The following is a 57,671-nucleotide window of genomic DNA, read 5'->3' on the forward strand; positions in this document are numbered from 1 at the left end:
CGTACTCTGCCTCTCCGCGCGGCCAGGATCGGCGTGCACATCGTGCAGGCAACGGACAGGCGGCGATTGAGGAAACGGGCGGTGGCCGGGCTACGCCGAGGGCGGCCCCGCGGGTCGTGCCGAGGGCGGCTTGGAGGGCGGCCCGGGAGGCGGTCCCGGGCGTCCGGAACGGGCTGCTGGTAGCGTTGGCGGCGGCTCACAGGGTTCCGCCTGCCGCGGCTGGACCCGGATCGGAAAAACCATCTCTTCCCCCACCGAAAACGGAAAGAACGACCCCCAGGACGGCGAGTTCTCGCTGGTCGTGCTGTCCAACCGGCTCCCCGTCGACCGGGTGCTGCACAGCGACGGGACCGCCTCCTGGACCCACTCGCCCGGCGGCCTGGTCACCGCCCTGGAACCGATCATGCGCGCCAACGAGGGCGCCTGGATCGGCTGGCCGGGCGTCGCGGACCACCCGCTCGACCCGTTCTTCAGCGACGGCATCTGGATCATCCCCATCGACCTCAGCGCCGAGGACCTCGAGAACTACTACGAGGGCTTCTCGAACGACACGCTCTGGCCGCTGTACCACGACGTGATCGCGCAGCCCACCTACCACCGCGAGTGGTGGGAGACCTACGTCGAGGTCAACCAGCGTTTCGCGGAGGCCGGGGCGAAGGCGGCGGCCCCCGGCGCCACCGTCTGGGTGCAGGACTACCAGCTCCAGCTCGTGCCGAAGATGCTGCGCGAGCTGCGCCCCGACCTGACGATCGGCTTCTTCAACCACATCCCCTTCCCGCCCTACGGCATCTACGCCCAGCTGCCCTGGCGCACCCAGATCGTGGAGGGCCTGCTCGGCGCCGACGTGATCGGCTTCCAGCGCGCCGCGGACGCCGGCAACTTCACCCGCGCCGTGCGTCGGCTCTTCGGCTACGTGACCCGCGGCGCCCTCGTCGACGTGCCGCTCGAGGAGGACAAGCCGCTGCGGGTGCCCGGCACGAAGCGCGGGCGGGTGGGGCGCGGATCGCCGACCCGCACCGTCGTGGCGAAGCACTTCCCCATCTCGATCGACGCCCGCAGCTACGAGAACCTCGCGAAGGACCCGGCCATCATCGAGCGCGCGGCCCAGATCCGCCGCGACCTGGGCAGCCCGAAGACGGTCATGCTCGGCGTCGACCGGCTCGACTACACGAAGGGCATCGGACACCGGCTGAAGGCGTTCGGCGAGCTGCTGGCGGACGGCAGGCTGACCGTCGAGGACACGACGCTCGTGCAGGTGGCGAGCCCCAGCCGCGAGCGCGTCGAGACCTACCGGCACCTGCGCGACGAGATCGAGCTCACGGTCGGGCGCATCAACGGAGACTTCGGCTCGATCAGCCACTCCGCAGTCAACTACCTGCACCACGGCTATCCCCGCGAGGAGATGGTCGCCCTGTGCCTCGCGGCGGACGTCATGCTCGTCACCGCGCTGCGGGACGGCATGAACCTGGTCGCGAAGGAGTACGTCGCGACCCGCACGGACGACGACGGCGTGCTCGTGCTCAGCGAGTTCGCGGGCGCGGCGGACGAGCTCCGCACGGCCCTGCTCGTGAACCCGCACGACATCGACGGGCTCAAGGACGCGATGGTGCGCGCGGCGACCATGCCGCGCCGCGAGCGGCAGAAGCGCATGCGCGCCATGCGCAAGCGCGTGTTCGAGTACGACGTCGCCCGCTGGTCCGACTCGTTCCTCGAGGAGCTGCGCCGCACGCACGACCGGGCCGACGCGCTCGCCGCGGAGACCGGGGCCGCTGCCGGTGCGGGAACGGGCACCGCGGATGCGATCGACATCGACGCGGGCGCCGGAGCGGGCGCCCACGCGGTGCCGGACGCCGCCGTCGATCCCGGCGAGGCGGAGCTGATCCCCGTGGACGACCTCGTGGGTGACCCCGCGGACGACCTCGCGGGCGATGAGCAGGAGAGTCCCCGAGCGTGACCGACGCACGGACCGACCTGCCGCAGCCGTCCCTCGACGCGCTCGCCCAGATCGCCCGCACCCCGCGGCTCCTCGTCGCGCTCGACTTCGACGGGACGCTCGCCCCGCCGGTGGACGACCCGGAGCAGGCGAGAGCCGTGCCCGAGGCCCGCGCGGCCGTGCTCGCGCTGCTCGGGCTGCCGCACACCCGGGTCGCGCTCGTGTCGGGGCGGGCCCTGGACAGCCTCGAGCACGTCGCCGACCTGCCGGACGAGGTGCTGCTCATCGGCTCGCACGGGGTGGAGATCCGGCTGGACTCGCCGGACACCGAGCTGACGCTCGAACCCCACGAGCTCGTACAGCGGGACGTGCTCTCCGACGTGCTCGATCAGGTGGCGGACGCCGTCGACGACGTCTGGATCGAACAGAAGCCGGCCGGCTTCGCGCTGCACACCCGCCTCGCGACCGAGCGGAACAGCCGCATCGCCCACCTCGTGGCGCTGCAGGAGGCGCGCGCGGAGGTCGAGGACGTGAAGGTGCGCAGCGGCAAGGACGTGCTCGAGTTCTCGGTACGGTCCAACACAAAGGGCGAGGCCGTCGAGCACCTGCGCCAGTACACGAAGGCGACGGCGGTCTTCTACGCCGGCGACGACGTGACCGACGAGGACGCCTTCCTCGCGCTGGGCGCGGGGGACTTCGGACTGAAGAGCGGCGCCGGTGAGACCGCGGCGGCCCACCGGGTCGCCGGTCCAGCGGGGGTCGCACGCGTGCTCGCCGAGCTCGCTCGACTGCGCGCCGACCACGAGCACCCGACCGCCTGAGCCCCGGATCCGACCGGCGCGCGACGCGCCCGGACTCCCCGGACCGAGCCGGTCGGCCCGTCCGGGGAGCCCGGCACGTCGCCGGAGTCGGCCTAGGACTCGGAGATGGCGGCGCTCACGGCGGTGGGCGCGTCGTACTCCTGGTCCGGGATGTTCTTGAGGGCGGTCAGCACGTTCTCGTCGGCGCCGTTGCCCTCCGCGGTCGAGACGATGGTGTCCTTCGAGGCCGGGTAGTCGATCCCGCCGAGGAACTTCTGCACCTGAATGGGGTTAGGAGTGTCGGTCATGTCCTGCCTTCCGTCGATTCGGGCACCGGACCGGTTCCGGCCGGGCGCTCCTCCTAGGCAACGCCTCCCCGCCCCTCGATGCAACGGTGCCGGGGGACTCGGCGGCGGCACTCGGCCCGCACTCAGGATTCGTCCCGGAGCACCCCCGGTACAATCGGGGGACAGGCTGACGCGTGAGGAGAACAGATGCTCGTTCTCCTGGCCGCGTTCGGCGCGATGGCCGTGCTGCTGCCGTTCGTCGCCCGGCGGCTCGGGCTCTGGATCTTTCCCCTCGCGGCCGTCGTTCCCGCCGTCGCGTTCGTGCACACCATCGCGCTGGCACCCGAGGTCCTCGACGGGGGCGAGCCCCGGGAGACCCTGCCCTGGATCCCCGACCTCGGCATCGCGCTCGACCTGCGCATGGACGTGCTGTCCTGGCTGCTCACGCTGCTCGTCACGGGCGTTGGCGCCCTCGTCCTGCTCTACTGCGGCCGCTACTTCGGGCGCGGTGAGGAGGGGCTCGGCCGGTTCGCGGCGGAGCTGCTCGCCTTCGCCGGCGTCATGTACGGCCTCGTGCTCGCCGACGACGTCTTCGTGCTCTACGTCTTCTGGGAGGCGACGAGCGTCTTCTCCTACCTGCTGATCGGCCACTACACGGGCAAGTCGGCCAGCAGGGGCGCCGCGCTCCAGGCCCTGCTCGTCACGACGGCGGGCGGCCTCGCCATGCTGGTCGGCCTCGTCATGCTCGCCGCGTACGCCGGTACGAGCAGCCTGTCGGCCCTCATCGCGAACCCGCCGACCGGCGCGTTCGCGACCACCGCCGTCGTGCTCGTGCTCCTGGGCGCGCTGTCCAAGTCCGCCCTCGTGCCGTTCCACTTCTGGCTGCCCGCCGCGATGGCCGCCCCGACCCCGGTGAGCGCGTACCTGCACGCCGCGGCCATGGTGAAGGCGGGCATCTACCTCATCGCCCGCCTCGCCCCGGCGTTCGCCGACGAGGGCCTGTGGCGCCCCCTGCTCGTCGGCATCGGCGTGCTCACGATGCTGGTCGGCGGCTGGCGCGCGCTCAAGCAGTTCGACCTGAAGCTCGTGCTCGCCTACGGCACGGTGAGCCAGCTCGGCTTCCTCACGATCGTCGTAGGCTACGGCACCCGCGATGCCGCGCTCGCGGGCGCCGCCCTGCTGCTCGCGCACGCCCTGTTCAAGGCGACGCTGTTCCTCGTCGTCGGCATCATCGACTCCCGTGCCGGCACCCGGGACCTGCGCAAGATCAGCGGGCTGGGGCGCCGGGCGCCCGTGCTCGCGACGATCGCGGCGCTCGCCGGCGCGTCCATGGTGGGCCTGCCCCCGCTGTTCGGCTTCGCCGCGAAGGAGGCCGTGTTCACGGCGCTCCTGACCGACGCCACCGCGGGCGCGCCGCTCGGCTGGCTCGCGCTCGTGGGTGCGGCGCTCGGCTCGGTGTTCACCGTCGCGTACACCGCGCGCTTCCTCTGGGGCGCCTTCGCCGACAAGCCGGACGTCGAGCAGGTCCAGTTCGGCCGGGACCGGCCGGACTTCCTTGGACCGCCCGGCATCCTCGCCCTGGCCGGCCTGGGCCTCGGTCTCGCCTCTGGGCCCGTCGGCGGCTGGCTCGAGGGATACGCGGACACCCTTCCCGCGTTCAGCGCGGACGCGGCGGTCGGCGCATCCCCCGAGCCCTACCACCTGGCCCTCTGGCACGGCTTCGAGCCCGCCCTCGGGATCTCGGCGCTCACCCTGCTCCTCGGCGTGCTCCTGTTCCTCGGCCGCGTCACCGTCTACCGGGCGCAGTCGCGGATCCCCGCGGCCATCGACGCCGGGCGCACCTACTGGGCCGTCATGCGCTGGATCGACCGCGGCGCCGCCCGCACGACCGCGGCGACGCAGCGCGGATCCCTCCCCGTCTACCTCGGCGTCATCCTCCTCGTCTTCGTCGGCTCGACCGGCGTCGCGCTGCTGCGGACCACGACGTGGCCCGACACCCCGGTCGTGCTCTGGGACTCGCCGAGCCAGCTCGGCATCGCGGTCCTGATGGCCGTCGCCGCCGTGGCCGCGGCACTGGCGAACAAGCGCTTCCAGGCCGTCGTGCTCGTCGGCGTGACCGGCTACGGCATGGCCGCCCTGTTCGCCGTGCAGGGCGCGCCCGACCTCGCCCTCACCCAGGTGCTCATCGAGACCGTGACGCTCATCGCGTTCGTGCTCGTGCTGCGCCGCCTCCCCGTGCGGCTCGGCGAGAAGCACGAGTCCGTGCGCCGCGGCGTGCGCGCGGCCATCGGCGTCGCGGTCGGCGCCGTCATGTCGCTGATCGCCGTCGTGTCGCTGGGCGCCAGGGAGGCCCTGCCCATCTCGCTCGAGATGCCGAGGATGGCCTACGAGGGCGGGCACGGCGTGAACACCGTGAACGTGACCCTCGTCGATCTCCGGGGCTGGGACACCATGGGCGAGATCGCGGTGCTCATCGTCGCGGCGACCGGCGTCGCCAGCCTGATCTTCCTGAACAAGCGCACGGACACCCTTCCCCGCCTGGTGACCCCGCCCCGACGCCGCGGCCTGCTCGGCGGCCTGGCGCCGCACAGCGGCACGCCGAAGGTGCGGGCGGGCGACGACGGACCCACCGTTCCGCTCGACCGGGTGGTGCGCGACGACGGCGCGAGCGACCGGCTGCCCTGGCTGCTCGCCGGCCGCACGCTCGCGCCCCAGAACCGCTCCATCCTCCTCGAGGTCGTGGTGCGGCTGCTCTTCCACTCGCTCATCGTGGTGTCGGTCTACCTGCTGTTCGCGGGACACAACGCGCCGGGCGGTGGGTTCGCCGGCGGCCTCGTCGCGGGTCTCGCGCTCGTCGCGCGGTACCTCGCGGGCGGCCGGTACGAGCTCGGCATCGCGGCCCCCATCGACGCGGGCCGCCTGCTCGGCGCCGGCCTGGCGTTCACGGTCGGCGCGGCGGGGGTACCGCTGCTGTTCGGTGCCGATCCGCTGACCTCGACCTGGTTCGACGTGCAGGTGCCCGTGCTCGGCCACGTCGAGTTCGTGACGTCCACGCTGTTCGACGTCGGCGTCTACCTCGTCGTCGTCGGCCTGACCCTCGACGTGCTGCGCAGCCTCGGCGCGGAGGTCGACCGCCAGGAGGAGGAGGACAGCCGGCTCGCCCAGGAGGGCGATGGCGAGCTCCCCGACCCCGCGCCCGCGCCGACGGCCCTCGTGGACGAGGCGCGACCATGAGCGCGACCCTCGTCCTCATCGCCGTGATGGCCGTGCTCTACGCCTCCGGGGTGTACCTCCTGCTCGAGCGCAGCATGACGCGCGTGCTCATCGGGTTCCTGCTCGTGGGCAACGCGACCAACATCCTGATCCTGGTCATGGCCGGTCGCCGGGGCCTCGCGCCGTTCTACGAGGAGGGCATCCCGGCGGAGGATTACGCCGATCCGCTGCCGCAGGCGCTGATCCTCACCGCCATCGTCATCACCTTCGGCGTCTCCGCGTTCCTCATGGCGCTCATCTACCGCTCGTGGCGCATCGCGAACGCCGACCGCGTGCAGGACGACCTCGCCGACGTCGCGGTCCGCTCGGGCGGGGCGTCGGGCGAGGAGCCGAGCGTGCCGGACGAGGACACCGAGTTCGCCGAGCGCACGAGGGTGGGCTTGCTGCAGGAGGCGGACAACCGCAGGGACCTGGAGACCGCCATCGACGACTCCGCAGACGACGACGACGACCGCGAGTTCCGTCGCGGCCGGACGAGGGGAACCGACTCGTGACCGCCCTGCTTCCCCTCGTCGTGATCGTGCCGCTCATCGGGGCGGCGGTGGCGCTGGTCGCGGCCAGGCGGCCCCGGCTCCAGGTGCTCGCGTCGATCGTGGCGCTCGCCGTCGTCGTCGTGCTGAGCGCCCTGCTCTTCGTGCACGTCGACGCCGCGGGCGGTCAGGCGGTCGAGGTCGGCGGCTGGCCCGCCCCCTTCGGCATCGTGCTCGTGCTCGACCGGCTGAGCGCGCTCATGCTCCTCATCTCGTCGATCGTGCTGCTCGCGGTCCTCGTGTTCTCCGTCGGCCAGGGCATGGCGGACGGCGACACCGAGACGCCCGTCTCCATCTACAACCCGACGTACCTGATCCTGGCCGCCGGGGTGTTCAACGCGTTCATCGCGGGCGACCTCTTCAACCTCTACGTCGGCTTCGAGATCCTGCTCGTCGCGTCGTACGTGCTGCTCACGCTGAGCGGCACCGAGGAGCGGATCCGCGCCGGCGTCACCTACATCGTCGTCAGCCTGGTCTCGTCGCTGCTGTTCCTCGCCGCCATCGCCATGATCTACGGCGCGACGGGCACGGTGAACATCGCCCAGATGTCGGAGCGCCTGCGCGAGCTGCCGGCGGAGGTGCAGCTGATCCTGCACATCATGCTGCTCGTCGCGTTCGGCATCAAGGCGGCCATCTTCCCGCTGTCGTTCTGGCTGCCGGACTCCTACCCGACCGCGCCCGCCCCCGTCACCGCGGTGTTCGCCGGCCTGTTGACGAAGGTCGGCGTCTACGCGATCCTGCGCACCGAGACGGCGCTGTTCCCGGGCGATGAGCTGTCGATCCCGCTGCTCGTCATCGCGGGCCTCACGCTGCTCGTCGGCATCCTCGGCGCGGTGGCGCAGGCCGACATCAAGCGCCTCCTGTCGTTCACCCTCGTCAGCCACATCGGCTACATGATCTTCGGCATCGCCCTCAACACCGTGGCCGGCATGACGGCGACGATCTACTACGTCGCGCACCACATCGTGGCCCAGACGACCCTGTTCCTCGCCTCGGGGCTCATCGAACGGCAGGGCGGCAGCGCCTCGATCAACCGGGTCGGCGGCCTGCTCAAGGCCTCGCCCGTGCTCGGGGTGCTCTTCTTCCTCCCGGCCATGAACCTCGGCGGCATCCCGCCGTTCTCCGGCTTCATCGGCAAGACGGCCGTCTTCCTCGCGGGCGCCGACGTCGGCACGCCGCTCGTCTGGGTCGTGATCGCCGTGGGCGCCGTCACCTCCCTGCTGACCCTCTACGCGCTCGCCCGGGTCTGGAACATGGCGTTCTGGCGCGGCAAGGAGGAGGTCAAGGACTACAGCTCGCCGCTGCTCGACCACGTCGAGGAGCGCCCCGGCGGCACCGCGACGGTCACCCGGTCCCGCACCCTGCCCTCCCTCATGACGTGGGCGACCGGCGGCATGGTCGTGGTGAGCATCGCGCTCACCGTGTTCGCCGGTCCGCTGTACGCGTTCTCGTCGCGCGCGGGCGAGAGCCTCCGCGGCGGCGACGGCTACGTCGAGACCGTGTTCCCGGATGGCACGCCGTGAGCGGGCGGATCACCGAGATCGGCCGCTGGCAGGGCTTCCTGCTCCAGCTGCCCCTGCTCGTCTGGCTCGTCGTTCTGTGGCTGCTGCTCTGGGGGCACATCACGGTCATCAGCGTGCTCACCGGGGTCATCGTCGCGCTCGTCGTGACCCGCCTGTTCTACCTGCCGCCCGTCGACCTGTCCGGCCGCTTCAGCGTCTACTGGGGGCTCGCCTTCGCCTGGCACTTCGCGGTCGACCTCGTGCGCGCGTCCGTGCTCGTCGCGTGGCAGGCGGTCGATCCGCGCGGCGTTCCGGTCAACTCCGTGCTCGCCGTGCAGCTGCACACCAGGAGCGACCTCATCATGACCCTGACCGCCGAGGCCATCTCGCTCGTGCCCGGTTCCCTCGTGGTCGAGGTCGACCGGGAGCGCTCGCTGCTCTACGTGCATGCGCTCGGAACACCGGACGACGCTGCCATCGAGCGGGTACGGCACTCGGTGCTCGTGGTCGAAGAGCGCATCGTCCGCACGCTCGGCTCCGAGCACGACGTGTGGATGATCAACCGCGAGCGTCGGGCCGCCGGACGACCGCCGTTGCGGCTGAGCGCCCGCCAGCGGCGGTACGAGGATGCACGGGAGGGCAGATGATGCTGCAGGCCGCCTTCGTCGTCGTCGGGGTGATCTTCTTCGCCGCCGTCGTGCTCGCCGTCTTCCGCATCGTGCGCGGGCCCTCCATCCTCGACCGCATGATCGCGACCGACATGCTCGTCGCCACCCTCATCTGCGCGCTCGCGGCCGAGATGGTGCAGCACGAGCACACCCGCACCCTGCCCGTGCTCCTCGTGCTCGCCATGACCGCCTTCCTCGCGACGGTCGGCGTCGCCCGCTACGTCACCCAGCAGGACCGCCCCGGCGGCCCGCGGGCCGAGGGCGACGCGGCCGGCACCGCGGCCGGTGCCGATGCGGCACGGGACGACACGACGAGCGGGACGGCCGCCCGATGAGCGCCGCGGAGCTGCTCGACCTCGGCAGCGTCCTGTTCCTGTTCGCCGCGGCGCTGCTGTCCCTCGCCGCGGGCGTCGGCATCGTGCGGTTCCCGGATCCGCTGTCGCGCATGCACGCCGCGACCAAGCCGCAGATCCTCGGCCTGGTCTGCGCGCTCGTCGCGCTGGGACTGCAGGCGGAGAACGGCGCGACGGTCGCCGCGCTCGTGCCGATCCTCGCGTTCCAGATGCTCACGGCGCCGATCTCCGCGCACATGGTCGGCCGGGCGGGCTACCGCACCCGGCACCTGCGCCGCGACCTGCTGATCCGGGACGAGCTCGCGGACGCCATCGACAAGGCGCACGCCGACGCGGCGCGCCACGACACCGAGCCGGACCTGCCCGGCCTCGTGACCGACGAGGACACCAGCGACTGGCGGCCCTAGCGCCTCGGCCCGGTTCGCGTTGCAGTGCCGACGCGCGAGTCGCTACCGGGCCGGCGCCTGCGGCCAGAGCACGTCGTGCGCGTCGACCTCGCGCACGGGCAGGGTGGTCGGCGCCTCCAGGTGCACCGCGCCGCTCGGCACGATGCCCGCGCCGCCGAAGCGCTCCATGATGCGCCACTGGGCCGCGACGTCCTCGCCCGAGTGGTCGGCGGGAAGGTCGGCCCAGAAGTCGAAGCCGCCCGAGGCGAGCAGGGCCTCCCTGCGATAGAGCACGCACGCGCCGATCCAGGCGACCCGGTAGGGCACCCAGCCGCCGCGCTCGACGTCCAGCTCGGCCGCCTGGTGCGCGAGGTTCGCGGCGTTGTGCAGGCGCCACCGCTCGAACCCCGGGGCGTCGCGGCGCACCCGCTCGGGCAGCACCGCCCCGGTCCACACCTCGAAGGCCTCGCGCTCGTGCGGCCGGTCGTCGGCAAGGTAGCTGAGCCCCTGCACCGCGGAGCCCACGAACCCGCAGCCGAGGGTGTCCAGCGCGTGCGTCATGCGGCCGAGGGTGCCGGGCTCCAGCCACACGTCGTCGTCCAGGAAGAGCACGTACTCCGCCGAGGCCTGACCCAGCAGGAACTGCCGGTGCTCGGCGAGGCCGCGCCGCGGCCGGTGCCGCAGCTCGACGACCTCACGGCCCTGGGCGCGGAGCACGCGCACCATCGCCTGCACGGCGGGCTCCGCGAACGCGCCGCCGGCGTCGTCGGACTGGTCGCTCACCACGACCCGGAAGGCCGGGTCGTCCTGGGCGGCGAGGCCCGCGAGCGTGACCGCGAGCTCGGCGCGCCGGTTGAACGTGGGGATCAGGACGTCGACCCGGGCGGCCGGGGCGGGCTCGCCGCTCGCCCACTCGCCCGACCAGCGACGGCTGCCGCCGGTTCCGATGTCTTCGGTCTCACGTCCTCCGGTCACGACCGGTCCAGCGGCGGGGTCGTCTCCAGGGCGGGCGAGTTGCCGCGGATGCGGTTCACCATCGACGTCGTGGACTGGGAGGGGACGTAGCCGAGCATCCGCACCTGGCCGCCGAACGAGGTGACCACCGCGGCCTCCTCGAGCATCTCGGGCGTGTAGTCGCCGCCCTTCACGTAGACGTCGGGGCGCAGGCGCTCGAGCAGCGGCACCGGGGTGTCGGTGTCGAAGACGGTCACGTAGTCGACGCAGCCGAGGGCCCCGAGCACGCTCGCGCGGTCTTCGGCGACGTTCACGGGGCGGTCGACCCCCTTCAGGCGCCGCACGGAGTCGTCGCTGTTGATCGCGACGACGAGCACGTCGCCGAGCTCCGCGGCCTGGGCGAGATACGTGGTGTGCCCGCGGTGCAGCACGTCGAAGCAGCCGTTGGTGAAGACGATGCGCCGGCCCGCCTCGCGGTCGGCCCGCAGGCGCTCGCCGAGCTCGTCGTGCCCGAGCACGGGCTCGACGGGGCTGCCGAGCCGCTCCGCCAGATCCCGGGTGCCGCACACCGACGTTCCCGTGCGCTGAACGACGACGTCGGCGGCCGCCTGCGCGAGCTCCGTGCTGAGCTCCAGGGGCAGGCCGCAGGCCCGGGCCAGCGTGAGCGTCGCGACGAACGTGTCGCCGGCGCCGGACGCCTTGGCCTCGGGTCCCGGCCGGGCGCTGGTGCGGTGCGGGCCGGCATCCGGGCGCAGCGTCACGGTGCCGTCCCGGTCGAGCGTCACGACGGCCGCCGTGGCGCTGGAGGAGCGGAGGACATCCGCGGCGTGCTCCGTGACGAAGGCCGCGCGGTCGGCCAACGGCAGCGCGTCGACGCCGATGAGTCGCGCGACCTCGCGGGCGTTCGGGGTCACGAGGTCGGGCGCGAGCGAAGCCCAGGCCGCGGGGTCGTGCGCGTCCACGACGAGGAGGGGCGGGCGGGGGATCTCGGGGGCGCGCAAGGCGTCGTGCACCGGCCCCTGGAGGGCGCCGTAGCCGTAGTCGCAGAGGAGGAGCGCGTCGGCGCCGGCCGCCGCGTCGACCGCGGCCCGCGCGAGCGCGGCAAGGTCGTCGAGGGAGGGGCACGTTTCGCCGCCCTCGTCGACGCGGACGAGCACCTGGTCGTCGCTCACGATGCGGATCTTGGTCGTCGTGGCGATCCCGTCGACGCGGAGCACCCGGGACACGTCCACGCCGCCGGCCTCCAGCAGCGCGAGCACGCGCTCGCCGGACTCGTCCGGGCCGACCAGGCCGACGAGGCTCACGCGGGCGCCGAGCGCGGCGAGGTTCATGGCCGTGTTCGCGGCGCCGCCGGGGGCGTAGACCCTCTCGGTGACGTCGACAACGGGGGCGGGCGCCTCGCGCGTGATGCGCTCGCTGTGCCCGTTCCACCAGCCGTCGAGCAGCAGGTCGCCGACGACCGTGACGCGGGGCGCGAGCGCGCGGAGGCGCGCGGGAAGGTCCGCCGTCAGCGCGTCGCTGCCGTCGAGACCCAGGCCGGCCGGGGCGGCGGAGTCCGTGCCGCTCATCCGGGCAGCCCGATGTGCACGACCTTGGTCGTCGTCATCTCGTCGAGGAGCTCCGGGCCGTACCCGTAGCCGGAGCCGCTGTCGCGGCGAGGCTGGGCGGCACCGCCGGGCGCGCCGCCGAAGACGGCGTTCACCTTGACGGTGCCGACGGGCAGCTCGGCCGCCGCGCGGTGGGCGTTCTCGAGCGACCGGGTAAGCACGCTCGCGGCGAGCCCGTACCGGTCCTCAGCCGCCCGGCGCAGGCCCTCGTCGAAGCTGTCCACGACCATCACCGGGGCGATCGGGCCGAACGTCTCCTCGCTCATGACGGGCATGTCGGCCGTGCAGGAGGTGAGCACCGTCGCGGGATAGTAGGTGCCCGGCCCGTCGGGCACGGCACCGCCGATCTCGGCGACGGCGCCCGCGTTGATCGACGCCTGGACGGCGGCGTGCACGGCCGAGCGCTGGACCTCGTCGACGATCGGGCCGAGGGCGCTCGTCTCCGCTCGCTGTCGCGCCTCGGCCACGAGGGCGGCGACGAAGGGCTCGGCGATCGCCCGGTGCACGTAGATGCGCTCGACGGAGGTGCAGATCTGCCCGGTGTTCGTGAAGGCGCCGAGGGCGGCCTGGCCCGCCGCCCAGACCGGGTCGACGTCGCCGTCCACGACGAGGGCGTCGTTCCCGCCGTTCTCGCGGAGCACGTGCGCGCCGGTGAGGGCCGCGGCCCGGGCGATGGACTGCCCGCTCGCGGTCGAGCCGACGTGGGCGATCACGTCGACGCCGGTGCTGGCGGACAGGGCGCCGCCGACGGCGCCGTCGCCGGTCACCGGGATGAGGACGTCCGCGGGGAGGGCCTCGGCCAGGATCTCGCCGAAGAGCGCGCCGACGTGCGGGCACTTCTCGCTGGGCTTGTAGACGACGGTGTTCCCGGACACGAGGGCGGCGCCGAGCAGGCCGGCGGCCACGGCGATCGGGTCGTTCCACGGCGTGAGCGCCACGACGACGCCGCGCGGCTCCGGCACCGCGTAGTCGACGGCCGTGAAGCCGCCGCGCAGCTGCTTGCCGCGGTGCAGCGGGCCGAGCTCGGCGTACTGCAGCAGCGTGTCGACGCCCGCCCCGACGCCGCCGAGCGACTGCTCGTAGAGCTTGCCCGTCTCGCGCTCGTTGAGCGCCGCGAGCTCCTCCGCGTGCGCGGCGACGGCGTGCGCGGCGGCCCGCAGCAGCGCGCCCCGCTCGGCCGGGGCGGTGCGCGACCACGACGCGGCGGCGCTCCTCGACCGGGCGAGGATGCCGGGGAGCTCGTCCACCGGCGTCATCGGCACCGTGCCGACGAGGCTGCCGTCCCGGGGATCGGTGATCCGCAGGGTGGTGTCGGGCGCCTCGGTCGGGCGGGCTGAGGCGTCCTCGTGGTTCGGGACGACGGTCTGGTTCACCGGCATGGATCCTCCTTGCGGGGTCGGGCCGCGGAAGCGGGCCCGACGGCTTCTCCTTGGCAGATACCCACTTCGCCGCACTTCTACACGCCGCACCTCTGCACGCTGTGCTTCAGGACGCCGTCACCCCTCTCGCGGCACGTGCGCGCGATCAGATGTTTCACAGGGACCGCTTCTGGGCAAGGGAGGAGGACCGCCAGCACGAAGCCTCACGAGGAGAGAACCATGACGCTCGACGCCACCGACGCGAGAACCGGCCTCCCCGCGGACATCGCCGCCGGGGAAGCCGCGGTGCAGGGGCGCGCCCCGCAGGGCGTCGGTCCCCTCGGGGCCGGAGCGCTCGGCATCGGACCCCTGAGCGTCGGGCCGCTGGGCGAGCCCTTCGACGGCATCGAGCGGATCGCCGTCCTCCGCGGCGGCGGTCTCGGCGACCTCCTGTTCGCGATGGGAGCGATCCAGTCGCTGCGGGCCGCCTACCCGAACGCCCGCATCACCCTGCTCGGCACGCCGATGCACGCGGCCCTGCTCAAGGACAGGCCGAACACGGTCGACGAGGTCGTCGTGCTGCCCATCGCGAAGGGCGTGCGGGACGCGCCGGGCCAGGTCGAGGACGAGGCGGAGGTCGAGCGGTTCGTCGAGCGGATGCGGGCGGAGCGCTTCGACCTCGCCCTGCAGCTGCACGGCGGGGGACGCTTCTCGAACCCGTTCCTGCTGCGCCTCGGCGCGCGCCACACGGTGGGGACGCGCACGCCCGACGCCGCCCCGCTGGAGCGCTCGATGACGTACATCTACTACCAGCACGAGATGCTGCGCGCGCTCGAGGTCGTCGGTCTCGCCGGCGTGGCGCCCGCGGTGCTCGAACCGCGGCTGACCGCCACCGAGCGCGAGCGCGCCGACACGGTGCAGCACGTGGACGGGGACGCCCGCGGGCTCGTGCTGATCCACCCCGGCGCGACGGACCCGCGGCGGCGGTGGCCGGCGGCATCCTTCGCGGAGGTCGCCGCGCGCCTCGCGGCCGACGGGGCACAGGTCATCGTGGTGGGGGACGCGAGCGACGAGGCGAACGCGACCGAGATCGTCCGTCTCGCCCGCGCGGCGGCGAGCGAGACGGACGCGGGCCGGATCACGTCCCTGGCGGGCCGGCTGTCGCTCGGCGAGCTGGTGGGCCTGGTGTCGCACGCCGACGTGCTGCTCGGCAACGACAGCGGACCCCGGCACCTCGCACAGGCGGTTGGCGCGGCCACCGTGGGGATCTACTGGTTCGGCAACGTCGTCAACGCGGGGCCGCTCGGCCGCGCCCGGCAGCGGGCCCACCTGTCCTGGACGACCCACTGCCCGGTCTGCGGCGTCGACTGCACCCAGGTGGGGTGGAGCGCGGAGCGCTGCGAGCACGACGACTCCTTCGTGGCCGACGTGCCCGCGGGCGCCGTCTACGACGACGTGGCGGAACTCACGGCCACGAGTCTTCTTCTGCGTGGCAGATGACCATCTCGCGCACCTCGCTCGTCTCGGGCTGACCGAGCACGAACAGCACGGCGTTCGCCACGACGGCCGGGTCGTTCAGGCGCGAGTCGTCCTGCGGCTTGTACTTCTCGTCGCGGTCGTCGAAGAAGTGCGTCTTCATGCCCGAGGGGATGAGGGTCGTCACGCCGATCTCGCCCTTCGTCTCCGCCGCGAGGGCGCGGGAGAAGCCGAGGACGCCGAACTTCGACGCGCAGTAGGCGGTCGCGTCGGCGACGGCCTTGATGGCGAGTGACGACGCGACCGTGACGACGCGGCCGTGCGACTCCTTGAGGTGCGGGAGGGCGGCGCGCACGACGGCGACCGTGCCGAGCAGGTTGACGCCGATGACGCGCTCCCACTCCTCGGCGGCGACGTCCTCGAGTCGGCCGCAGCGGTCGATGCCCGCAGCGGTGACCACGGCGTCGAGTCCGCCGAGCGACTCCGCGACCTCGGTCACCACGCGCTCGACGGCGCGGGTGTCGGACACGTCGACCTGACGCGCCTCGATGCTGCCGTCCGACGGGAGGCCGGAGATGTTGCGGTCGAGCACGATCGGCGTTCCGCCGCCGTCGAGGACGGCCTGGACGACGGCGGCACCGAGACCGGAAGCGCCGCCGGTGACGAGGACGCGGCCGAGTGGGCGGGTGGTGGGGGCGGGCATGGGTGTCCTTTCCTGCGCGGATGCGCGTGGGGATGGTGCTTGCCGCCGACGGTGTCGGCGGCTCGGAAGGGCCGGATGGCCGGTAAAAGGAGTGCGCCGGTGGGGCTCAGCCCACCTTGGCGAGGGCCGAGGCGAGGTTGGTCGTCGATCGGCCCGGGTGGTACGGCACTGTCACGGCGGCGCCGCCCCATTCGGCGAGCAGCGCCGCCTCCGGGAGCTCGTCCGCGACGTAGTCGCCGCCCTTGACCCAGAGGTCCGGCTGGATGCGCCGAAGGACGGCCTCGGGCGTGTCCTCCTCGAAGACGATCACCGCATCCACGCACTCCAGCGCGAGCAGGAGGTCGACCCTGTCGGCCTCGTCCATGATCGGGCGGGACGGACCCTTGAGCCGGCGCACGGAGTCGTTCGAGTTGAGGCACACGATGAGGCAGTCGCCGAGCTGGCGGGCGGCCGAGAGAGCGCGCGCGTGCCCCGCGTGCAGCAGGTCGAAGCAGCCGCCGGTCGCCACGACGGTGCCGCCGGCGCGCCTGGTGTCGTGCACGACCTGGAGCGCCTCGACGGCCTCGCCGCGGAAGGCGGTCGCGTTGTCGGGGGAGGCGAGCGACGCCACCCCGCCCGCGGCCAGGAAGGCGGCGGCCTCGGACACGGCCGCGCGGAGCGCGTCACCGATGTCCTCACCCCGCGCGAGCGCGACGACGAGCGACGCGGCGAGCCGGTCGCCCGCGCCGCACGGATCGGAGGTGCGCACCTCGGGAGCGGGCACGACGAGCGGGAGGTGGGACCCCTCGGCCGCGTCGAGCAGCGCGCCGCGCGAGCCCAGCGTGACCACGACGGCCCGGCAACCCCAGCGGGCGCGGAGCTCCGCGGCGGCGCTCGTGGCGCCGCGCACGTCGGACACCGCTGCGCCGGTCGCCCGGCTCGCCTCGGCGAGGTTGGGGGTGACCGCCCACGCGCCGGACACCGGCTCGGAGCCGCGGGGGTGCGGGTCCCAGACGAGCGGCGCCGCGGCGGCCCGGGCGTTCAGCGCCTCGCGTAGCCGCGCGTTCTCGGTGAGGCCGCGCCCGTAGTCGGCGACCACCACGGCGTCCGCGCTGCCGATGGCCGCGAGCATCTCGTCCGTCACCTCGGGGACCGGCGGGACCGCGCAGCCCTCGTCGATGCGGGCGAGCGACTGCCCGGCGGCGCGGACGCGCGTCTTCACCGGGGTCGGAGCGCCGCTCGGCCCGCTGACCACAGTCACGCCCTGCAGGGCCTCGCGCAGCTCACGCGACCGGTCGTCGTCGGAGAGCACGGTGACGAGGGTCACGTCGTGCCCGTCCCGGGCCAGCATGGTCGCCACGAGGCCCGCGCCGCCGGCCCGCCGCTCGGTCTGCTGCACGTCGATGACGGGCACGGGCGCGTCCGGGCTGAGCCGGTCGGCGCTGCCGAGCAGATCGACGTCGAGCAGCACGTCTCCCACGATTGCGATGCGCATCAGGACACCCCGTCCAGGATCGAGATCTGCCGGTCGAACACGCGGCACAGGGCGTGCACGGCGATGAGCTGCGCCTCCTGCACGCTCGCCGACGGGCCGGGCAGGGCGATGAAGTCGTCGCACTCCGCCGTCAGCGGGTTCGGTCCCTGGCCGGTGAGCGCCCAGGTGGTCGCCCCGACCTCCGCGGCCGCCCGGGCCGCGAGAAGGAGGTTCGGGCTGCGGCCGCTCGTGGACAGGAGCACGACGATGTCGCCGGGACGGGCGTGCGCCCGCACCTGACGGGCGAACACCTCGTCGAAGCCGTAGTCGTTGCCGATGGCGGTGATGCTCGACGTCTCGGCGTTCAGCGCGATGGCCGAGAACGCCCGGCGCTCGCCGTCGAACCGGCCGACGAGCTCGGCCGTCAGGTGCTGGGCCTCGGCCGCGGATCCGCCGTTGCCCGCCGCGAGCAGCCGGCTCCCGGCGTTCAGCCGGCTTGCCAGCTCGGCGCCCCACGCCGCCAGGTGGTCGGCCTCGCCGCGCAGCGCGTCGAGCACGGGGGACAGGGCGGCCACGTGGTCCTCGACCACGCGGGAGTCGGCCACGGACGGCGCGACGAGGCCGGCGGCCGCCCCGGCCGGCCGGGACGAAATCTGGTCGACGGTCATCGGAGCGCTCCCTCGGTTGTGCCGGCACCCACGCCCTGCGTGGCCCTGCGGATGGTTCGTCGGTAGGCCTCGGCGGTGTCGGCGGCCACGCGGTCCCAGGAGTACCGCGACTCCATGCGCGCCCGCCCGGCGGCACCCAGCCTCCGCCGCAGCGGCTCGTCGTCGAGCAGCGTTGCGAGGGCCGCCGCGATGGCGTCGGGGTTCCTCGGCGGCACGTGCAGGCCGGTCTCGCCGTGCACGACGCTGTCGGTGAGACCGCCGACGGCGCTGACCACCGCGGGAACGCCGCAGGCCGCTGCCTCGAGCGGCACGATTCCGAACGGCTCGTACCAGGGTGCGCAGACCACGGCGTCCGCCGAGCGCAGCACGCGCGGCAGCTCGGCCTGCGCCACCTGCCCGCGGATGTGCACGCGGTCGGCAACCCCGAGCTGCCGGGCGAGGTCCTCCAGCCGCCGCACCTCCGGGTCGTCGCGCAGGTCGCTCACCCCGCCGGAGCCGCCGACGACGACGAGCTCGACGTCGGTGCGGCCGAGGTCGGCCAGGCGGGCCATTGCGGTGACGACGAGGTCCACACCCTTGCGCTGCACCAGGCGGCCGACCGAGAGGATGCGGTGGGGCTGCCCCTTGGGCTCGGCCGGGCCCGCCGGCAGGAAGCGGCCGGTGTCGACGCCGCAAGGGACGACGGTGATCGAGTCGCCGGGCACGCCGAGGGCCACGAGCTCGAGGGCCTCGTCCGTGCAGGTGGCGAGCACGCCGTCCGCGGTGCGTCCCACCTCCGGCTCGAGGTGCTCCCGCTCGGCGGGGCTCGAGTCCGCGGCGCCCTGGTGGCGGCGCTTGACGACGCCGAGCGCGTGGAAGGTCTGCACGACGGGCAGCGGCCGGAGCGGCGCGACGCGACGGGCGGCGTCCAGCGCCGCGACGCCGGACATCCAGAAGTGGCCGTGCACGATGTCCGGGCGGACCCGCTCCCAGTCGGCAACGAGCCCGTCGGCGAGGGCGGGCAGGAACGGCAGGAGCGCGTCCTTGGGAACGCGCTCGGCCGGTCCCGCGTCCAGGTGCACGACCTCGACGCCGGGGGCGAGGGGCACCCGCGCCGGCAGGCTCGGGTCGTCGCGGCGGGTGTAGACGGTCACCTCGTGGCCCTGGCGGCCGAGGGCGCTCGACAGCGCGGCGACGTGCACGTTCTGGCCGCCGGCGTCCACCCCGCCGATGGCGGCGAGGGGACTGGCGTGCTCCGACACCATCGCGATCCTCATTCGAGGGATCCCGTCGTGGCGCCGGCCGGTGCGAGGAGCGTGCGGTTGCGGCGGGCGTGCGTCTCGACCGCGTCCTCGAGCAGCTCGTCCCAGCGGTTCTGGTACGTGGCGAGCGAGTAGTGCTCCCGGGCGAACTCCCGGGCCACCAGGCCGCGGGCGCGGGCCTCGTCGGGGTTGTCGAGCAGCAGGCGGGCGGCCCGGACGAGCTCGTCGACGTCGGCGGAGATGGCGCCGGCCTCAGGCGGGACCGCGCGCGACGCCTCCGTGGTCGCGAGGGCGACGACGGGCATCGCGAGGTGCATGGCCTCGAGCAGGGACAGGCCCAGGGAGGTCCAGCGGAGCGGGTGCACGTAGACCCGGCAGTCCGCGAGGCTGGCGTGCAGCCGGCGGGTGGGCAGGTCGCCGCCGTAGACGAGCCGGTCCTCGTCGAGGGACAGCGCCTCGGGCAGCAGGTCGGCCGCGATCCCGAACGCCCGCAACCGCCCCACGGCGGCGAACCGCGGGAGCAGGTCGGTGCCGGTGACGCGCCAGCGCCGCACGGGCTCGTTGATGACGACGCCGAGCTCGCGCTGCGATCCCGTGTACAGGGCGCCGGGGTCGGGGATGCCGTGTTCGATGACGACGGTGGGCGCCGAGCCGGTGTCCCAGATCAGCCGGTTGAAGTGGGTGACGTGGGCGATGGGGATGTCGCTGCGCTCGGCGAGGGGGTGCACCGAGTTCGGCACGCCCTCCTTGGGGGTGTTGTGCTCCACGAAGACGGCGGGCACGTCGACGCCGAGGCGCCGGCCGAGCAGCCGCTCCGCGTCACCGATCTCCTCGACGCGCTGCAGCACGACGACGTCGATCTGCTCGTCGCGGAGCTTCCGCTCGTCCACCTCGTGCACCGAGTCGGGCCAGCCGCGGAGGTTCCCCTCGGGGGAGGCGAGCTTCTCCGCCGTGGTCGGCACCACGTACTCGTGCCGCCCTTGCACGAACGCGTCCATCCAGCCGCCGTGCACATGCCAGACCAGGATCCTCACGCGGGCACCCCGTTTCTCTCTCGTCGGTCGGATTGCGGCGCTTCGGGTCCGTGCACCGCCGGCTGCGACTCGGGCTGCCGCGGTGCGGCGTGCCGCGATGCGACTGTCAGCCTCAGGCACGCGGCCAACGCCTCCTCCGGGCTGACGTTCGCGAGGCAGGGGTGCCCGGGCACGGGACACACCCGTGCCCGCGACCCCGCGCACCGCTCGGTCTGATCGCCGAGCAGCTCGATCGGCACCCCGTAGGGCGCCCAGCGGATCGCTGGGACGACCGGCGAGAACAGGCTGACGATCGGCGTGCCCACCGCGGCGGCCAGGTGGGCGGGGCCGGTGTTCCCGGCGACGACCACGGTGGCGCGCTCGAGGACGCCGGCCAGCGTCGGCAGGTCGGTGCGGCCGCCGAGGTCGAGGGCGATGCCGTCGGCCACGTGCTCGGTGAGCTCACGCTCGCCGGGGCCCCCCGTGACCACGACCGTGTCACCACGGGCCACGAGCAGCCGCACCAGGTCGCGGGCGGAGTCCGCGGGCCAGGCCCGGGCGGGCACGGCCGCGCCCGGGTGCACCACGACGTACGGCTCGTCGCCGACGAGGGCCGAGACGTCCGGCGTTGGAAGCACGGCGAGCCGGCCGTCGTCGCCCTCCGGCAGGTCGAAGCCCGCGGCGCGGGCGATCGTCAGGGCGCGCTCGACCTCGGGCTGGTCCTCGGGGAAGTCCTCGCCGGGGCGCAGGCGCACGTCGAGCAGGCTCCCCGCGAAGTCGACGGACGCGCCGACGATCCGCTCCACCATCGCGAGCCGCAGCAGCAGGGCGAGGGGGAGGGGGGACTGGTGGAACGAGGTCAGGATGACCGCGACGTCCGGTCGCGCGGCCGGGGTCGCATCCCCGGCGGTGCCGCCGTCGCCGGTGCCGCCGAGCAGCGCGTCCAGCTCGGCGAGGTGCTCCGCGGTCACGGCCGGAGCGGGGTCGGAGATCCACGGGCAGGCCCAGGTGAGCACGCGGTCAACGCCGGGGAGCGCGGCGGCCGCGGCGGCGCCCTGCGGGCCGCACAGCATCACGACCTCGTCCACGTCCGGATGCGCGGCGACGGCTCGCACCGCGGGGCCGGCGAGCAGCACGTCGCCCGCGCTGTCCAGGCGCGCCACGAGCACGCGCGTCACGATGCGGCCCCATCCCGGGCGGCGTCGTCCGCCACGACCGCATGCCGCTCGGCACCCGCGAAGAGCAGCCCGACCGCGCCGGCGAGGTCTGCGGCGACGAGGTCGGCGTCCCGCACCTCCTCCGGGAGGGTGACGTCCGTCGGCACGAGCACCCCGCGGGCTCCCGCGGCACGCGCCGCGCCCATGTCGGCGCCGATGTCGCCGATGACGGCGACGGTCGTCGGGTCGACGCCGAGCGCGGCCGCGGCGTCCTGCACCATGCCGGGGCGCGGCTTCCGGCACCGGCAGTCGTCCTCCGGCCCGTGCGGGCAGACGCACCAGACGTCGAAGGGCCCGAGGAGGCGGTCGACCTCGCGGTTGACAGCGTCCACCTGCTCGCGCGTGATGATGCCGCGGGCGATGCCGGACTGATTGCTCACGACGCCGATGGGCACACCCTTGTCGCGCAGCCCCTGCACGGTCTCGCGGGCCGTCGGCATGGCGACGACGAGGCTCGGGTCGCCGTTGTACGGCACGTCGACGACGAGCGTGCCGTCCCGGTCGAACAGGACGGCCCGCGGCGCGGGGGAGGAGTCGTGGTGGTGCACGGAAGAAGCAGTTCCCCGGGAGTGCCCGGGGTAAACCTCGCGGCGAGCACTTCTTCTCCTCCGTCTTGCGGCCGTCCCTCCGCCCTCGGATGTGGTGTCGTTCCCATCCCTGTACCGCTGTGACGGGCTCCCCCGGCTCGCTCTGCCGGGTCGCGCCGGAGCTCGGCTCTCCCGTCGGGCGTCGCTATCGGTGCCTCCCGATCGGTGTCTTGCCTTCCACCACCACCGTCGCGTCTCCGGCCCCTCGCGGGGTCTGAGAGGGTTGTGCCATGCGAATCTTCGACGAGACGTGGCTGGCCGAGAATCCGGACCGCCCGGTGATCCTCGCGCTGCGGGCGCTCAAGCTCGGCGACATCCTGGTCGCCGTCCCCGCGCTCAAGGCCATCCGCCGCACCTACCCCGACCACGCCTTCGTGCTCGCCGTCCCGCGCTGGCTCGAGCCGATCGTCGAGCTGATCGGCGGCGTCGACGCGCTGCTGCCCACCCCCGGGCTCAACGACCTGCTTCCCGTGCCGCCCGGCCGCATCGACATCGCGGTCAACCTGCACGGCAACGGCCCCGAGAGCCGCCGCATCGTCGAGGCGCTCGAGCCGCGCGTGATCATGGGGCACAAGAACGAGACGTACGACGGCCCGGAATGGGAGGACGGCGTGCTCGAGCGGTACCGCTGGGCGCGCATCGTCACCTGGCACGGGATGCCGGCCGACCCGGACGACGTCGCCCTGCAGGCGCCCGCCGTGCCCTCGGCCGCGCCCGGCGCCATCCTCGTACACGTCGGCGCGTTCTACGGATCGCGGCACTGGCCCACCGAGCGCTTCGCCGCCGTCGCCTCCGCCCTTCGCGAGGAGGGCCACACCGTGCTCTTCACGGGCAGCGCCGCCGAGCGCGCCCGAGCCGAGGAGGTGGCGCGGCTGGGCGGCTTCGACGACGACTCCGTGCTCGCGGGGGAGATCGCCCTCGACGAGTTCGCGGCCCTCATCCGCGAGGCCCGCGTCGTCGTCTCCGCCGACACCGGCGCCGCCCACCTCGCCTCCGCCTACGCGGTGCCCTCGGTCGTCCTCTTCGGGCCGGCGCCCGTCGAGGAGTGGGGTCCGCCGACGACCGGCCCGCACATCACCCTGACCGACGCGAGCAAGCGCGTGGGCGACGCCTTCGCGGCCACCCCGGACCCGGCGATCCTCGCGGTCACCGTCGACGACGTCCTCGAGGCGGTCCACTCCCTCTCGCTCGACCGCGCCGAGGTCCCCACCCCCTGACCGCGAGACCCCACGGTCCCTGAGCCTGTCGAAGGGACGTAACGGTGAGGTGCGGGCGGACAACCCCGACGGTCCCTGAGCCTGTCGAAGGGACGGAACCAGCGCGCCTTGCGTCCCTTCGACAAGCTCAGGGACCGTGGTGAACCTCAGGGACCGTGTCGGCTCACTCGGGCGGCGAGTGCGGTTCGGCTCTTCGTCGCGAGTCGCCATCGGCGGGTGTGGTCGAGCCATGGCGGTGCCTGTACCTCGGGTGACCCTGCCCGCATCCGAATGGCCCACCCGGAGGTGTCGATCGTGCGGTGGTGGAACCAGCAGAGCAGCACCCCGTTGTCCGGATGCGTTAGTCCACCCTCGGCCGCTGGGGTCACGTGGTGGACCTCGCACCAGCCTGCGGGGATCGAGCAGCCCGGGATGAGGCAGCCGCCGTCGCGGGCGGTGATCGCCCGCCGCTGCGGAGCCGTAAAGCAGCGCTCCGCCGAGCCCAGCTTGAGGATGCGGCCGTTTCTGCCGATGAGAACCTTCTGGGTGCCTCCGCTGCACACCAGTTGCTTCACGGTCGTGGGCGACAGGGGCGACTCGACCCCGTCCGCGTACCCTGCGCCGCCGCTGTCCAGGTCCTCCGCCCGCACGGTGACCAGCACGGTCGGCGCGGCCCCGCCGACGGTCGGCGTGTCCCCGCTTCGCGCCATCGCGTCCGGGACGCCGATCAAGATGTCGTGCCGCTGCTGATCCTTCGTCCGCGGATCCCTGACCGCGTTCTTGTCCGCGAGCTCCTCGTCGCTGAGGAAGGCGGGCGCGGTGGTCGGGGTGAGATACGCGTCGAAGAGCCGCTTCACCCGACCGGCGGCCTCCGGCAGCAGCCCACCGGACACCGGAACGAGCCCGTTGCGCTCGGGCCCCATCCGGAAGCTCCGCTTGGCCATCGCGTGGGCCTCGTCGGGCTCGAGCCCGTCCGGATCGAGGGTCGCCCGCCAGACCGAGGCCTGGATGCGGATCTCGTCCGCCGACGCCGAGACGCTGCTGTCGGGCGAGGTTCCGGTTGCCGCAGCCACGAGCTCCTGCTCCGCGGCGTCCAGCGCATCGGGGTGCACCCGGACCTGAAGGGGCGCGAGGTTCCTCGTCAGCGCGACGGCCGCGTCCACGCCCAGCTCGCCCGCTTCCAGGGCGGCGCGGACGTGGTCGAACTTGGCCGGCATCGCCGCACCGGAGAGGGCGGTGCCGGGGCGAGTGAGCACGGCCAGCCCGAGCCGAGACGCAGCGGTCGCGCTCGACACCTGGGTGAGGCGCTGCAGAAGTTCATTCGCCGAGCGGCAGCCTTTTCGAGCCGCCAACCCGGCGGGTCCATCCTCGGTGCGGGACCGCGCGGCCAACTCGCCCGCCGTGACTACCCGCAGTGCGTCGACGTGCCGCCCCAACTCCTCGACCTCGCGGATGGCGAGGAGGAGGGCCTCGTCGCTCAGCCCGCCCACCGACGTCGCCGAGAGGGCGGTCGGTATCGCCTTCGCGAGGTCCGTCAGGGTCGGGCTGTTCATGCGGACATCGTCTCATCCACCACCGACAATCCGCTGTTGACCAGCAGAAACTGTGAAGAAGTAGTCTCCCTGTCGTGCTGTGGAGGAACGGATGCGGGCGGGGCTAGTTGCGTCCCTTCGACAAGCTCAGGTACCGTGCCAGCGTCCCTTCGGCGAGCTCAGGGACCGTGATCGGGCTCGGGCACCGCACCGCCCCGCACCCACCCCACGCCCACGCCCACGCCCTCTAGGCGACGACCTCCACGCCCTCCGCGGGGCTCAGCTCCTCGCGCAGCCAGGAGAGGATGCGGGTCAGGAGTCGCGACACCTGCATCTGCGTCACGCCGAGCTCCGAGGCGATCTCCTGCTGGGTCCGCTCCTCGTAGAAGCGCAGGTAGAGGATGCGCCGGTCGCGCGCCGGGAGGCGACGGCAGGCCGCGGTGACCTCCGCCATCACCTCGGCGTGCTCGAGGCGGTCGTCCACGGCGCCGACGGACTCACCGACGGTCGGGCCGTCCCCATCGCGGCCCGGTGCGTCGAGCGAGACCGGGCGCATGCCGCCAGCCGCGCCCATCGCGGCCGTGACCTCCGGGGTCCCGTGCCCCACCCGCTCGGCGATCTCCTCGGGGGAGGGCTGACGGCCCAGGTCCTGCAGCAGCCCGGGCACCGCGCGGGCGATGCTCGCGCTCAGCTCCTGCAGCGGCCGGGGCGGGCGCACGAACCAGCTGTGGTCGCGCAGGTGGCGCTTGATCTCACCCGAGATGGTGGGCACGGCGAACGACACGAAGTCGTCGCCGCGATCCGGGTCGAAGCGGCGTGCCGCCTTCACGAGCCCGAGATACGCCACCTGGCGGATGTCGTGCCAGTCCTGGACGCCGGCCGAGTAGCGCCGCGCGATCGTCTCGGCGACTCCGAGGTAGTCGACCACGACGTCGTCATGGATGCGGCGGCGTTCCGCCGGCGCCAGCGTTCCCGCCCGGGCGTAGCGCGCGAGCGTGCGCGAGTGACGGAGCGCCCGTTGCTGAGCGACGGCGTCGAGCGGTGTGTCCGGCCCGGGGTATGCCTCACCAGCGGGGTTCGGTGGCGTGGCCGGAATGGCGCTGTCGACGGTCATACACTCCTGTCTTCGTCGCCGGGGGCGGCGGCGTGGCGCGGTGTGTCGCGGGTTGGGATGCCGCCGCAGCGGTGCTGCGGGGGCGCGTGGGGCGTGGGGAACTGCTTCTCCTCTTCACAGAACTGCTGCTCCTCCTCTTTTTCAAGTGGTTGATACTAGAAGCGCTTCTGTAGTAGAAGGGCTTAAATGATCGATTCCGCAGCGCCGAATACTGCAGCGCCGACCACCGCGGAGCCGAACCCGGCAGGAGTGCCCGCCGAAGCGCCTCCCGCAGCGCCCAACACCGAAGCGCCCGCACCGCCGACCACTGCAGCGCCCGCAGCCACCGCAGAGCCGCCCACCGCAGCGCCGAGCGCTCGGCTCCTCCTCGTGCGGCACGGCGTCACGCCCTGGAACCTCGAGGGCCGGTACACGAGCACGAGCGACGTGCCGCTGCACGAGTCGGCCCGGGCCACCCTCGAGCCGACCGCGGTCAACCTCGCGACGCGCGGCATCGACCGGGTCTGGACCAGTCCGCTCACCCGCGCGGTCGAGACCGCCGCCGTCCTGCGCGAGCTCGGGGCCCTTGACACCGCGACCGAGGCGACCCCGGACGAGGACCTGCGCGAGCTCGACTTCGGCGCGTTCGAGGGCCGCAGCCGGGCGGAGATGCTCGGCGGGCCGCTCGCGGACTCCTACCGGCACTGGATGAGCGTGCACGACGGATTCCCCGCGCCGCCCGGTGGGGAGGAGTGGACGAGCGCCGCGGATCGCGCCTCGCGCGTCCTCGCGCGTGCCGCGACGGCGGGCGGCACGACTCTCGTGGTCTCCCACGGCTACCTGCTGCGCATCCTCGTCGTGGTCGCGGTGCCCGAGCTCCCGGTCAACGCCATCCGCACCATGCCCCTGGCCAACGGCAGCGTCACCGAGCTCGCCTACGACGGGAACGGGGCCTGGCGGCTCCTCGCGCACAACGAGGACGGCGTCTTCGCCGACGGAGGCGTTCCCGCGCAGCAATTACACTCGTAACATGCCGGAAAACGATCTGAAGCCGCGGAGCCGCGAAGTAACCGACGGAATCGAGGCCACCACCTCGCGCGGCATGCTCCGCGCCGTGGGCATGGGCGACGACGACTGGGACAAGCCGCAGATCGGCATCGCGAGCTCGTGGAACGAGATCACGCCCTGCAACCTCTCCCTCGACCGCCTCGCGCGGTCCGCGAAGGAGGGCGTGCACTCCGGCGGTGGGTACCCCCTGCAGTTCGGCACCGTCTCGGTGTCCGACGGCATCTCCATGGGCCACGAGGGCATGCACTTCTCCCTGGTCAGCCGCGAGGTCATCGCCGACTCCGTCGAGGTCGTCATGCAGGCCGAGCGCCTCGACGGCTCCGTGCTGCTCGCCGGCTGCGACAAGTCCCTGCCCGGCATGCTGATGGCCGCGGCGCGGCTCGACCTCGCGTCCGTCTTCGTCTACGCCGGCTCCATCGCCCCCGGCTGGGTGCGCCTCTCGGACGGCACCGAGAAGGACATCACGATCATCGACTCGTTCGAGGCCGTCGGCGCCGTCAAGGCGGGCCGCATGAGCACCGAGGACGCCAAGCGCATCGAGTGCGCCTTCGCCCCCGGTGAGGGCGCCTGCGGCGGCATGTACACCGCGAACACCATGGCGTCCGTCGCCGAGGCCCTCGGCATGAGCCTGCCCGGCTCGGCGTCGCCCGCCTCCGCGGACCGTCGCCGCGACTACTACGCCCGCAAGAGCGGCGAGGCCGTGGTGAACATGCTCCGCAACGGCATCACCGCGCGCGACATCCTCACGCCGCACGCCTTCGAGAACGCCATCGCCGTCGCCATGGCGCTCGGAGGCTCCACCAACGTCGTGCTGCACCTCCTCGCCATCGCGAACGAGGCCCAGGTCGACCTCACGCTCGACGACTTCAACCGGATCGGCAGCAAGGTCCCGCACATCGGCGACCTCAAGCCCTTCGGCAAGTACGTGATGAACGACGTCGACCGCAACGGCGGCGTGCCCGTCGTGATGAAGGCCCTGCTCGAGGCCGGGCTGATCCACGGCGACGCGCTCACCGTGACCGGCAAGACCGTCGCCGAGAACCTCGCCGAGCTTGACGTGCCGCCGCTCGACGGCGAGGTGCTGCGCACGCTCGACAACCCCATCCACGCCACCGGCGGCCTCACGATCCTCACCGGCTCCCTCGCTCCCGAGGGCGCCGTCGTGAAGACGGCCGGCTTCGACGCCGAGGTCTTCGAGGGACCCGCCCGCGTCTTCGAGCGCGAGCGCGCCGCCATGGACGCCCTGACCGAGGGCAAGATCAACGCCGGCGACGTCATCGTCATCCGCTACGAGGGCCCCAAGGGCGGTCCCGGCATGCGCGAGATGCTCGCGATCACGGCGGCCATCAAGGGCGCTGGCCTCGGAAAAGATGTACTACTGTTGACGGACGGTCGATTCTCAGGCGGCACAACCGGGCTGTGCATCGGCCACATAGCACCCGAAGCGGTGGACTCCGGTCCCATCGCCTTCGTGCGCGATGGGGATCTGATTCGGGTCGATATCGCCGCCCGCTCCCTCGACCTACTTGTCGATGAGACCGAGCTCGCTGCCCGCCGAGAAGGCTGGGCCCCTCTTCCTCCGCGCTACACCCGCGGCGTGCTCGCGAAGTACGCCAAGCTCGTGCGCTCCGCCGCGGAAGGCGCCGTCACCGGGTAGTCGCCCGGTGCATGCGCACACCTCAACCCCACAAAAAGGACACCTCCGCTGATGCCCACGGAATCCATCCCTGTGCCGACCGCGCCCGCTTCCGCCCAGACCCCCGAGGTTCTCACCGGGTCTGGCGCGATCCTGCGGTCGCTCGAGATGCTCGGCGTGAAGGAGGTGTTCGGGCTTCCGGGCGGCGCCATCATCCCCTTCTACGACGAGCTGATGACGCAGTCGGCCATCCGCCACATCCTCGTGCGTCACGAGCAGGGCGCCGGCCACGCAGCCGAGGGCTACGCCGCCTCCTCCGGCAAGGTCGGCGTCGCCATCGCGACCTCCGGCCCCGGCGCGACCAACCTGGTCACGGCGATCGCCGACGCCTACATGGACTCCGTGCCCGTGCTGTTCCTCACGGGCCAGGTCTTCTCCACCTCCATGGGAACCGACGCGTTCCAGGAGGTGGACATCGTCGGCATCACGATGCCCATCACGAAGCACTCCTTCCTCGTCACGAAGCCCGAGGACGTGCCCGAGGTGCTCGCCGCGGCGTACCACATCGCCTCGACCGGCCGCCCCGGCCCCGTGCTCGTCGACGTCACCAAGGATGCGCAGCAGGCCAAGGCGCCGTTCGTCTGGCCGAACCGCGTCGACCTGCCCGGCTACCGGCCCATCACCAAGGCGCACGGCAAGCAGGTGCAGGCTGCGGCCCAGCTCCTCGCCGAGGCGAAGCGCCCTGTGCTGTACGTGGGCGGCGGCGTCATCCGCTCCGGCGCGTCGGAGGAGCTCCGCCGGCTCGTGGACGACACCGGCGCCGCCGTGGTCACCACCCTGATGGCCCGCGGCGCGCTGCCCGACTCGCACCCGCAGCACCTCGGCATGCCCGGCATGCACGGCACCGTTCCCGCCGTGCTCGGCCTGCAGGAGAGCGACCTCATCGTGTCGCTCGGCGCCCGCTTCGACGACCGGGTCACCGGCAAGCCGAGCGAGTTCGCGCCCGACGCGAAGATCGTGCACGTCGACATCGACCCCGCCGAGATCTCCAAGATCCGCATCGCCGACGTGCCGATCGTGGGCGACGCCCGCGAGGTGATCATCGACCTGATCGCCGCGTACGCGGACGTGCGGCGCACCACCGAGCCCGACCTCACCGAGTGGTGGACCCGGCTGAACGGCCTGCGCGAGCAGTTCCCGCTCGGCTACACCGACCCGGAGGACGGGCTGCTGTCGCCGCAGTGGGTCATCTCCCGCATCGGCGAGCTCACCGGTCCCGAGGGCGTCTTTGCCGCGGGCGTCGGCCAGCACCAGATGTGGTCCGCCCAGTTCATCAAGTACGAGCGCCCCAACTCGTGGCTCAACTCCGGCGGCGCCGGAACCATGGGCTACGCGGTGCCCGCGGCCATGGGTGCGAAGGTCGCCCAGCCCGAGCGCACGGTGTGGGCGATCGACGGCGACGGCTGCTTCCAGATGACCAATCAGGAGCTCGCCACCTGCACGATCAACGACATCCCCATCAAGGTCGCGATCATCAACAACTCGTCGCTCGGCATGGTGCGGCAGTGGCAGACCCTGTTCTACGAGGGCCGGCACTCCTTCACCGACCTGAACACGGGCCACGAGACGCGCATGGTGCCCGACTTCGTGAAGATGGCGGACGCCTACGGCGCGCTCGGCATCCGGGTGACCCGCAAGGAGGACGTCGACGACGCGATCCGCCTCGCGCTCGAGACCAACGACCGCCCCGTGGTCATCGACTTCATCGTGAGCCGCGACGCGATGGTGTGGCCGATGGTGCCCCAGGGCCTCAGCAACAGCGCCGTGCAGTACGCGCGCGACCACGCCCCCGAGTGGGAAGAGGAGTAACCCGGTGAGTCACGTCCTTTCCCTGCTTGTCGAGGACAAGCCCGGTCTGCTGACCCGCGTCGCCGGACTGTTCGCCCGCCGCGGCTTCAACATCGAGAGCCTCGCGGTCGGCCACAGCGAGATCCCGGGCCTGTCCCGCATCACCGTCGTGGTGGACGTCGAGGACCTGCCGCTCGAGCAGGTGACAAAGCAGCTGAACAAGCTCGTCAATGTCATCAAGATCGTCGAGCTGGACCCGGCCCAGTCGGTGCAGCGCGAGCACCTCCTCATCAAGGTGCGAGTCGACAACACGACCCGGTCCCAGGTGCTCGAGGCGGTGACGCTGTTCCGCGCCCGTGTCGTGGACGTCGCGAGCGACGCCCTGGTCATCGAGGTGACCGGCGACTCCGGCAAGACAACCGCGCTGCTGCGCGTGCTCGAGCCCTACGGCATCAAGGAGATCGCGCAGTCCGGCCTCCTCGCGATCGGCCGTGGCGGCAAGTCCATCACCGAGCGCGTCTTCCGCAGCGCCTGACCCCACCGGTCTCCGGCCCACCCGGGTCCCCGACCCGCCCCGGTCCCCGAGCTCGTCGAAGGGGTTGCGGGCACCGACACGTCCGGCCCTCGCCCTCGCGGCGGGCGGCCGGTGCACGAACCAACACAACAAGGAGAGAACCCCACGTGACTGAAATCTTCTACGACTCGGATGCTGACCTGTCCCTGATCCAGGGCAAGAAGGTCGCCGTGATCGGCTACGGCTCGCAGGGCCACGCCCACGCGCTCAACCTGCGCGACTCCGGTGTCGAGGTCGTCATCGGACTGCAGGAGGGCTCGAAGAGCCGCGCCAAGGCCGAGGAGCAGGGCTTCCAGGTCATGACCCCGTCCGAGGCGTCCGCCTGGGGCGACGTGATCGTGATCCTCGCGCCCGACCAGGTGCAGCGCCACGTCTACGCCGACGACATCAAGGACAACCTCGCCGAGGGCAAGACGCTGGTCTTCGGCCACGGCTTCAACATCCGCTTCGGCTACATCGAGGCGCCCGAGGGCGTCGACGTCGTGCTCGTCGCCCCCAAGGGCCCGGGCCACACCGTGCGCCGCGAGTACGAGGCAGGCCGCGGCGTGCCCGTCATCGTCGCCGTCGAAAAGGACGCGTCCGGCTCCGCCTGGGACCTCGCCTGGTCCTACTCGAAGGGCATCGGCGGCCTGCGCGCCGGCGGCATCAAGACCACCTTCACCGAGGAGACCGAGACCGACCTGTTCGGCGAGCAGGCCGTGCTCTGCGGCGGCACCTCGCAGCTCGTCCAGTACGGCTTCGAGACGCTGATCGAGGCGGGATACCAGCCGCAGATCGCCTACTTCGAGGTGCTGCACGAGCTGAAGCTCATCGTCGACCTCATGTGGGAGGGCGGCATCGCCAAGCAGCGCTGGAGCATCTCCGACACGGCCGAGTACGGCGACTACGTCTCCGGCCCCCGCGTGATCTCGCCTCAGGTGAAGGAGAACATGCAGGCCGTGCTCGCCGACATCCAGAGCGGCGCCTTCGCCGACCGCTTCATCAAGGACCAGGACGCCGGCGCGCCCGAGTTCCTCGAGCTGCGCAAGAAGGGCGAGCAGCACCCGATCGAGTCCACCGGTCGCGAGCTGCGCAAGCTCTTCGCCTGGAACAAGTCGGACGACGACTACACCGAGGGCCAGACCGCCCGCTAGTCCGCAGGGGCGCCCGGCACAGCCGGGCGCCCCTTTCCGGTTCCGCGCCGGACCCTCCACGGTCCCGACACGGCTCCATACGGTCCCGACACGGTCCCTGAGCTTGTCGAAGGGACGTTCCTCACGCTGAGACGGCTCCACACGGTCCCTGAGCTCGTCGAAGGGACGTTACGTCGCTTCGACAAGCTCAGCGACCGTGGGGTGGGTCTGCGGCCGTCAGCGACCGTGCGCCGCTACATGCGGTCGAACGGCAGGACCGCGAAGAGCACGATCGCGATGAGCGCGAGCTGAGCGACAAGGCGCGGCAGGAACGGCACGGCGATCGCGCCGAACTGCTCCGGGTGCTGGGACGCGTACGCGTTCGCCGGGAACACGGCGAGCAGGAAGAACGCGAGCCCGATGCCCGCGAGCAGCGCGGTGGCCGGGAACAGCAGACCGATCGCGCCCGCGATCTCGCACACCCCGGTCAGCAGCACGAGGGTGCGGGGGCGGAACACGCCCTCGAAGCGGAGCGCCGGCGGGATCAGATCCGCCATCCCCTTTGACGTGCGGGGAACGAAGTGCAGCACCCCCATGAACAGGAACAGGGCGGCCAGCAGCACCCGCACGACGAGCTGTATTACTTCGAGAGTCGACGAATCCATCGCCTCATTTCTAGCGGACTAACATGTGAGTGTTTGTCCGCGAGCCCACCGTTAGGAAACTCCATACCGTGACTAAACCGGTCGTGTTGATCGCCGAAGAACTCTCTCCCGCCACTGTCGACGCGCTCGGTCCGGACTTCGAGGTGCGCAGTGTCGACGGCACCGACCGTCCCGCGCTCCTCTCCGCGCTCGCCGACGCGCACGCCATCCTCGTGCGCAGCGCGACCCAGGTCGACGCCGAGGCGATCGCCGCGGCGCCCGCGCTGAAGGTCATCGCGCGGGCCGGCGTCGGGCTCGACAACGTCGACATCCCCGCCGCCACCAACGCGGGCGTCATGGTCGTCAACGCGCCGACCTCGAACGTCATCTCCGCCGCGGAGCTCGCGATCGGGCACCTGCTCTCGCTCGCCCGCCACATTCCGGACGCGAACGCGTCGCTCAAGGGCCGCGCGTGGAAGCGCTCGAAGTTCACGGGCGTCGAACTCTACGAGAAGACCGTCGGCATCGTCGGCCTCGGCCGCATCGGCACCCTCGTCGCGCAGCGGCTCGCGGGCTTCGGCGTCACCCTCGTCGCCTACGACCCCTACGTCACGCCCGCGCGCGCCCAGCAGCTCGGCGTGCAGCTGCTGTCCCTCGACGACCTCGTGGCGCAGTCGGACTTCATCACCATCCACATCCCCAAGACCCCGGAGACGACGGGCCTCATCGGCGCCGAGCAGTTCGCGAAGGCGAAGCCCGAGCTGCGCATCGTCAACGCCAGCCGCGGCGGCATCATCGACGAGACCGCGCTGCACGACGCGCTGGCCGCCGGTCGCATCGCCGGCGCCGGCCTCGACGTGTTCGTGACCGAGCCGCCGCTCGAGTCGCCGCTGCTCGGCCTGGACAACATCGTCGTCACGCCGCATCTCGGCGCCTCGACGGACGAGGCGCAGGAGAAGGCCGGCGTCTCCGTCGCCCGGTCCGTGCGGCTCGCCCTCAGCGGCGAGCTCGTGCCGGATGCGGTCAACGTGGCTGGCGGCGTCATCGACGAGAGCGTCCGCCCGGGCATCCCGCTCATCGAGAAGCTCGGCCAGGTGTTCTCCGGTCTCGCCCACAGCTCGCTCACGAGCGTGGACGTGGAGGTGCGCGGCGAGATCGTGCAGCACGACGTCAGCGTGCTGAAGCTCGCGGCGCTCAAAGGCATCTTCACGAACGTGGTCAGCGAGAACGTGTCGTACGTGAACGCGCCGCTGCTCGCCGAGCAGCGCGGCGTGCAGGTGCGGCTCATCACCGACTCGGTGTCCGAGGACTACCGCAACGTGCTCACCATCAGCGGCGCCCTGAGCGACGGCTCGCAGGTGTCGGTGTCCGGCACCCTGACCGGCCCGAAGCAGATCGAGAAGATCGTCGGCGTGAACGGCTACGACGTCGAGGTTCCCTTCTCCAAGCACCTCATCGTCATGAGCTACAACGACCGCCCCGGCATCGTCGCGGTGTACGGCAAGGAGTTCGGCGAGGCGAACGTGAACATCGCCGGCATGCAGATCGCGCGGCAGGAGGCGGGCGGCAAGGCGCTCAGCATCCTCAGCGTCGACTCGCCCGTGCCGGACGGCGTGCTCGAGAGCGTGCGCAGGGCGATCGACGCCGACACTCTCCGCGAGATCGACCTGACCTACTAGGCCGCCCCCCCCCCGACCAGCCGCCCATTCCCCTGAGTTGCCCGGTTCGGATCCTCTTCCGCCCGGAGAGGATCCGAACCGGGCACCTCAGCGTTGGGGGAGGGGGAGGGGGAGGGGCGGTTCCAGGCTTTACCCCGGGACGCCCCGCGCGGTAGAACTGGCGCATGGTGGATTCGAGTGTCGTGAGCGCATGGGTGGACGGGTACCGCAAGGCCTGGGAGTCGAACGAGCCGGATGACATCCGCGCCCTGTTCACCGAGGACGCGGTGTACCGCACGGAGCCGTACGACGACGGCTGGCGGGGTCACGATGAGATCGTGGCCGGCTGGCTCGACGGGCGCGACGAGCCGGGGGACACCGAGTTCACCTGGTCGCCGCTCATCTCCGCGGGCGACGTCGCGACCATCACCGGCGTGACGCACTACGACGACGCGACCTACAGCAACCTGTGGGTCATCCGCTTCGCGGAGGACGGCCGCGCGACCGAGTTCACCGAGTGGTACATGACCCACCCCGAGGACTGATCCCGGACGCAGCCCGCGAAGCGAGCGCGAAAAAGGGCCGGGCGGCGGATGCCGTCCCGGCCCTAATCGGTCCGCCGAGCTAGACGAGGGGCGGGTCGTCGTTGCGCGCGCTGCGCGTCACGCGGGATCCGGTGGCCGGATCGATGCTCGTGCGGGTCTCCGAGACCGAGTTGCGGCCGCGCGCGAGAAGCGCGATGCCGATGATGATCACGATGAGGCCCGCAGCCAGGAGGATGTAGCCGACCATCTTGATGTCGATGCCGGCGAGCTGCACGTCCACGGCGAATGCCAGGATCGCGCCGACGACGAAGAGGAAGATTCCGAGTCCGAGACTCATCAGGACCTGCTTTCTGTGCGATCCACGGTGGTATGCACGGTGAGGCAACCCTACCGAGGCAGCAGTTGCGGCGGCAGTAATGTGGAGGGACACGCCTCGACACCCCAGGAGCAGCATGCCGCGCACCCTCAACCTCGCCGTCGTTCCGGGTGACGGGATCGGCCCGGAGGTCACCGCGGAGGCCCTCAAGGTGCTGCGCGCCGCCGTCGCGGGCGAGGCGACCGTGGACGAGACGATTTACCCGTTCGGCGCGGGCCACTACCTGGAGACCGGGCGCATCCTCGACGAGGACGACCTGGGCGCGCTGCGCGGCCACGACGCGATCCTGCTCGGCGCCGTGGGCGGCGACCCGCGCGATCCGCGCCTCGCGGGCGGCATTATCGAGCGCGGCCTGCTGCTGAAGCTGCGGTTCGCCCTGGACCACTACGCCAACCTCCGCCCGACCGTCGTGTTCCCCGGCGTCGCGAGCCCGCTCGCCGACCCCGGCGCCGTCGACTTCGTCGTGGTGCGCGAGGGCACCGAGGGCCCGTACGTCGGCAACGGCGGCTCCATCCGGGTAGGCACGCCCGAGGAGATCGCGAACGAGGTCTCCGTGAACACCGCGTTCGGTGTCGAGCGCATCGTGCGGTTCGCGTTCGAGCGCGCCGAGGCCCGGCCCCGCAAGAAGCTCACCCTCGTGCACAAGACCAACGTGCTCACCCACGCCGGCGGCCTCTGGCAGCGCACCGTCGACCGCATCGCGGCCGAGCACCCCGGCATCGCCGTCGACTACCTGCACGTCGACGCGGCCACCATCTTCCTCGTGACGAATCCCTCGCGCTTCGACGTGATCGTCACGGACAACCTCTTCGGCGACATCCTCACCGATCTGGCCGCCGCGATCAGCGGCGGCATCGGACTGGCGGCATCGGGCAACATCAACCCGTCCGGCCGGTTCCCCAGCATGTTCGAGCCCGTTCACGGATCGGCGCCGGACATCGCAGGTCAGCAGAAGGCGGACCCCACCGCGGCGATCCTCTCGGCGGCGTTGCTGCTCGAGCACCTCGGCCTCGCCGAGGCAGCCGCGCGCGTGAACGAGGCGGTCTCGGCCGACCTCGCCGGCCGCGCAGACGTGGGCACCCGCAGCACGAGCGAGATCGGCGACGCCATCGTCGCCGCGCTCGGCCGCTCCTGATCGGACACCCCTTTTCGGCGGGCAGGCGCCCGCCTCACGACACCGAGGATTCGAGACAGACATGACAACGACCACCGGATTCCCCCTCCGCTTCGAGACGACCCCGTCCGCGGCCGCCCGCGCTGACGCCGAGCGCGAGGTGATCCTCGCCGACCCCGGCTTCGGCAAGCACTTCACCGACCACATAATCGCCATCGACTGGAGCATCGAGGAGGGCTGGCACGACGCGCGCGTGCAGCCGTACGGGCCCCTGCAGCTCGACCCGGCCGCATCCGTGCTGCACTACGGGCAGGAGATCTTCGAGGGCCTGAAGGCGTACCGCCACGCCGACGGCTCGGTCTGGGCCTTCCGGCCGGAGCGCAACGCCGCTCGGCTGCGGAAGTCCGCCCAGCGCATGGCGCTGCCCGAGCTGCCCGACGAGGACTTCGTCGAGTCGATCGCGCAGCTCGTGCGCACGGATGCGCGCTGGGTGCCGGATGCGCCCGAGACCAGCCTCTACCTCCGCCCGTTCATGATCGCGAACGAGAGCTTCCTCGGCGTGCGGTCGGCGCACCGGGTGGGCTACTACGTCATCGCGAGCCCCGCGGGCGCCTACTTCGCGAACGGCGTCGCCCCGGTCTCCATCTGGCTGAGCACCGAGTACTCGCGCGCCGGCAAGGGTGGTACGGGTGCGGCGAAGACCGGCGGCAACTACGCCGCCTCCCTGCTCCCGCAGGAGGAGGCGTACGCGAACGGCTGCGCCCAGGTGCTGTTCCTCGACTCGGTCGAGGGGAAGTACATCGAGGAGCTCGGCGGCATGAACGTCGTGCTCGTCTACCGCGACGGCACGCTCGTCACGCCGCAGTCGGACAGCATCCTCGAGGGCATCACGCGCGACAGCATCCTGCAGCTCGCCCGAGACCGCGGCCACGCGGTCGAGGAGCGCCCGGTGACCCTCGACGAGTGGCGCGAGGGCGTGGAGTCGGGGGAGATCGCCGAGGTGTTCGCGTGCGGCACCGCGGCCGTCATCACCCCCATCGCCCTGCTCAAGGGCGCGGACTTCTCCGTCGGCTCCGAGGATGCGCCCGCCGGGGAGCTCACCATGTCGCTGCGCGAGGAACTGACGGACATCCAGTACGGCCGCCGGCCCGACCCGCACGGCTGGATGACCAAGCTGGTCGACTGACCGGTCGGGTCGGCGCCGCCCGTCGGCGCCGCCCCGTCGGCGCTGCCCGTCCGCGCCGCCCCGGTGTGCGCCGACCCGTCGGCGTAGGCTCGGTGCAATGAAGATCGTTCGGTTCAGCACAGGCGCAGACCCCTCCTACGGCATCCTCGACGAGGAGGAGGGGGAGCTCGTCGTGCTGGCCGGCGATCCGATGTTCAGCGGCTACGAGACCACGGGCAAGCGGGTGCCGCTCGCCGACGCCCGCGTGCTCGCCCCGGTGATCCCGCGCTCCAAGGTGGTCGCCGTCGGCAAGAACTACGCCGAGCACGCCCGCGAGATGGGCGGCGAGGCGCCCGAGGCGCCGCTGCTGTTCCTCAAGCCCAACACGGCCGTCGTCGGCACCGGCGACGCCATCGTCCTGCCGCCCGAGAGCAGCCAGGTGGAGCACGAGGGCGAGCTCGCCATCGTGATCGGCCGGATCGCGAAGAACGTCCCCGTCGAGAACGCCGAGGACGTGATCTTCGGCTTCACCGCCGCCAACGACGTGACCGCGCGCGACCTGCAGAAGGCCGACGGCCAGTGGGCGCGCGCCAAGGGCTACGACACGTTCTGCCCGCTCGGCCCCGTGATCGAGACGGAGTTCGACTGGTCGGCGGCCGCCATCGAGACCCGCGTGGACGGCGAGGTGCGGCAGAGCGGCAACACCCGGGACATGATCCACACGATCCCGGAAATCGTCTCCTACGCGTCCGGCATCTGGACGCTCCTGCCCGGTGACGTGATCCTCACCGGCACCCCCGCCGGGGTCGGACCGTTCGTGCACGGCCAGACCGTCGAGGTCGAGATCGAGGGCATCGGCATCCTCCGCAACCCGGCACGCAACCGGTAGACGCGGGCCCGGCCGCACGGGCCGGGCTGGCGGGAAGAAGGCGCTCCCATGGCGTGGCGAAGCGGCCGCGGCGCTGCGGCCGGCCCGATCGCGCTCGGCCTGGCCTGCGCGCTGTCCACGTCTTTGCTGCTGTCGGGGTGCGTCTACGGCCCGGACGACTTCGCCCCGCCGGACGGGGACTCTGCGCAGGCGACGGATGCGCCCTCGTTCGGTGGCGTCCGCACGTCGCCCCGTCCGGAGCCCCAGGCGCTCCTGCCACCGGGGTGCACGCTTGACCGGGTCGGCATCGCCATCGGTGCGCCCGAGCCGGGGGAGCAGGGCCGCCTGCTCGCGGTCCGCACCCTCACCGTGCGCCCGGGCGGCAGCAGCGGGGCGGAGGAGCAGCCGCTCACCCTCTGGGACCTCGACCTCGACAACGGGGCGCGGATCGAGGGAGACGTCGCGGCGCTCTTGGACCGGGAGGCGTGGGCCGCGATCCTGCTCGAGCGGATGCGGGCGGACCGCATCGTCTCGCCGACCTTCGGCAACTCCATCACCATCCGCTCATTCGGCCCGGCGGAGGACGTGGAGGCGTCGTACGTGATCGGCTACCTCGGCGATCAGCACCGCGTGCCGTTCACGGTCACCGCCTGCGACGGGTCGCCGCTCGGCGCCGGCTACGTCGTGGGATTCGACCCGTCCGAGTCGGCCGCGACCGTGCTCGTGCGCTGCGGCTCCGATCTCGTGGCGGATGGCGTGTCCGAGGAGCTCCGTCTGCGGCTGTCGCGATACTGCGGCCCGTAGAATCGACGCCAGTATGTCTTCCTCCTCCTCGCACCCCGTGTCCACCGCCACCGGCGCCGATGTCCGCGTGCGGTTCTGCCCGTCGCCGACCGGCACCCCGCACGTCGGCCTCATCCGCACCGCCCTGTTCAACTGGGCGTACGCGAGGCACACCGGCGGCAAGCTCATCTTCCGCGTCGAGGACACGGACGCGGCGCGCGACTCCGAGGAGAGCTACGAGCAGTTGCTCGACGGCCTGCGCTGGCTGCACCTCGACTGGGACGAGGGCGAGGGCGTCGGGGGACCGCACGCGCCGTACCGCCAGTCCCAGCGCTATGGCCTGTACTTCGAGATCATCGAGAAGCTGAAGGCGTCCGGCCACCTCTACGAGAGCTTCGCCACGGGCGAGGAGATCGAGGCCCGCAACGTGTCGCTCGGCCGCGACCCGAAGCTCGGCTACGACAACTTCGAGCGCGACCTCACCGAGGAGCAGCGCGAGGCGTACCGCGCCGAGGGCCGCCAGCCCGCGCTGCGCCTGCGCGTGTCCGACGAGGACCTCTCATTCACCGACCTCGTGCGCGGCGACATCACCTTCCCGGCCGGCTCGTTCAGCGACTTCGTCGTCGTGCGCCCGAACGGACACCCGCTCTACACGCTCGTGAACCCCGTTGACGACGCGCTCATGCGCGTCACGCACGTGCTGCGCGGCGAGGACCTTCTCTCCTCCACCCCGCGGCAGATTGCTCTGTACCACGCGCTCATCGACATCGGCGTCGCCGAGTGGGTGCCGCAGTTCGGCCACCTGCCCTACGTGATGGGGGAGGGCAACAAGAAGCTCTCCAAGCGCGACCCCGAGTCGAACCTGTTCCATCACCGCGACCGCGGCTTCATCCCCGAGGGGCTCATCAACTACCTGGCCCTGCTCGGCTGGTCGCTCGCGCACGACCGCGACGTGTTCTCCCTCGAGGAGATGGTCGAGGCCTTCGACGTCGTGAACGTGAACCCCAACCCGGCCCGCTTCGACCTGAAGAAGGCCGAGTCCATCAACGGCGACCACATCCGGCTGCTTCCGCTCGAGATCTTCACCGCGCGCCTCGTGCCGTACCTCGCCGCCGCTGGCATCGTGAGCGACCCGCCCACCGAGGAGCAGGCCGCGATCCTCGCCGAGGCCGCCCCGCTCGTGCAGGAGCGCATGGCGCTGCTCGGCGAGGCGCCGGACCTGCTCGGCTTCCTGTTCACCGACGCCGAGTCGCTCACCTACGACGACGACGCGGTCTCCTCGCTCAAGGCCGACGCGCCGCACGTGCTCGAGGCCGCGGACGCCGCACTCGAGGAGATCCCCGAGGCGGAGTGGGAGCACGACATGATCCAGGCGATGCTGCAGAACGCCCTCGTCATCGGGATGGGGCTGAAGCCCCGCGTCGCGTTCGGCCCGCTGCGCGTCGGCGTCTCCGGCCGCCGCATCTCGCCGCCGTTGTTCGAGTCCATGCAGATCCTCGGCAAGGCGGAGACCCTCACGCGACTGCGCGGCCTCGCCGGCCGCCTCGCCGATGCCTGAGGTCGTCATCGGCCCGCGTTCCGGTGCGGGCCGGGGTGAGCGCGGTGCGGGTGCGGGTGTTGCGAGTGCGGGTGCTGATGCTGGCGCTGCTGCCGGTGCCGACGTGGCGCCTGCCGTGACTGTTCCTGCCGGTGCAGGATCCGACGGTGGTGAGGGCCACTACGACGCCGTCGTGATCGGCGCGGGCCCCGGCGGCCTCTCCGTCGCCCTGAACCTCGTGCGTGCGCGTCGCCGCACGCTCGTGCTCGACAGCAACCGCCCCCGCAACGCGGCGACGCTTCACTCCCACGGCTTTCTGACCCGCGACGGCGTCTCGCCCCTCGAGCTCCGCAAGCTCGGCCAAGCTGAGATCGAGGCGTATCCGGAGGGCGAGTTCCAGCTCGCGCTCGCCAAAAGCATCACGCCCGCCGCCGACGGGTTCACCGTCGCCGCGACTGGCGTACGCGGCGCCCCGAACCGCACGGTGACCACGCGAACCGTCGTGATCGCCACGGGCGTCGTCGAGGTCATGCCCGAGCTGCCGTCCTTGCGCGCCTTCTACGGCACGACCGCGCACAGCTGCATGGAGTGCGACGGCTACGAGGCGCGCGACAAGCCGCTCGCCCTCATCGGGGAGACGGACGACCTCGCCGAGCGCGCCCTGCTGCTTGCCCAGTGGTCGCCGGACATCGTGGTCTTTCCCAACGGCGTCGGCACCGTCACGGACGCCGACGAGGCCCTGTTGGCCGAGCGGGGCATCCGCGTGGAGCGCCGCCGCGTCGCGGACGTCGAGGGCGACCGCACGGGCCTCACCGGCATCCGCCTCGAGGACGGCGAGGTCATCCCGCGCTCGGTCGCCTTCCTCCGCCCGATCTACCAGCCGTCCCTGGCCTTCGCCACGGACCTCGGCCTGGACACGAACGACGAGGGCTTCGTCACCACGGATGCCCACGGCCGCAGCTCCCTCCCGGGCGTCTACGCGGCGGGCGACTCCACCCAGCCGGGCCCGCAACAACTCATCATCGCGGCAGGCGCAGGCGCCCGAGTCGCAGCCACGGTCAACCGAGACCTCGCCCTCGCTGCGCCGGCTCCGTCGCTCAATCGCGCCTAGCTCGCCGCAGCCACCGGTTCCACCACGTTCCTGAGCTCGCCGAAGGGACGCAGGTGGTCACGCTCCTGGGCTCCACGGCGGGGACGTCGGCCACCACGGTCCCTGAGCGTGTCGAAGGGACGCAAGCCGATGCGCGGACCCATCGAACCCGCGCATCGGTCACGGTCCCTGAGCCTGTCAAAGGGACGCAACGGCACGTGTCACGCGAAGGAACGACGCCGCGAGGGACCGCCCCGGAACCCTCCCACCGCCCGTTTTGGTACCCCGGCCCATCGTGAGCTAAGCTTGCCGACGGCCCGGTTCCGGCTGGCGCCTTGGGGTATGGTGTAATTGGCAACACGGCTGATTCTGGTTCAGTTGTTCTTGGTTCGAGTCCAGGTACCCCAGCACTGTTAGGCGCGAGATTCCGCGGCGATATCACCCTTCGCCCACCCTCTCACTGGTGTCGTTTCCGGTCCGAATTACCATAAACGACACCAAAAACCCCCTGTCACGGACGTCCGACAGTCGGCTGCCCCGATTGACGCGGGCCGGCCAGGATGCCTTCTGGGTGCTCCCGGCGGCACGCGCGCACCTCATGGGTATGAACGAGATGACCCAGATCACCCCGACGTACCTCACCCAGCTCGAGGTCGCCGAACTCCTCCGAGTGCCCGAGCGGACGCTCGAAGACTGGCGGCTCACACACTCCGGGCCGCCGTACTCCAAGCTCGGCCGACACGTGCGCTACAACATTGACGACGTGATCGACTGGGTGCGGGAGCAACGACATGGCTAGGCCACAGCTCGAGCCCGGCACGATGGGCAAGATCAACGTGACGCTCCTCGCCGGCGGCCTGTACCGAGCCCGCGCGAACGCCCGCGACGACGGAGGGAATCTCCATCAACTGTCGGTAACGGCGGCCACCGAGGCGGATGCGCGCACGGCGCTTCGGAAGCGGGCCACAACGATCTCCACGGGCGCCGTCCCGGACCTCCTGCCGTCCAACACACTCGCCGATGCGATCGCCGCCTGGTTGCCGCAGATCCGCACCCGTGCGAAGTCCGGCAGCCTCTCGTACTCGACATACGAGTCGTACGAGGCGATCGCGCGCCTGCTGCTTGTGCCTCGATGCGGCGCAGTGAAGCTCGGGAACCTTACGGCCGGCCGCTGCGATCGAATCCTGCAACAACTCCTCGCCGACGAGTCCATCTCCAAGGCCAGACGAGCGCGCTCCGTGCTCAGCATGGTCTGCAGCCATGCGGTGCGAGACGGCGCCATGCCAAGCAACCCAGTGCGCGACGCTCAGCGGATGCCGACGGCGCCGAAGAAGGATTCGGCTCTCACGCCGAAGCAGATTGACGGCATCCGTGAACTCATGGAGCGATGGGATCGGCCCTACGGACCACGGCCCAACTACCGGGCGCTGATCGACGGCATGGACATCATGCTCGGCACCTCCATGCGCGTCGGCGAGTGCATCGGCCTGCGGCGCCGCGACGTCGATATGACGACCAGCCCACCCACGGTGATCGTGAACGGCACTATCGTGTCCAATCGCACCGAGGGCACATACCGAAAGGACTCACCGAAGCGGTCGCGCCAGCGACGAACTATTGCACTGCCCTCGATGGCTGCGGCCGCGGTGCGCAGGCGCCTAGCTCTGGCCGAGCCGCACGAAGACGCGTTTCTGTTCCCGACGGCCACCGGCCGCTCGTTGAGCGTGAGCAACACGAACGGCTACTGCGAACCTTCATCGGCGACGAGCGGCTGGCGCTCATTGCACTCGGCGTCCCCGTCGAGGAGTACACGACGCATCTCTACCGAAGGACGGCGGCAACTCTCGTGGAACGCGCTGCTGGCATCACCGTCGACTCACGGCTACTCGGGCACGCGAACGAGCAGATCACCCGGACCAGCTACGTCGTGTCGGCCGAGGTCGTCGACCCTGTGACGGCGCAGATCCTGGATGAGCTGCTGGGGTCGTGAATGTGAGACGCACGGAGTCGCGTGGGAGTGGTGCCGCGTCAACGCCACGGCGTTCATGGCGCCGCACGGATGCACAACTTCGGAGCGTAGGCATGGACTTCACGAGACCCCGGTCTCACTCGTGGCGGAGTGACGCTCGCCATCATCCGACGTCGGACTCCTGCCGCTGGTGTCTTGGCTCGGTTCACCGGAGCAGAGCCAGTTGCACCGGGCCTTCGCCTCAGGGCTGATCACACGTGCCCGCGACTTGAATTAAAGGTCGCTGTGCTACCGGGTTTCCTGTCCACCTGATCATGCCGAGTGCATGATGCCATGTGTGGACGAGGGGCTGGCCGCAGGTCGAAATCCTGTCAGCCATTCATTTGGGCCGTACGCGTTCTGGCGGCGCCAGCTCAGTGCATGGGCAACGACGGTCGGGATACTGGATTCAGGAATTGAAGAGTCCGCGCGCCATTAAGTCCAACTGTCTGGACCACGTCAGCTATCGGCCAGGATTTCTGCCACGTCGTGAAACGCGTCGCTGCGACGAGCGACGCGACGCGCTCGCTCGTCGCGGTCCTTCACGAACAGCGCCGGCGGCGACAGGTAGCAGCTGTGCACGAGGGTAAGACTGCGCTCTGTCTCGATGTTCGGGTGCCGACGAGAAGCCGGCGCCAAGCACGCTCGGCATCCCTGCCTTGAAGCAGGACGACCCGGAGCATCGGCGTGAGGTCCATGAGGCGCAGCACCGTCTGGACGCCTGCGTCGGATTCAGGGGCTTTCGGAGCGCGATTGATGTACCAGGGGTATGTATTCCGAAGCAGCGGATCTGCGGCGGACAGGCCGACTGCGTGGAGCAGGCCAGCTTGCAGCTCCGCTGACTCGTCATCGTTCTCGACGCAGATGAAGCCGCTACCCACCTCGTCCTGTGTAGCTGGCCCAGGGTCGCGGAGAATGCTGAGTGCACATGCTCCAGTGCGACCAAGTGGGGCGCGACGTATGGCACGAACCCGAGGTCGATTTCTCGCAAATCGTCGACGTAGCGGGCCATTAGCGCGATGTGCGGTGCGTAGCGGTCTGCCCGCTGTTGTTGGGGGCATGCCATCTGCAGTGTACAAAGGCGATCGGTTAGGACCGGCAATGGGCCGTCCCGGCCATCTGACGCGCTCCACACTCCCCGTAGCTTTGACACCGCAGTTCCGGCCGTGCCCGTGCCCGTGCTCGTGTCCCTTTTCCTCCGCATCGGCTCCAAAAGTTCTTGGCTGCTGGGCATCGCTTCAGTACGTTATACCTACTCGATTGGAGGACGCGATACGGTCGCGGACCGAGTAGATGGTGAAACAGCAACCCCTCCGATTCCAGGAATCACGCGCGTCGGTCGGGTGGGGCGCGCATGTTACGCAGAACTAGCGCACTGCCTCCGTGACAGGAGACAGTGGCATCGGCACGCTAGTCTGTGCCGAGGTAGGGAGGGCATTTTGACCGACTGGTCACCGATCACCGTCCAGGGCTTCGACGCCCTGGCCGCTGCGCACAGCCCGCACGATGGAGTGTCCCTCGGGGTACTTGACCGGCTCCCCTTCAAGTTTGAGTCCAAGACGCAGTACCTCCTTTGGCGCGACTCGATTGCGGAGGGGTTCGGACTTGACGGTAAGGACATCGCCCTTGTGGGCAGTGCTGCGACAGGGCGGAGCCTTAGCGCGGACAAACAATACGCAATGTTTCACTCGAAGTCGGATGTTGACGTTGCGGTGATATCCACACATCACTTCGACGTCTCGTGGAGATGGTTCCGGAGAACAAACCCAAACTTCCTGACTGGTCTGGACGGAAAAATGCGCGAACGGTTCGACGCTCATCGAGCCCACTACGTTTTCGAGGGCGTCATCGCTACCGACTACTTCCTCAGCTACCTCCCGTTCGGAGACGAGTGGCAGTCTGCGATGCAGCGGACACAGACGTTGCTGCCTAGTGGGCTTCAGGGGCGGCTGATGAAGGTTCGCATTTATCGAGATTACGCCGCCCTACGTCAGACACAAATTGCGGCGATGAGTGCATACAAGATTTACTTGACAAACAATCCGGAGAATAAGGCGGCCCAAGATGGCGAATAGCAGTAATTTTCTCAACACTAGCCACCAAACCCTGGCTTGGTTCGCCGAGCAGAACGACGCCGGCACACTCGACCTACGTCCTGGATTCCAACGCAGACCTGTGTGGGTGAACGAGGAGAAAGCGTTCCTTATCGACTCGGTGCTTCGGGGGTACCCGGTTCCCGAGGTGTACGTGCAGTCAATCGATGATGGATTGCGGCAGGTCGTCGCCGTAGTGGACGGCCAGCAGAGATTGCGCGCCTGCCTCGAATTCATGGCCGACGCATTTGCGGTTACCTTCGACACTAATAAGCTAGCGCCGCTACACTCACTGGCGGACACCCCTTGGTTTTCCAAGAAATTCAGCCAACTTACCGAGACTGAACGTCTCAGGATCCGAAAATACAAATTGATTGTGCGAGACTTGGAGGACGCAGAAGACAAGCAGGTTCGCCACCTCTTCCATCGGTTGAACCAATCGAACGTGGCGCTCAATGCACAGGAATTGCGGTATTCCATTTACCAAGGCGGCTTACTTGCAGCAGTTGAAAGTCTTGTTAAGCACAAGGCGTGGGATCACATTCGGATGTTCACCAAGCTGCAGCAGCGGCGTATGCTCGACAGCGAGTATGTCTCAGAGCTGGTAATCGGACACTTGCACTTCCCGCAGAACAAGAAGGACGACCTCGACGAATACTACCGGCGTTACGCGGCCGGACTCCCCGGCGCGGACGCTGTGCTCGAGGTCTTCAACCGGAGCCTGAACGCGCTCGTCGATGCCTTTCCTCTGCCGCATATGGATAGAACCCGCTGGTACCGCAAGTCCGACTTCTACACGTTGTTATTGATGATCACGCGCGGACAAATCCCACTCGTCGACGGGTCAATTGCCCACATCAAGTCGCGTCTGGTCGAGTTCTCGGATCTCGTCTCCGCGCCCCCTCGTGACGGCGAGCCGTTAGCTGTTTCCACGTATCGTGAATCGGTCGAGCGAGCGGCTACCGATCGCGGACGACGGATGCGTCGTGAGGAAGCGCTTCTAGCGTTCCTCAACGACGCGGATTTGTCAGAGGCGTCTACGGTTCCGTTGCCCGTAGACGATGAAGAAGACACCGACTCGCTCCTCGAGCAGGAGTACGAAGATGTCCCTCTGAGTTGAGCCGTGGACGGCGACGAACTGCTTCCGGTTGAAGGAGCCTCCGGAGACCGTTCTGAGACGGCGCCCTTCGGTAACGCGCTAGTCCGAGTCAACGATGTCGATAGATGAACGCCCGGCGATTGCGTGCAGAAGGCAATCTAGGAAATGGCCTGCAGTGCGACGTCCAAGACGATACACTCACGCAAGAAGCGCTGCCTTATGAGCAACTACACTGCCGACTTCCTCGCATCAAACTTTCGATGCTTGCAGGGGTGCTGATGGTTCCGTGAGCAAAAGAGCCGCGGTCACGACTTTGTCATGTGCTCAGCGAGCACTACGTCTTCGTCCAGGGATCTCACTGATGCGAGTGGGCTGGGGAACGAGCTAAATCTCGTATCACTCAAGTTGACGCGCCCGATGAGGAGGTAGCGCGGTGCTCGGAGCGTCGTAGCAGTCGCGCGGCGTTAGATCGAGGCGTCAATGGTCCACACGGCCGTCTCGGCAATCCTAGTCGTTTGACTGCTTGCGCCGTCCGCAGCTCCGAGTCGACGTATCTGATTCTCGGAAACCCACAAGAATCGGGGGTCGCGCACAGTCTTCAAATGCCGTAGTTCGGCATGCTGAGCGGGCGTCGGGATCAGCTCGAATATGTCGGCAATCAGTAATTCCTGACTGCTAGCCCAGGGGCTGTATCTCATCGGATGGTAGAGACGCGTGATTCGGTCGTACTTAATGAAGCCGAAGGTTTCGTGCGACAGGATCCCTGTAGCGATAAGTTCCTCGTAGAATTCGCGCCATCCATCCGTTTCGCGTCCGCGGCCACTCTCGAACCATCGTATGAACGCGAATAAATGTTTGCCGGGAACGCGCACCCGCAAATCATGTTCACTGACCTCATCTGGGACCAGCAAATCGTCGTTTAGGACCCGCATCTCGTTGAGTGTGCCGTAAGAGGATGGGTGCGCCTTATAGACACCCCCGGCTGGCTGATAATGGTCGAACCGATGGCCCTTTACGAGCAGATAGTCCCCGTCGATGTGTATGCGATATAGATAGGACGCGGAGATTCGTACACGGCTTCGCCAAGACTTTAAAGAGTACCAGGCGATCTTGAGATAGCGGTGATGGATTATCAACGTGTCGAGCAAAGGTATGAAGAAGCCGATAACCAGGCCGCTAGAGATTGCAAATAACCATCCCTCGGCTGGATCCGACCGCAACATCACCAACGATGCGATAACCAAGCCAGCGGAATAGATTACCAGACGGGCCACAGTGAGACTCCTTGAACGTGGTTTCCTAGGGTTCGTTGCCGCGTCGAGGTTCGGGATCGATAAGATTCGCCCCACGGGCCGGCCCTGACCTCGCCAAGAGCTAACCTTCTCACTTACTCCGACGTCGACCGACCCTTGAGGGGAGCCGTTACGAGTGCGCATAGCCTACCGTGCCTCTAGTTGGGAGCGCGGGACGCTCGCGGTGAAGTCAACTTGGTCCCGGTTCAAGAAAACGAGGGTTAGGTCGGAACGGGGAGGCCGAAACTGCGAGACGCGTTTGCCGTGTTCGACCTGTAACCAGGCGCGAGTGTAAGACCACTGCGTGGCTCGGCATCTTCTGAACGCTGATCTGCGTTACGGCATGCGAAGGTGCATGAAGGTGTTCGGTTCGTGAGTCTCGAGATGGTGGGGTCTCAGTCATCGCCGGGGATACGCGCTTCGGGGATTCATTCGAGTCGATTCATCCTGCGCCACCCGCCTTGCTCGAGGATAGCCAGCAGCTGGCTACCACCGCCCGGTCTACGCCCCGAGCGTCCAGTAGCGTGCGTCGTGTCAGCTGGCCGAGGCAGAGAGAGATCGCGATGCGGTGGCACAACGGTATGACCGTCGACGGCCGGTGCGATGTCGGGACCATTCAGCTGCGCTCGACGGCGTGGAGCTTGGGGCTCGAACCGCGGCTTCGCCAGCGGCTCAAGGCATCGCGGTTCGGTGCCGCAGTTCCGGCGGGCGCGACGAGAGGAGACGAGATGAGACGAGACGCGCTTTGAATGCGGCTGTCCCGGGTACTCCTCTGCCTCCGGCTGAGATGCTGCATTCACCGGCGTTGCGTGCATGCGACTTCGGTGAGGAGTTACGGCCGACAAGGAACCACTGTGCAGGTGTGGATCTCAAAGTGGCTGCGTGGCGGAAACGGTCAGTCTCGCGAGTAGCGTGACGACCGTGCCTGACGAGATTGTCGGTGAGCTGGGGAAGATCACCGTGCTGGCCGGAGTGATCGAAGGAATTTCTATGGTGTCGCGAGCTCGCTCGGCCATGAGGTCCACGGTGTCTCAGACCCGGAAAAGCGCGGAGTGTCTCAGGTGCGCACAGCACTGAAACGGCCCGGCCTCGCTCGTGCGTTTTCAGACGCTGCAGGGGTTGAAGACCCGCGTCGCTGGGACGATGGCTCCCTGACGCCAAAGACTCCCTGGAAGCGAGGAACGCCATGATCCACGCGCGGATGATTTACGTCTGGGAGGGAAACGAGCGCAAACAGTAAGCACGGTCTTCTCGAGATGGACTCAAGTCGCCGCGTCCGATCTCCGAGATTGCCGATGTGCGCGCGAAGCTGGAGTGCGTGGTGGAAGAAGATGACGCGCTGCGCCTCATTGCGATCGTTCATGAAGTAGGAGACGGGCGTCGAGCGGAAGCCCAGCTGTTGCACGAGCAAGGCGGCTACTGATGTGTACTCCGAGTTCGCGAGCCGCCTCTGATTGTCACTCGCGTCCGCAGGCCGGTCGAAGAAAGCCGTCTACCGCCGTGTCGGCGTCACTCCCCGTGGAGTTTGTATTCGCCTGCCCAGAGGATCACCGGCCCCTGCCAGTAGAACCGGGAGAGCCCGCGGAGGTTGGTGCCGATGAGTGTTTGTGGGCTGGTGGCTATCTGGAGGACCTTGAAGTCAGCTAGCTGGCCGGTCCGCCCTTACGGTGGGGGTGAATCGCGCTGCTTTTCCTTCCTCGACGACCGAATGTCATTATCGGAGTTGTTTGTTGGTCGTTTGGCCCATGGCCGTAGAGCATGTGGGAATGAGAACCGTCGCGCGACAGCGCGAGCCCTAATCTTGCGAACAGCCACGGTCCGGCTCCACGCAGGTGGCGGCCGTCGCATCGCCGATCCTGCTATAGCTCGATCACGATGAGCCGCTCCGCGTTGACGAAGACGGGCTTCCCGTCGAGCGTCTCTTTGCCCCACGATCTGTACGGCCCGATATGCGCACCGCTCGTGCTGATCAGACCATCGATTCTCTCTATCCCGACCCAAACGGAAATCTGGTCTGAATGGATGTAGCCGAGCGGCGGCTCGCCCCGCTTGGCAGCGGGGTCTACGCCGGCCTCCCGTAGCTCTCCATCGGTCGCCGCCATTGGCGCAAGTGCCCTACTCGAAGTCATGCCGTGGAGTCTACGATCCGGCGAAGCGTCTTGTTCATGGCCCCTGGGGTTGGATTGGGCGGGGCATGACGCGTTCAGAAGCGTCACTTTCGCTCAGCGTGGGCTGCCACACCGGTGACGATGTGCCGAGCGGTGCGCGCGGGCCGGTCCATCAGCGGGCGAGTCCAGCGATGAACTAGCGAGTCGGCGCGATGTGGTGTGCGATCACCTGTCGCATGTTGGAAGTGGATCGCTCGGAGCTGTCCGCCGATACGCGACGAGTGCGATCCACCTCGTACTCCGTTCGCGCGAGGTCGTGGCCGATCTTCTTCGCGGTGAACTCGCCCGGGCGCGATGGAACGATCGCCGCCTATGTTCGCGGCAACACCGACCCGCGGACACTCGTCGCGGTGTCTGTTCCGCTCGCCGCCCTCGACGTCCGGGCCGGCGAGCGCTCGGCCGGTGCGAAACCGACGCCGAAGATCCACGTCACATCACCGACCCCAAGCACGGCCTTTATCAGAGATACGCGCTCTCAGTTGGGTGAGCGGACTCGACGGAGTTGACAACAGCCGCCTCGCGCTTTCAACTGGTCGACGGCGCGTTGTGAGTGCACAGGATCTACGACCAAGATTGAATCGAACCGTGACATCAACGAAAGTGTCGTTTGTTCCTGCGCACCTTGCCCTGCGGCCGCCGAGGGTCGCGATCCTCGTGCCGGACGACCACTTATGGCGTGAATGGACAATGCAGGCAGTTGCGACGGCGTCGGAGTACTGGGGCGGCGGCGGGTTCATCCTAGTGCCCTACGACCGCGAGTCGGGTGATCCTTCGGCTGTCTTCGCTGCGATTGTGCGGGCTTACGACCCAGACCATGTGGTGACCCTCGAAGTGAGCCTTCGACAGTTCGCGGAGTGGTACCCAGACGCGATCCAATTCTCGAACGTCAGCGACGAGGCGGAAAGGGAGGAGGCCGTCAGGAACATGCACGGGGAGGTGGGTGACCCCGCAGGTGTGAGGGCTCGGGCTACGGTCGCATCTTGGTGCTCGCCTTTGCGTTCGATTCCCCTGTCGCGCGAAGAAGAGTCACGGCAGATAGAAACTTTGACTGAGTTGGGGCGCCCGAATCGATCGGATCCGTACCCGCGGGGACTCGCCGCTGCGCCCATCCCTGCCCGTTCTTTGCGACTAGCGGCGTCGATCTCGTGGCGAACCGACATCGGCCTTCTCGCTGCGCTTCAGGTCGGAATTGCTCACGAGGAGTCGTGGGAAAGGCCTGAGCCGGGGGCCGAGACGCTCGAATGGGCGCTCGCTCAACAGGCAGATCCGCCCGCGTCGCTCATCTGGAACAACCTGGGCGAGAGACCAACGGAGACGGCCGGCTTGGAGTCCTGGTTTGTGGCTGACCAGGGACTTGTGAGGGTGTGGCGCGGTCATGCCCGAGACGGTGCAGCTGTAGTTGTCGGGGACACTGGCGCGGACTTCGCGCTTGCGCTCGCCTACGACAGACTTCTTGGGAGGGGTGTCTGGCTGACAACCGCCCTGCTCGACGACCAGGACTTTTTCGAGGCCCACATCATGTCGACCATGTGGCGGCTCACCTCGAAGCTGGAGCGGGCCGCGAGTCACTTAGTTGTTACCTCCACTTCTCTGAGCCCAGAAAGAATCTCGGAGGCGGCGGAGCGCTTGCAGGAGTCGAGATACGGGTTCCAACGAACCAGACCGCGCAACCGATCGGAAGCGCGAACGACCGTTCAGGTGCGGCAGGCGAATCTGGACCGTGGGAACTCGGAATACGTAATGCGCGAGCACCTCGGTACAACCATCGTGTTGCCGATGGAGGAACTGGAAGACGGTTCGCGCAACGCGCTAACCGGTCTCGAAAGTCCCGTCCCGAGTGAACTTCTTTACTCCGGTGATTCGGGGCAAGCTCCGTACTGGTACGTGGACGTGACACTCGAACGGGCGCACGCTCCACGTGCTCGCGACCTCCCAGCGGGCGCAGTGGTCATCGAGGATGGAATCTTCCCCGAGGTCAACCTCCGTTCGAGCAAAGATGGGTTTTCATACGACCCGTCCTCCATGGGCTTTGTCTCAAGCGGCACATTCCTCAAGGGGCGGTTAGGGAAGCCCCGACTGAGGTCGCTTTCAACCCGCGCATGGGTGACCAGCATGGCCGAGCCTGCGGGTCTAGGCGTGCGCCTATCTGCTCCCGGCCGGCAGGCCGAACTCGTGCGACAGCGGCTAGGATCCCGGGAAGCGCTACTTGACCTCGTGGCGGGCCCGACCAGAGCCATGCTTCGCGCCTTCATCGCTCGCGATGCGCCACCCCGCCGGCGCACGCCGGGCACAGTCGTTCTAGGCGTCGACCCGTACCTGTCGTTCGCTGCCATTGACGATCTTGTTCCGGGTTCTTCGGACGCAACAGTTGATATCATCGACAACCTCGCAAAGGCTCGGCTGCTCCGGCGGGGGCTCATCCTCGGCTGCCAAGAATGTGGACGCCCTTCCTTCGTGGACGCTGACCGCCTTGGCCAGCAGTTTGAATGCCCGCAGTGCGCGAGTCTCAATGCTCTGATCTCGGAACGCTGGCGCGAAGGCGCGGAGCCAACCTGGTACTACGACCTGTTCGCGACTTTCCGCGAGCTCCTCAAATCTAACGGCGACGTTCCGCTACTGGCAGCCGGTCATCTCAGGGCAAAAGCTCGAAAGTACTTGGACACACCGGAACTGGAATTCTTCGAGTTGGAGACAAACGAAGCCGTCGCAGAAATCGATGTGGTTGCGAGCGTCGACGGCGAGGTTGTCATTGTCGAGGCCAAGTCCAACGGCGCGTTCGCAGCGAGAAAACGTGGCGCCCAAACGCAGAAGTTGCTCCGAATCGCTGAGGTACTTCGCGCCGACCGGCTGATACTAGCTACGACCGCCGCGCATTGGAACTCGACGGACATCGAACATCTAAGCCGCGAAGCAGCCGCGCTGAACCCCTTTCCCCTCAAGACGGAGGTTCTCGAAGAATTGAGTGGCGAGCAGCGGTCCTCGTGAATATGGGGCGGTGTTTCTGGTACGCCTCACAGGCCGGCCCCCGCCGCTGTTGGTACCGCACGCGCCGCGAGAAGACGTCAATCCCCAGCCCACCAGCATCCTTCTCGACGCAATTCACATTTGACGCGGACTTATTAAGGCGTGCCGGTGATGCGGCTTTCAGCGGCTGCACCGTGCTCTCGGGATCGGTGGCATCGCACTAGGCCTGTTCCTCGATGTTGCCTCGGCTGTGCTCGTGATCCATCGCGCGCAGCCGTTGTCGGAGAGTCTGCCCCTAGCCGGCGTCGACGTGATGGGTGGGGACAAGGGCGCGGCGGTGCGCTACTAGCGTGCGGCGGCACAGCCCGTGGGGTGGGCGACCCGTCGAGGGTGCGGCTGCCCCGCTGGCGCCGGGAGCGGATGCAGGTGCCGGGCAGCAGTTGCATCAGCATCGACCCCGACGAAGGTCAGGCTCGATTCTCGGCCAGCACCGGCTCCCGAACGTCTGCAGACGCGACACCAACCGCTACCGCAATGCCGACTGCGCACGCGGCAAGCCTGCGGAGCACGGGAATGCCGATGTGCCAGTCGCTCACACGCGGCACGCCGGTGACCGATCAGTGGCTTCGGTGAACGGTCGCGGAGACCGGAGGTCGGCGAAGTGCGCCCTACTACCGGGGGCGTGGTTCGAACGGCTGGTTCCTCTCAGGACGCTCCCGGTAACGAAATTGCAGGACTGCCGTGCCGAGAATCGTGTGTTTCAGGATCGGAGTTGATCGTGAAATCGAACCACCGGCTGCTCGGGGCCGCGTCCGCGGCGACGGTGATTGCGGCGCCACTAACGCCCGGCGGGCTCGTTCCTGCATCAACGGCAGCGCCGAGGGTGGGCCCTCCGCCGGGAGAGGGAACCGTCGGGTGCGGGGGTGCTCGGTTAGGCCGACCTCGACTTCGGTGATACCGAGCTTGTGATGGAAGCTGAGGCCGAGAAGCTCTCGCAGATGCTCTCTCGTCTCGTGCTCCGTCCGCGCCACGGCCGCGACGAGGCGGTGTTCGGATAGTGCACATTCGGATCGAGACGGTCGCGTTTCTGGCGCTGCTGGTACTCACGTTGATGCGACTGCCCTCGGCAGTGCGGGAACCCTCCAGTCGACTGACCTGGTTCGCGACGATGGCCGGCCTAGGGGCCGTCTTCATGGTGGGCGTGGTTGTTCCTATCCCGGTCGTCGACGGGTCGCTCGGTGGCTCCAATGTCGTGAACCTCGTGCAAAATCTGCTGGCGACGACCGCGTTCTGGTTCGTCATGCAGGCTTCGCGCACTCTGGACGGGACGCGCTTCCACATGCGGAGCCTCTGGGAACTGCCCGCGATGCTCGTCTCCTTCACCATCCCCTTCTTCCTGATCCCCGACCGCGGCTCGACGTCCGGCGACTTCGTGAAGGAGCATGCCGCCCAACTGGGCATGTGGGCGTATGCGTCGATCTATATGGCGTGGGTGGTGGTCATCATGATCCGCATGCTTGCGGCCATCCATGCGCGTACACCCCGCCCCTACGTACTGATCCGCGTCGGAGCGTGGGCGATCATCGCCGCGAGCCTCGTCGAAATCATCTACCTCACGCTCCGCGTCGCGCGGCAGGGCCAGACTCCTGCCGTCGAGTTAGTCGGGAACCTGTTCACACTCCCGTTCTACGGGGGAGTGGTCCTCGTGTGTTCCGGCATCATCGCTTTCGCGGTCGCTCGGGTGATTCGGAGGCCGGTGCATGCCGCCCTCGGTCGACTCCTAAAACGCGCGAATGTCGGTCGCGGCATGACGCTCGCCGCCATCCCCGACGAGGATCCCGTGCATGAAGCGTACCGACTTGCCGTGCGCCTCACCGACATCGCGAACAGCCAACCGCTGACCGCAAGGGAGCGAGTGCTGCTGCGAGCAGCCGCGGAGGTGCTCGATCGGCAGATGAAGGCGCCCACCGTACTCAGAATGACGAGCGTCGAACCGAAGGAAGTTACCGCGTGATCCCCGCCGTCATCGTAGTCGCCGGGCTCACCCTCGTGTTCGGGCCTGCCGCTTGGTTCATCCGGAAGCTCGCTCGACGAGTGGTCGGAGTTGCCCCGCGTCGGAAAGTGGTAGTCGCACGCCGCGTCGGCGAGACGATCGAGTTGCCTCGAAGCACCCTCACGATGGCGCCTGGCACCTACGGGCTCTGGTTCGGACCGAACTTCGAGCACCACGCCCTCGTCGGCGCCGTCGAGAATTCGGACGAGCAACGCGTGGTCCGCTGTCTCGTGAAAACGACGGCCGCGGTTCCGACAAAGCCATTCAAGGCGCAGTGGACCGGACACGTCATGCACAGCCCGTCAGAGATCGACCCGAAGTGGGAAAACATCACGATCCCACTCCGCGACGGCACAGCTGCGCCGGCATGGCTCTTCCGCGGGTTCCAACCGGACGCGCCGTGGGTCATTCACGTTCAAGGGATCCGTACGTCCCGTCTAGTGGCTCTTCGCTCGGTCGAGGCGGTTGAGCGCGCCGGACTTACGTCCCTCGTAATCACCTACCGTGGCGCCGGCGATGGGCCTGTCGCCGCTGTCTCCTACCTCGGCCAGCGAGAGTGGAGCGACTTGGCCGACGCAATCGGATTCGCCCGATCCTGCGGCGCGCCTGAGGTATACGTTGTGGCCTGGTCGATGGGCGCAGGAGTCGCGCTCGAGTTGCTGCGCCGCGAGCCCGGAGCCTTCGAGCGACTCGTTCTCATAGCCCCAGCGACCAACTGGAGCCGAATCGTCCGACACGGTATAGAGCGAGCGGGATTACCGAGCCTCCTGGGCCCGATCGTTACCTGGGCCGTGCAATCCCAGATCGGCAGGAGGATCATCGGGATGCGGACCCCACTCGACTTCCGTCGCCTTGATTGGAGCAAGAGTTACAACTTCCGCGTACCGACTCTCGTCCTGCACTCTCGAGGCGACGACGAGATACCTTTCGAGCTCACGAAGGAGTTCGCGGCCGCGCATCCGAACATGACTCTCCTCGAAACGGCGAGCGCGCCGCACGGATGGGAAGCGAACGTCGATCCAGAGCGGTTTCAGTCCGCGCTAACGTCGTTCCTGTCAGCTTCGAGCTCTACTCCGTAGGGCGGTCAGCCGCGTGCCCAGCGACGGCTCCGTGAACCTCACGGCCAGGAAGGAGCCACGAGAACTGCCGGGGGTGAGGCTCGGGGACATGAGGTCGCTGGGGGAGCGCTATTCGTCGAGTTGCTGAAGGCGAACGCCTGCACGGTCTCCGGCTGCAGCAAGCCCATCGAGAATTCGATGATACGTTACCTTCGCTGCTCCAAGGATCACTCCGGCGGAGCGCATCTCGCTGAGCCAGTCTTCCAGGTAATAGAGGTGGTTCGCAATGAGATCGTAGCGCTCGTCGATAATGGTTTCAATCCACTCCAACGCCGTCGTCGTTTGCCAGTTTATCGGAGCGCTTTTGCTAAACTTGATAACCGCGTCAACGGCCTGCGGCTGTTGTCGGGCGAGTTGAAGCCAGCTCCCGGCGAGAGCGCCAAGGTGCTCGGGCTGAATCCAATCTCTGCGCGCGCGCTTGAGTGTACTATCGATGTCGGTATCCCAGGAATGTAGCGTGGGAGTCGGCATAAGTGCGGCGACCATATAGTCGAACCAATGGCGTTCAGCCCGGAGATCTCTTCCATCGCCAACGGCTACCAGCGCAGCCTCTAGAGCCCATGGCCAGAATCCAGACATCGAAGACCGACACTGATCATCGTACGTGAATACAGTTGCGAAGCTCGCGAACAGAAGATGTAAAGCCCCCGAATTCGTGGCCAGTCGCTCGATAGACGTTCTCACTAAATCTCGGTCCGCCGTGAGGGCAACCTCGATCATCCGCCTGGCGACTGGTTCGTGCTTGACCAGTTCTTGGTGGTCGTAGCCCTCCTCCCACCAATGCTTTAGCCCGCGAGTGTAGGCATCCCAAAGCGGAGCCCAGAGGACTTCCACCTCGTCTCGTAGGCAGAGTGTCGGCCTCGCGTCGACCATGCAACTCAGTGGCATGCGTAGCCGGTTAACAAGTAGCGACTCGTCGGGGATGGCAGGTAAAGCATTCTCGTAGGGTGGCAAAAGCGGATCCGGATCGCTGCTCCCAGTCACGTCGTCCAGCGGCCCCAGTCGGCAATCATGAAGCCCTGCCACTG

Annotated in this window: 49 protein-coding genes and 1 tRNA gene (1 of these 50 only partly in view); 32 read left to right on the forward strand and 18 right to left on the reverse strand. The window is 69.5% G+C overall.

The features are described from left to right. Positions 1-295: 295 nt before the first annotated feature. Positions 296-1,954 (forward strand): alpha,alpha-trehalose-phosphate synthase (UDP-forming), encoded by a 1,659-nt coding sequence (locus tag DAI20_RS07160; RefSeq protein WP_438501982.1) that lies wholly within the window; start codon positions 296-298, stop codon positions 1,952-1,954. Continuing rightward, positions 1,951-2,754 (forward strand): trehalose-phosphatase, encoded by an 804-nt coding sequence (otsB, locus tag DAI20_RS07165; RefSeq protein ID WP_108249911.1) that lies wholly within the window; start codon positions 1,951-1,953, stop codon positions 2,752-2,754. Before DAI20_RS07160 ends, otsB begins: the two co-directional genes overlap by 4 nt. A 92-nt stretch (positions 2,755-2,846) precedes the next feature. Here the strand turns inward: otsB and DAI20_RS07170 are convergent, their stop codons facing one another. Then, a complete protein-coding gene (locus tag DAI20_RS07170; RefSeq protein WP_108249912.1) occupies positions 2,847-3,041 on the reverse strand; it encodes a DUF2795 domain-containing protein in 195 nt (64 codons plus the stop codon). A 186-nt stretch (positions 3,042-3,227) separates the two neighbouring features. Here DAI20_RS07170 and DAI20_RS07175 point away from each other — a divergent pair, with 186 nt between their 5' ends. Genes DAI20_RS07175 through mnhG form a run of 6 tightly spaced genes read left to right on the forward strand, consistent with a single transcriptional unit; the run spans position 3,228 to position 9,753 of the window. Beyond that, positions 3,228-6,254, forward strand: coding sequence for a Na+/H+ antiporter subunit A (locus DAI20_RS07175; RefSeq protein ID WP_108249913.1), 3,027 nt, complete (start codon positions 3,228-3,230; stop codon positions 6,252-6,254). Beyond that, positions 6,251-6,787: a Na(+)/H(+) antiporter subunit C gene (locus DAI20_RS07180; RefSeq protein WP_108249914.1), complete on the forward strand. Its 537-nt coding sequence runs from the start codon at positions 6,251-6,253 to the stop codon at positions 6,785-6,787. The genes DAI20_RS07175 and DAI20_RS07180 overlap by 4 nt, the downstream gene beginning before the upstream one ends. Next, positions 6,784-8,346 (forward strand): Na+/H+ antiporter subunit D, encoded by a 1,563-nt coding sequence (locus DAI20_RS07185; protein WP_108249915.1) that lies wholly within the window; start codon positions 6,784-6,786, stop codon positions 8,344-8,346. Before DAI20_RS07180 ends, DAI20_RS07185 begins: the two co-directional genes overlap by 4 nt. After that, the gene (locus DAI20_RS07190) at positions 8,343-8,972 is read left to right on the forward strand and encodes a Na+/H+ antiporter subunit E (RefSeq protein ID WP_108249916.1); all 630 of its coding nucleotides are present in this window, start codon (positions 8,343-8,345) and stop codon (positions 8,970-8,972) included. Before DAI20_RS07185 ends, DAI20_RS07190 begins: the two co-directional genes overlap by 4 nt. After that, on the forward strand, positions 8,969-9,328 hold the full coding sequence (locus DAI20_RS07195; RefSeq protein WP_108249917.1) for an MrpF/PhaF family protein: 360 nt from the start codon (positions 8,969-8,971) through the stop codon (positions 9,326-9,328). Before DAI20_RS07190 ends, DAI20_RS07195 begins: the two co-directional genes overlap by 4 nt. Beyond that, entirely contained in the window at positions 9,325-9,753 is a 429-nt protein-coding gene (mnhG, locus tag DAI20_RS07200) for a monovalent cation/H(+) antiporter subunit G (protein ID WP_108249918.1), read from the forward strand. Before DAI20_RS07195 ends, mnhG begins: the two co-directional genes overlap by 4 nt. 42 nt (positions 9,754-9,795) lie before the next feature. Here the strand turns inward: mnhG and DAI20_RS07205 are convergent, their stop codons facing one another. From DAI20_RS07205 to DAI20_RS07215, 3 genes are read right to left on the reverse strand one after another with little or no spacing between them, the layout of a single operon-like run. After that, on the reverse strand, positions 9,796-10,707 hold the full coding sequence (locus tag DAI20_RS07205) for a glycosyltransferase family 2 protein (RefSeq protein WP_240605962.1): 912 nt from the start codon (positions 10,705-10,707) through the stop codon (positions 9,796-9,798). After that, positions 10,704-12,254, reverse strand: a complete 1,551-nt coding sequence (gene rfaE2 / locus DAI20_RS07210) for a D-glycero-beta-D-manno-heptose 1-phosphate adenylyltransferase (protein ID WP_205781383.1) — start codon at positions 12,252-12,254, stop codon at positions 10,704-10,706. The genes DAI20_RS07205 and rfaE2 overlap by 4 nt, the downstream gene beginning before the upstream one ends. Beyond that, positions 12,251-13,672 carry an aldehyde dehydrogenase family protein gene (locus DAI20_RS07215; protein ID WP_108249919.1) on the reverse strand — a complete coding sequence of 474 codons (1,422 nt, stop codon included), beginning with the start codon at positions 13,670-13,672 and terminating at the stop codon, positions 12,251-12,253. The genes rfaE2 and DAI20_RS07215 overlap by 4 nt, the downstream gene beginning before the upstream one ends. A 219-nt stretch (positions 13,673-13,891) precedes the next feature. Here DAI20_RS07215 and DAI20_RS07220 point away from each other — a divergent pair, with 219 nt between their 5' ends. Next, entirely contained in the window at positions 13,892-15,151 is a 1,260-nt protein-coding gene (locus DAI20_RS07220) for a glycosyltransferase family 9 protein (RefSeq protein WP_108249920.1), read from the forward strand. Here DAI20_RS07220 and DAI20_RS07225 read toward each other — a convergent pair. From DAI20_RS07225 to DAI20_RS07255, 7 genes are all read right to left on the reverse strand, one after another. Continuing rightward, positions 15,117-15,830, reverse strand: a complete 714-nt coding sequence (locus DAI20_RS07225; RefSeq protein WP_108249921.1) for an SDR family oxidoreductase — start codon at positions 15,828-15,830, stop codon at positions 15,117-15,119. The two genes, DAI20_RS07220 and DAI20_RS07225, sit on opposite strands and share 35 nt — an antisense overlap. A gap of 106 nt (positions 15,831-15,936) precedes the next feature. After that, on the reverse strand, positions 15,937-17,304 hold the full coding sequence (locus DAI20_RS07230) for a PfkB family carbohydrate kinase (RefSeq protein ID WP_108249922.1): 1,368 nt from the start codon (positions 17,302-17,304) through the stop codon (positions 15,937-15,939). Continuing rightward, on the reverse strand, positions 17,304-17,951 hold the full coding sequence (locus DAI20_RS07235; protein WP_108249923.1) for a D-sedoheptulose-7-phosphate isomerase: 648 nt from the start codon (positions 17,949-17,951) through the stop codon (positions 17,304-17,306). Before DAI20_RS07235 ends, DAI20_RS07230 begins: the two co-directional genes overlap by 1 nt. Next, a complete protein-coding gene (locus DAI20_RS07240; protein WP_108249924.1) occupies positions 17,948-19,207 on the reverse strand; it encodes a glycosyltransferase in 1,260 nt (419 codons plus the stop codon). Before DAI20_RS07240 ends, DAI20_RS07235 begins: the two co-directional genes overlap by 4 nt. Then, positions 19,204-20,226: a glycosyltransferase gene (locus DAI20_RS07245; RefSeq protein WP_108249925.1), complete on the reverse strand. Its 1,023-nt coding sequence runs from the start codon at positions 20,224-20,226 to the stop codon at positions 19,204-19,206. Before DAI20_RS07245 ends, DAI20_RS07240 begins: the two co-directional genes overlap by 4 nt. After that, positions 20,223-21,383 (reverse strand): glycosyltransferase family 9 protein, encoded by a 1,161-nt coding sequence (locus DAI20_RS07250; protein WP_108249926.1) that lies wholly within the window; start codon positions 21,381-21,383, stop codon positions 20,223-20,225. Before DAI20_RS07250 ends, DAI20_RS07245 begins: the two co-directional genes overlap by 4 nt. Then, on the reverse strand, positions 21,380-21,970 hold the full coding sequence (locus DAI20_RS07255; protein ID WP_108249927.1) for a D-glycero-alpha-D-manno-heptose-1,7-bisphosphate 7-phosphatase: 591 nt from the start codon (positions 21,968-21,970) through the stop codon (positions 21,380-21,382). Before DAI20_RS07255 ends, DAI20_RS07250 begins: the two co-directional genes overlap by 4 nt. 269 nt (positions 21,971-22,239) lie before the next feature. On the opposite strand from DAI20_RS07255, the gene DAI20_RS07260 reads away from it, so the two are divergent. After that, the gene (locus DAI20_RS07260) at positions 22,240-23,226 is read left to right on the forward strand and encodes a glycosyltransferase family 9 protein (protein ID WP_108249928.1); all 987 of its coding nucleotides are present in this window, start codon (positions 22,240-22,242) and stop codon (positions 23,224-23,226) included. A 146-nt stretch (positions 23,227-23,372) separates the two neighbouring features. Here DAI20_RS07260 and DAI20_RS07265 read toward each other — a convergent pair whose 3' ends face one another. Then, entirely contained in the window at positions 23,373-24,758 is a 1,386-nt protein-coding gene (locus DAI20_RS07265; protein ID WP_108249929.1) for an HNH endonuclease signature motif containing protein, read from the reverse strand. Positions 24,759-24,984: 226 nt separating this feature from the next. Then, on the reverse strand, positions 24,985-25,851 hold the full coding sequence (locus DAI20_RS07270; protein ID WP_108249930.1) for a sigma-70 family RNA polymerase sigma factor: 867 nt from the start codon (positions 25,849-25,851) through the stop codon (positions 24,985-24,987). 186 nt (positions 25,852-26,037) lie between these two features. On the opposite strand from DAI20_RS07270, the gene DAI20_RS18450 reads away from it, so the two are divergent. From DAI20_RS18450 to ilvC, 5 genes are all read left to right on the forward strand, one after another. Continuing rightward, positions 26,038-26,859: a histidine phosphatase family protein gene (locus DAI20_RS18450; RefSeq protein ID WP_159084954.1), complete on the forward strand. Its 822-nt coding sequence runs from the start codon at positions 26,038-26,040 to the stop codon at positions 26,857-26,859. A gap of 1 nt (position 26,860) precedes the next feature. Then, positions 26,861-28,555: a dihydroxy-acid dehydratase gene (gene ilvD, locus DAI20_RS07280; RefSeq protein WP_108249931.1), complete on the forward strand. Its 1,695-nt coding sequence runs from the start codon at positions 26,861-26,863 to the stop codon at positions 28,553-28,555. Between the two features lie 51 nt (positions 28,556-28,606). Then, positions 28,607-30,403 carry an acetolactate synthase large subunit gene (locus DAI20_RS07285; RefSeq protein WP_108249932.1) on the forward strand — a complete coding sequence of 599 codons (1,797 nt, stop codon included), beginning with the start codon at positions 28,607-28,609 and terminating at the stop codon, positions 30,401-30,403. Between the two features lie 4 nt (positions 30,404-30,407). Further along, positions 30,408-30,917: an acetolactate synthase small subunit gene (gene ilvN / locus DAI20_RS07290; protein ID WP_108249933.1), complete on the forward strand. Its 510-nt coding sequence runs from the start codon at positions 30,408-30,410 to the stop codon at positions 30,915-30,917. 146 nt (positions 30,918-31,063) lie between these two features. Beyond that, positions 31,064-32,089: a ketol-acid reductoisomerase gene (gene ilvC / locus DAI20_RS07295; RefSeq protein WP_108249934.1), complete on the forward strand. Its 1,026-nt coding sequence runs from the start codon at positions 31,064-31,066 to the stop codon at positions 32,087-32,089. Between the two features lie 233 nt (positions 32,090-32,322). Here the strand turns inward: ilvC and DAI20_RS07300 are convergent, their stop codons facing one another. After that, on the reverse strand, positions 32,323-32,733 hold the full coding sequence (locus DAI20_RS07300; protein WP_108249935.1) for a DoxX family protein: 411 nt from the start codon (positions 32,731-32,733) through the stop codon (positions 32,323-32,325). Positions 32,734-32,801: 68 nt separating this feature from the next. Here DAI20_RS07300 and serA point away from each other — a divergent pair, with 68 nt between their 5' ends. Then, a complete protein-coding gene (gene serA, locus DAI20_RS07305; protein ID WP_108249936.1) occupies positions 32,802-34,391 on the forward strand; it encodes a phosphoglycerate dehydrogenase in 1,590 nt (529 codons plus the stop codon). Between the two features lie 164 nt (positions 34,392-34,555). Further along, entirely contained in the window at positions 34,556-34,915 is a 360-nt protein-coding gene (locus DAI20_RS07310; protein ID WP_108249937.1) for a nuclear transport factor 2 family protein, read from the forward strand. Positions 34,916-34,994: 79 nt separating this feature from the next. On the opposite strand, the gene DAI20_RS07315 is transcribed toward DAI20_RS07310, so the two are convergent. Continuing rightward, positions 34,995-35,252, reverse strand: a complete 258-nt coding sequence (locus DAI20_RS07315) for a DUF6458 family protein (RefSeq protein WP_108249938.1) — start codon at positions 35,250-35,252, stop codon at positions 34,995-34,997. A 115-nt stretch (positions 35,253-35,367) separates the two neighbouring features. Between DAI20_RS07315 and DAI20_RS07320 the strand changes: the two genes are divergently transcribed. The 11 genes from DAI20_RS07320 (at position 35,368) to DAI20_RS07370 (ending at position 47,069) form a co-directional block, all read left to right on the forward strand. Continuing rightward, entirely contained in the window at positions 35,368-36,426 is a 1,059-nt protein-coding gene (locus DAI20_RS07320) for a 3-isopropylmalate dehydrogenase (protein ID WP_108249939.1), read from the forward strand. Positions 36,427-36,487: 61 nt separating this feature from the next. Continuing rightward, positions 36,488-37,591 (forward strand): branched-chain amino acid aminotransferase, encoded by a 1,104-nt coding sequence (locus DAI20_RS07325; RefSeq protein ID WP_108249940.1) that lies wholly within the window; start codon positions 36,488-36,490, stop codon positions 37,589-37,591. A 97-nt stretch (positions 37,592-37,688) separates the two neighbouring features. Continuing rightward, entirely contained in the window at positions 37,689-38,459 is a 771-nt protein-coding gene (locus DAI20_RS07330; RefSeq protein ID WP_108249941.1) for a fumarylacetoacetate hydrolase family protein, read from the forward strand. Positions 38,460-38,507: 48 nt separating this feature from the next. Next, positions 38,508-39,242 (forward strand): hypothetical protein, encoded by a 735-nt coding sequence (locus DAI20_RS07335; protein ID WP_108249942.1) that lies wholly within the window; start codon positions 38,508-38,510, stop codon positions 39,240-39,242. A 13-nt stretch (positions 39,243-39,255) separates the two neighbouring features. Beyond that, positions 39,256-40,779, forward strand: a complete 1,524-nt coding sequence (gene gltX, locus DAI20_RS07340; protein WP_108249943.1) for a glutamate--tRNA ligase — start codon at positions 39,256-39,258, stop codon at positions 40,777-40,779. Positions 40,780-40,894: 115 nt separating this feature from the next. Continuing rightward, the gene (locus tag DAI20_RS07345) at positions 40,895-41,869 is read left to right on the forward strand and encodes an NAD(P)/FAD-dependent oxidoreductase (protein ID WP_108249944.1); all 975 of its coding nucleotides are present in this window, start codon (positions 40,895-40,897) and stop codon (positions 41,867-41,869) included. A 315-nt stretch (positions 41,870-42,184) separates the two neighbouring features. Beyond that, positions 42,185-42,256, forward strand: a tRNA-Gln gene (locus DAI20_RS07350). Between the two features lie 133 nt (positions 42,257-42,389). Then, positions 42,390-42,647, forward strand: coding sequence for a helix-turn-helix transcriptional regulator (locus DAI20_RS07355; RefSeq protein WP_240605963.1), 258 nt, complete (start codon positions 42,390-42,392; stop codon positions 42,645-42,647). 22 nt (positions 42,648-42,669) lie between these two features. After that, entirely contained in the window at positions 42,670-43,803 is a 1,134-nt protein-coding gene (locus DAI20_RS07360) for a tyrosine-type recombinase/integrase (RefSeq protein ID WP_240605964.1), read from the forward strand. A 1,492-nt stretch (positions 43,804-45,295) separates the two neighbouring features. After that, the gene (locus DAI20_RS07365) at positions 45,296-45,931 is read left to right on the forward strand and encodes a hypothetical protein (protein ID WP_108249945.1); all 636 of its coding nucleotides are present in this window, start codon (positions 45,296-45,298) and stop codon (positions 45,929-45,931) included. Further along, positions 45,921-47,069, forward strand: coding sequence for a DUF262 domain-containing protein (locus tag DAI20_RS07370; RefSeq protein WP_108249946.1), 1,149 nt, complete (start codon positions 45,921-45,923; stop codon positions 47,067-47,069). Before DAI20_RS07365 ends, DAI20_RS07370 begins: the two co-directional genes overlap by 11 nt. A gap of 443 nt (positions 47,070-47,512) precedes the next feature. Here the strand turns inward: DAI20_RS07370 and DAI20_RS07375 are convergent, their stop codons facing one another. After that, on the reverse strand, positions 47,513-48,322 hold the full coding sequence (locus DAI20_RS07375) for an SMODS-associated NUDIX domain-containing protein (protein WP_108249947.1): 810 nt from the start codon (positions 48,320-48,322) through the stop codon (positions 47,513-47,515). 1,315 nt (positions 48,323-49,637) lie between these two features. On the opposite strand from DAI20_RS07375, the gene DAI20_RS19060 reads away from it, so the two are divergent. Further along, complete coding sequence (locus DAI20_RS19060; protein WP_306766463.1) at positions 49,638-49,763, forward strand: hypothetical protein; 126 nt, start codon at positions 49,638-49,640, stop codon at positions 49,761-49,763. Positions 49,764-50,199: 436 nt separating this feature from the next. On the opposite strand, the gene DAI20_RS07385 is transcribed toward DAI20_RS19060, so the two are convergent. Beyond that, positions 50,200-50,469 carry a hypothetical protein gene (locus tag DAI20_RS07385; protein ID WP_159084955.1) on the reverse strand — a complete coding sequence of 90 codons (270 nt, stop codon included), beginning with the start codon at positions 50,467-50,469 and terminating at the stop codon, positions 50,200-50,202. A gap of 624 nt (positions 50,470-51,093) precedes the next feature. Here DAI20_RS07385 and DAI20_RS07390 point away from each other — a divergent pair. The 3 genes from DAI20_RS07390 (at position 51,094) to DAI20_RS07400 (ending at position 56,604) form a co-directional block, all read left to right on the forward strand. After that, positions 51,094-53,493: a hypothetical protein gene (locus DAI20_RS07390; protein ID WP_159084956.1), complete on the forward strand. Its 2,400-nt coding sequence runs from the start codon at positions 51,094-51,096 to the stop codon at positions 53,491-53,493. Between the two features lie 1,036 nt (positions 53,494-54,529). Next, positions 54,530-55,486 carry a hypothetical protein gene (locus DAI20_RS07395; RefSeq protein ID WP_108249951.1) on the forward strand — a complete coding sequence of 319 codons (957 nt, stop codon included), beginning with the start codon at positions 54,530-54,532 and terminating at the stop codon, positions 55,484-55,486. Continuing rightward, a complete protein-coding gene (locus DAI20_RS07400) occupies positions 55,483-56,604 on the forward strand; it encodes an alpha/beta hydrolase (RefSeq protein WP_108249952.1) in 1,122 nt (373 codons plus the stop codon). The genes DAI20_RS07395 and DAI20_RS07400 overlap by 4 nt, the downstream gene beginning before the upstream one ends. A gap of 108 nt (positions 56,605-56,712) precedes the next feature. Here DAI20_RS07400 and DAI20_RS18455 read toward each other — a convergent pair whose 3' ends face one another. Beyond that, positions 56,713-57,671: the end of a P-loop NTPase family protein gene (locus DAI20_RS18455; RefSeq protein WP_159084957.1), read on the reverse strand. The gene runs 4,072 nt beyond the window's last position; 959 of the gene's 5,031 nt are visible here — the last part of the coding sequence; the start codon falls outside the window, past its right edge; it ends in the stop codon at positions 56,713-56,715.

Source organism: Planctomonas deserti (genome assembly GCF_003067705.1).
GTDB classification, from domain to species: Bacteria; Actinomycetota; Actinomycetes; order Actinomycetales; family Microbacteriaceae; genus Planctomonas; species Planctomonas deserti.

Excerpts from the sequence above, each read along its gene's own strand:
- DAI20_RS07170 (WP_108249912.1), bottom strand. The coding sequence starts at position 3,041 with ATGACCGACACTCCTAACCCCATTCAGGTGCAGAAGTTCCTCGGCGGG.
- DAI20_RS07175 (WP_108249913.1), top strand. The coding sequence starts at position 3,228 with ATGCTCGTTCTCCTGGCCGCGTTCGGCGCGATGGCCGTGCTGCTGCCG.
- DAI20_RS07180 (WP_108249914.1), top strand. The coding sequence starts at position 6,251 with ATGAGCGCGACCCTCGTCCTCATCGCCGTGATGGCCGTGCTCTACGCC.
- DAI20_RS07195 (WP_108249917.1), top strand. The coding sequence starts at position 8,969 with ATGATGCTGCAGGCCGCCTTCGTCGTCGTCGGGGTGATCTTCTTCGCC.
- mnhG (WP_108249918.1), top strand. The coding sequence starts at position 9,325 with ATGAGCGCCGCGGAGCTGCTCGACCTCGGCAGCGTCCTGTTCCTGTTC.
- rfaE2 (WP_205781383.1), bottom strand. The coding sequence starts at position 12,254 with ATGAGCGGCACGGACTCCGCCGCCCCGGCCGGCCTGGGTCTCGACGGC.
- DAI20_RS07215 (WP_108249919.1), bottom strand. The coding sequence starts at position 13,672 with ATGCCGGTGAACCAGACCGTCGTCCCGAACCACGAGGACGCCTCAGCC.
- DAI20_RS07220 (WP_108249920.1), top strand. The coding sequence starts at position 13,892 with ATGACGCTCGACGCCACCGACGCGAGAACCGGCCTCCCCGCGGACATC.
- DAI20_RS07225 (WP_108249921.1), bottom strand. The coding sequence starts at position 15,830 with ATGCCCGCCCCCACCACCCGCCCACTCGGCCGCGTCCTCGTCACCGGC.
- DAI20_RS07230 (WP_108249922.1), bottom strand. The coding sequence starts at position 17,304 with ATGCGCATCGCAATCGTGGGAGACGTGCTGCTCGACGTCGATCTGCTC.
- DAI20_RS07235 (WP_108249923.1), bottom strand. The coding sequence starts at position 17,951 with ATGACCGTCGACCAGATTTCGTCCCGGCCGGCCGGGGCGGCCGCCGGC.
- DAI20_RS07240 (WP_108249924.1), bottom strand. The coding sequence starts at position 19,207 with ATGAGGATCGCGATGGTGTCGGAGCACGCCAGTCCCCTCGCCGCCATC.
- DAI20_RS07260 (WP_108249928.1), top strand. The coding sequence starts at position 22,240 with ATGCGAATCTTCGACGAGACGTGGCTGGCCGAGAATCCGGACCGCCCG.
- DAI20_RS07265 (WP_108249929.1), bottom strand. The coding sequence starts at position 24,758 with ATGAACAGCCCGACCCTGACGGACCTCGCGAAGGCGATACCGACCGCC.
- DAI20_RS07270 (WP_108249930.1), bottom strand. The coding sequence starts at position 25,851 with ATGACCGTCGACAGCGCCATTCCGGCCACGCCACCGAACCCCGCTGGT.
- DAI20_RS18450 (WP_159084954.1), top strand. The coding sequence starts at position 26,038 with ATGATCGATTCCGCAGCGCCGAATACTGCAGCGCCGACCACCGCGGAG.
- ilvD (WP_108249931.1), top strand. The coding sequence starts at position 26,861 with ATGCCGGAAAACGATCTGAAGCCGCGGAGCCGCGAAGTAACCGACGGA.
- DAI20_RS07285 (WP_108249932.1), top strand. The coding sequence starts at position 28,607 with ATGCCCACGGAATCCATCCCTGTGCCGACCGCGCCCGCTTCCGCCCAG.
- DAI20_RS07300 (WP_108249935.1), bottom strand. The coding sequence starts at position 32,733 with ATGGATTCGTCGACTCTCGAAGTAATACAGCTCGTCGTGCGGGTGCTG.
- DAI20_RS07310 (WP_108249937.1), top strand. The coding sequence starts at position 34,556 with ATGGTGGATTCGAGTGTCGTGAGCGCATGGGTGGACGGGTACCGCAAG.
- DAI20_RS07315 (WP_108249938.1), bottom strand. The coding sequence starts at position 35,252 with ATGAGTCTCGGACTCGGAATCTTCCTCTTCGTCGTCGGCGCGATCCTG.
- DAI20_RS07320 (WP_108249939.1), top strand. The coding sequence starts at position 35,368 with ATGCCGCGCACCCTCAACCTCGCCGTCGTTCCGGGTGACGGGATCGGC.
- DAI20_RS07325 (WP_108249940.1), top strand. The coding sequence starts at position 36,488 with ATGACAACGACCACCGGATTCCCCCTCCGCTTCGAGACGACCCCGTCC.
- DAI20_RS07330 (WP_108249941.1), top strand. The coding sequence starts at position 37,689 with ATGAAGATCGTTCGGTTCAGCACAGGCGCAGACCCCTCCTACGGCATC.
- DAI20_RS07335 (WP_108249942.1), top strand. The coding sequence starts at position 38,508 with ATGGCGTGGCGAAGCGGCCGCGGCGCTGCGGCCGGCCCGATCGCGCTC.
- gltX (WP_108249943.1), top strand. The coding sequence starts at position 39,256 with ATGTCTTCCTCCTCCTCGCACCCCGTGTCCACCGCCACCGGCGCCGAT.
- DAI20_RS07360 (WP_240605964.1), top strand. The coding sequence starts at position 42,670 with ATGGGCAAGATCAACGTGACGCTCCTCGCCGGCGGCCTGTACCGAGCC.
- DAI20_RS07370 (WP_108249946.1), top strand. The coding sequence starts at position 45,921 with ATGGCGAATAGCAGTAATTTTCTCAACACTAGCCACCAAACCCTGGCT.
- DAI20_RS07385 (WP_159084955.1), bottom strand. The coding sequence starts at position 50,469 with ATGACTTCGAGTAGGGCACTTGCGCCAATGGCGGCGACCGATGGAGAG.